This window comes from Paenibacillus macquariensis, from assembly GCF_900156375.1.
GTDB classification, from domain to species: Bacteria; Bacillota; Bacilli; order Paenibacillales; family Paenibacillaceae; genus Paenibacillus_AQ; species Paenibacillus_AQ macquariensis.
Genome location: NZ_FTNK01000001.1, coordinates 556,314 through 613,984, shown reverse-complemented (window position 1 = coordinate 613,984; position 57,671 = coordinate 556,314). Strand labels below are relative to the sequence as shown.

Annotated in this window: 44 protein-coding genes, 3 tRNA genes, 1 pseudogene and 1 other annotated feature (1 of these 49 only partly in view); of the genes and pseudogenes, 46 read left to right on the top strand and 2 right to left on the bottom strand. The window is 41.5% G+C overall.

What is annotated here, in order from left to right:
- From BW961_RS02780 to BW961_RS02660, 25 genes are all read left to right on the top strand, one after another.
- Nucleotides 1-1,562: the 3' portion of a penicillin-binding transpeptidase domain-containing protein gene (locus BW961_RS02780; protein WP_068590718.1), read on the top strand. The gene continues 691 nt to the left of window position 1, outside the view; only the last 1,562 of its 2,253 coding nucleotides appear in the window; the start codon falls outside the window, past its left edge; its stop codon occupies nucleotides 1,560-1,562.
- A gap of 88 nt (nucleotides 1,563-1,650) precedes the next feature.
- On the top strand, nucleotides 1,651-3,606 hold the full coding sequence (locus BW961_RS02775) for a stage V sporulation protein D (protein WP_068590716.1): 1,956 nt from the start codon (nucleotides 1,651-1,653) through the stop codon (nucleotides 3,604-3,606).
- 54 nt (nucleotides 3,607-3,660) lie between these two features.
- Nucleotides 3,661-5,145: a UDP-N-acetylmuramoyl-L-alanyl-D-glutamate--2,6-diaminopimelate ligase gene (locus BW961_RS02770; protein WP_068590715.1), complete on the top strand. Its 1,485-nt coding sequence runs from the start codon at nucleotides 3,661-3,663 to the stop codon at nucleotides 5,143-5,145.
- 2 nt (nucleotides 5,146-5,147) lie between these two features.
- Entirely contained in the window at nucleotides 5,148-6,539 is a 1,392-nt protein-coding gene (locus BW961_RS02765; RefSeq protein ID WP_326110753.1) for a UDP-N-acetylmuramoyl-tripeptide--D-alanyl-D-alanine ligase, read from the top strand.
- A 29-nt stretch (nucleotides 6,540-6,568) separates the two neighbouring features.
- Complete coding sequence (mraY, locus tag BW961_RS02760) at nucleotides 6,569-7,531, top strand: phospho-N-acetylmuramoyl-pentapeptide-transferase (protein WP_068590713.1); 963 nt, start codon at nucleotides 6,569-6,571, stop codon at nucleotides 7,529-7,531.
- A gap of 12 nt (nucleotides 7,532-7,543) precedes the next feature.
- Nucleotides 7,544-8,965, top strand: a complete 1,422-nt coding sequence (gene murD / locus BW961_RS02755) for a UDP-N-acetylmuramoyl-L-alanine--D-glutamate ligase (RefSeq protein WP_068590711.1) — start codon at nucleotides 7,544-7,546, stop codon at nucleotides 8,963-8,965.
- A gap of 52 nt (nucleotides 8,966-9,017) precedes the next feature.
- Nucleotides 9,018-10,115, top strand: coding sequence for a stage V sporulation protein E (spoVE, locus tag BW961_RS02750; protein WP_068590709.1), 1,098 nt, complete (start codon nucleotides 9,018-9,020; stop codon nucleotides 10,113-10,115).
- 179 nt (nucleotides 10,116-10,294) lie between these two features.
- Entirely contained in the window at nucleotides 10,295-11,200 is a 906-nt protein-coding gene (gene murB / locus BW961_RS02745; RefSeq protein ID WP_068590707.1) for a UDP-N-acetylmuramate dehydrogenase, read from the top strand.
- Nucleotides 11,201-11,216: 16 nt separating this feature from the next.
- A complete protein-coding gene (murA, locus tag BW961_RS02740; protein ID WP_068590705.1) occupies nucleotides 11,217-12,500 on the top strand; it encodes a UDP-N-acetylglucosamine 1-carboxyvinyltransferase in 1,284 nt (427 codons plus the stop codon).
- A gap of 57 nt (nucleotides 12,501-12,557) precedes the next feature.
- On the top strand, nucleotides 12,558-13,331 hold the full coding sequence (locus BW961_RS02735; protein ID WP_068590703.1) for a cell division protein FtsQ/DivIB: 774 nt from the start codon (nucleotides 12,558-12,560) through the stop codon (nucleotides 13,329-13,331).
- Nucleotides 13,332-13,524: 193 nt separating this feature from the next.
- On the top strand, nucleotides 13,525-14,793 hold the full coding sequence (gene ftsA, locus BW961_RS02730) for a cell division protein FtsA (protein ID WP_068590701.1): 1,269 nt from the start codon (nucleotides 13,525-13,527) through the stop codon (nucleotides 14,791-14,793).
- A 58-nt stretch (nucleotides 14,794-14,851) separates the two neighbouring features.
- A complete protein-coding gene (gene ftsZ / locus BW961_RS02725) occupies nucleotides 14,852-15,967 on the top strand; it encodes a cell division protein FtsZ (RefSeq protein WP_068590699.1) in 1,116 nt (371 codons plus the stop codon).
- A 280-nt stretch (nucleotides 15,968-16,247) separates the two neighbouring features.
- Nucleotides 16,248-17,228, top strand: coding sequence for a sigma-E processing peptidase SpoIIGA (gene spoIIGA, locus BW961_RS02720; protein WP_082867655.1), 981 nt, complete (start codon nucleotides 16,248-16,250; stop codon nucleotides 17,226-17,228).
- Between the two features lie 189 nt (nucleotides 17,229-17,417).
- Entirely contained in the window at nucleotides 17,418-18,140 is a 723-nt protein-coding gene (gene sigE / locus BW961_RS02715) for an RNA polymerase sporulation sigma factor SigE (RefSeq protein ID WP_068537961.1), read from the top strand.
- Between the two features lie 159 nt (nucleotides 18,141-18,299).
- The gene (gene sigG, locus BW961_RS02710) at nucleotides 18,300-19,082 is read left to right on the top strand and encodes an RNA polymerase sporulation sigma factor SigG (RefSeq protein WP_068590695.1); all 783 of its coding nucleotides are present in this window, start codon (nucleotides 18,300-18,302) and stop codon (nucleotides 19,080-19,082) included.
- 245 nt (nucleotides 19,083-19,327) lie between these two features.
- Nucleotides 19,328-19,657, top strand: a complete 330-nt coding sequence (locus BW961_RS02705; protein ID WP_068590693.1) for a YlmC/YmxH family sporulation protein — start codon at nucleotides 19,328-19,330, stop codon at nucleotides 19,655-19,657.
- A 105-nt stretch (nucleotides 19,658-19,762) separates the two neighbouring features.
- Nucleotides 19,763-20,608, top strand: coding sequence for a peptidoglycan editing factor PgeF (gene pgeF, locus BW961_RS02700; protein WP_068590691.1), 846 nt, complete (start codon nucleotides 19,763-19,765; stop codon nucleotides 20,606-20,608).
- Nucleotides 20,609-20,619: 11 nt separating this feature from the next.
- Entirely contained in the window at nucleotides 20,620-21,309 is a 690-nt protein-coding gene (locus BW961_RS02695) for a YggS family pyridoxal phosphate-dependent enzyme (protein ID WP_068590690.1), read from the top strand.
- Between the two features lie 2 nt (nucleotides 21,310-21,311).
- The gene (locus BW961_RS02690; RefSeq protein WP_068590689.1) at nucleotides 21,312-21,755 is read left to right on the top strand and encodes a cell division protein SepF; all 444 of its coding nucleotides are present in this window, start codon (nucleotides 21,312-21,314) and stop codon (nucleotides 21,753-21,755) included.
- Between the two features lie 34 nt (nucleotides 21,756-21,789).
- Nucleotides 21,790-22,032 carry a YggT family protein gene (locus BW961_RS02685; RefSeq protein WP_068590732.1) on the top strand — a complete coding sequence of 81 codons (243 nt, stop codon included), beginning with the start codon at nucleotides 21,790-21,792 and terminating at the stop codon, nucleotides 22,030-22,032.
- 5 nt (nucleotides 22,033-22,037) lie between these two features.
- Nucleotides 22,038-22,823, top strand: coding sequence for a YlmH family RNA-binding protein (locus BW961_RS02680; RefSeq protein ID WP_068590687.1), 786 nt, complete (start codon nucleotides 22,038-22,040; stop codon nucleotides 22,821-22,823).
- Nucleotides 22,824-22,923: 100 nt separating this feature from the next.
- Nucleotides 22,924-23,409, top strand: a complete 486-nt coding sequence (locus BW961_RS02675; RefSeq protein WP_068590685.1) for a DivIVA domain-containing protein — start codon at nucleotides 22,924-22,926, stop codon at nucleotides 23,407-23,409.
- 62 nt (nucleotides 23,410-23,471) lie between these two features.
- Nucleotides 23,472-23,741, top strand: a binding site (T-box leader).
- Nucleotides 23,742-24,084: 343 nt separating this feature from the next.
- Nucleotides 24,085-24,261, top strand: a complete 177-nt coding sequence (locus tag BW961_RS30265) for a hypothetical protein (protein WP_156510170.1) — start codon at nucleotides 24,085-24,087, stop codon at nucleotides 24,259-24,261.
- Nucleotides 24,262-24,469: 208 nt separating this feature from the next.
- On the top strand, nucleotides 24,470-27,559 hold the full coding sequence (gene ileS / locus BW961_RS02665; protein WP_068590680.1) for an isoleucine--tRNA ligase: 3,090 nt from the start codon (nucleotides 24,470-24,472) through the stop codon (nucleotides 27,557-27,559).
- A gap of 141 nt (nucleotides 27,560-27,700) precedes the next feature.
- Nucleotides 27,701-28,027 (top strand): DUF5665 domain-containing protein, encoded by a 327-nt coding sequence (locus tag BW961_RS02660; RefSeq protein ID WP_244555842.1) that lies wholly within the window; start codon nucleotides 27,701-27,703, stop codon nucleotides 28,025-28,027.
- Nucleotide 28,028: 1 nt separating this feature from the next.
- Here BW961_RS02660 and BW961_RS02655 read toward each other — a convergent pair whose 3' ends face one another.
- Nucleotides 28,029-28,757, bottom strand: coding sequence for a TraR/DksA C4-type zinc finger protein (locus tag BW961_RS02655; RefSeq protein WP_068590678.1), 729 nt, complete (start codon nucleotides 28,755-28,757; stop codon nucleotides 28,029-28,031).
- Between the two features lie 237 nt (nucleotides 28,758-28,994).
- On the opposite strand from BW961_RS02655, the gene lspA reads away from it, so the two are divergent.
- The 14 genes and pseudogenes from lspA to BW961_RS02590 all read left to right on the top strand — a co-directional run bounded on the left by lspA (nucleotide 28,995) and on the right by BW961_RS02590 (nucleotide 43,002).
- On the top strand, nucleotides 28,995-29,486 hold the full coding sequence (lspA, locus tag BW961_RS02650) for a signal peptidase II (protein ID WP_068590676.1): 492 nt from the start codon (nucleotides 28,995-28,997) through the stop codon (nucleotides 29,484-29,486).
- The gene (locus BW961_RS02645) at nucleotides 29,483-30,442 is read left to right on the top strand and encodes an RluA family pseudouridine synthase (protein ID WP_068590674.1); all 960 of its coding nucleotides are present in this window, start codon (nucleotides 29,483-29,485) and stop codon (nucleotides 30,440-30,442) included. Before lspA ends, BW961_RS02645 begins: the two co-directional genes overlap by 4 nt.
- A gap of 95 nt (nucleotides 30,443-30,537) precedes the next feature.
- Entirely contained in the window at nucleotides 30,538-31,791 is a 1,254-nt protein-coding gene (locus BW961_RS02640) for an LL-diaminopimelate aminotransferase (protein ID WP_068590672.1), read from the top strand.
- A 310-nt stretch (nucleotides 31,792-32,101) separates the two neighbouring features.
- Nucleotides 32,102-32,686, top strand: a complete 585-nt coding sequence (pyrR, locus tag BW961_RS02635; protein WP_068590669.1) for a bifunctional pyr operon transcriptional regulator/uracil phosphoribosyltransferase PyrR — start codon at nucleotides 32,102-32,104, stop codon at nucleotides 32,684-32,686.
- Nucleotides 32,683-33,594 carry an aspartate carbamoyltransferase catalytic subunit gene (locus BW961_RS02630; RefSeq protein WP_068590667.1) on the top strand — a complete coding sequence of 304 codons (912 nt, stop codon included), beginning with the start codon at nucleotides 32,683-32,685 and terminating at the stop codon, nucleotides 33,592-33,594. Before pyrR ends, BW961_RS02630 begins: the two co-directional genes overlap by 4 nt.
- A 111-nt stretch (nucleotides 33,595-33,705) precedes the next feature.
- Nucleotides 33,706-34,995: a dihydroorotase gene (locus BW961_RS02625; RefSeq protein WP_068590665.1), complete on the top strand. Its 1,290-nt coding sequence runs from the start codon at nucleotides 33,706-33,708 to the stop codon at nucleotides 34,993-34,995.
- A 97-nt stretch (nucleotides 34,996-35,092) separates the two neighbouring features.
- The gene (locus tag BW961_RS02620) at nucleotides 35,093-36,232 is read left to right on the top strand and encodes a carbamoyl phosphate synthase small subunit (RefSeq protein WP_068590662.1); all 1,140 of its coding nucleotides are present in this window, start codon (nucleotides 35,093-35,095) and stop codon (nucleotides 36,230-36,232) included.
- Nucleotides 36,225-39,443 (top strand): carbamoyl-phosphate synthase large subunit, encoded by a 3,219-nt coding sequence (gene carB, locus BW961_RS02615; RefSeq protein WP_068590660.1) that lies wholly within the window; start codon nucleotides 36,225-36,227, stop codon nucleotides 39,441-39,443. Before BW961_RS02620 ends, carB begins: the two co-directional genes overlap by 8 nt.
- Before the next feature lie 17 nt (nucleotides 39,444-39,460).
- Nucleotides 39,461-40,201 (top strand): orotidine-5'-phosphate decarboxylase, encoded by a 741-nt coding sequence (gene pyrF / locus BW961_RS02610; RefSeq protein WP_068590658.1) that lies wholly within the window; start codon nucleotides 39,461-39,463, stop codon nucleotides 40,199-40,201.
- Nucleotides 40,194-40,835 carry an orotate phosphoribosyltransferase gene (gene pyrE, locus BW961_RS02605; protein WP_068590657.1) on the top strand — a complete coding sequence of 214 codons (642 nt, stop codon included), beginning with the start codon at nucleotides 40,194-40,196 and terminating at the stop codon, nucleotides 40,833-40,835. The genes pyrF and pyrE overlap by 8 nt, the downstream gene beginning before the upstream one ends.
- Before the next feature lie 178 nt (nucleotides 40,836-41,013).
- Complete coding sequence (locus BW961_RS30260; RefSeq protein ID WP_169810343.1) at nucleotides 41,014-41,178, top strand: hypothetical protein; 165 nt, start codon at nucleotides 41,014-41,016, stop codon at nucleotides 41,176-41,178.
- Between the two features lie 74 nt (nucleotides 41,179-41,252).
- Nucleotides 41,253-41,329 (top strand) — tRNA-Met (locus tag BW961_RS02600).
- Between the two features lie 42 nt (nucleotides 41,330-41,371).
- Nucleotides 41,372-41,445: transfer RNA gene (locus tag BW961_RS02595), tRNA-Ile, on the top strand.
- 166 nt (nucleotides 41,446-41,611) lie between these two features.
- Nucleotides 41,612-43,002: pseudogene (locus tag BW961_RS02590) on the top strand (SulP family inorganic anion transporter).
- A gap of 79 nt (nucleotides 43,003-43,081) precedes the next feature.
- On the opposite strand, the gene BW961_RS02585 reads toward BW961_RS02590, so the two are convergent.
- Nucleotides 43,082-43,849 carry a VCBS repeat-containing protein gene (locus BW961_RS02585; protein ID WP_244555841.1) on the bottom strand — a complete coding sequence of 256 codons (768 nt, stop codon included), beginning with the start codon at nucleotides 43,847-43,849 and terminating at the stop codon, nucleotides 43,082-43,084.
- A 259-nt stretch (nucleotides 43,850-44,108) separates the two neighbouring features.
- On the opposite strand from BW961_RS02585, the gene BW961_RS02580 reads away from it, so the two are divergent.
- From BW961_RS02580 to BW961_RS02550, 7 genes are all read left to right on the top strand, one after another.
- Nucleotides 44,109-45,119: a LacI family DNA-binding transcriptional regulator gene (locus BW961_RS02580; RefSeq protein ID WP_068590655.1), complete on the top strand. Its 1,011-nt coding sequence runs from the start codon at nucleotides 44,109-44,111 to the stop codon at nucleotides 45,117-45,119.
- Between the two features lie 181 nt (nucleotides 45,120-45,300).
- Complete coding sequence (locus BW961_RS02575; protein WP_068590727.1) at nucleotides 45,301-46,224, top strand: ABC transporter permease; 924 nt, start codon at nucleotides 45,301-45,303, stop codon at nucleotides 46,222-46,224.
- Between the two features lie 15 nt (nucleotides 46,225-46,239).
- The gene (locus tag BW961_RS02570; RefSeq protein ID WP_068586682.1) at nucleotides 46,240-47,127 is read left to right on the top strand and encodes a carbohydrate ABC transporter permease; all 888 of its coding nucleotides are present in this window, start codon (nucleotides 46,240-46,242) and stop codon (nucleotides 47,125-47,127) included.
- Nucleotides 47,128-47,348: 221 nt separating this feature from the next.
- Nucleotides 47,349-48,995: a type 2 periplasmic-binding domain-containing protein gene (locus BW961_RS02565; RefSeq protein ID WP_068590653.1), complete on the top strand. Its 1,647-nt coding sequence runs from the start codon at nucleotides 47,349-47,351 to the stop codon at nucleotides 48,993-48,995.
- A gap of 104 nt (nucleotides 48,996-49,099) precedes the next feature.
- On the top strand, nucleotides 49,100-50,446 hold the full coding sequence (locus BW961_RS02560; protein WP_068590726.1) for a glycoside hydrolase family 30 protein: 1,347 nt from the start codon (nucleotides 49,100-49,102) through the stop codon (nucleotides 50,444-50,446).
- 195 nt (nucleotides 50,447-50,641) lie between these two features.
- Nucleotides 50,642-50,727: transfer RNA gene (locus BW961_RS02555), tRNA-Leu, on the top strand.
- A 420-nt stretch (nucleotides 50,728-51,147) separates the two neighbouring features.
- The coding region (locus tag BW961_RS02550) for a DUF4073 domain-containing protein (protein ID WP_076576649.1) at nucleotides 51,148-57,671 on the top strand (6,524 nt) is incomplete at its 3' end.

Sequence of the window (57,671 nt, the reverse complement as noted above, 5' to 3'; positions counted from 1 at the left end):
AGTTACCGAATGCAAATGAGGTTTATGTTCCTGCGGTCAATGGTACAAACTTCAAGCTGACCATTGACGATACGATACAGTATTATATTGAAGATGCCATGAAAGAGGCTTATGCGAAATATAATCCAATCAGTATGACGGTGATCGCAGCAGATCCTAATACGATGGAAATTCTAGGGATGGCGAATATGCCTACCTTTAATCCTAACTCCTACTGGGAAACACCAGATAGTTATAGAAACCTTGCCGTAAGTGCGTTGTATGAACCGGGATCTACATTTAAAATTGTTACGTTGGCAGGGGCTATTGAAGAGAAGTTGGTCAAGCCGACAGACCACTATTTATCTGGAGGTATTAGAATAAAGGGTACCAAGACAGTGCTTCATGATAAGAAGCATGCAGGTTGGGGTGAAATTTCATACTTAGAGGGTGTAAAACGTTCAAGTAACGTTGCATTTGTGAAGATGGGTTTCGAAATGTTAGGCAAGGAACGATTGCTTAATTACATTAATAATTTTGGTTTCGGGAAGAAAACAAAAATTGATTTGCCAGGTGAAGCTTCCTGGGCGATTAATTTGCCAGGTAATGTAGAAGTTGCAACAGCATCCTATGGGCATGGGGTCAACGTTACACCTATACAGCAAATCACGGCCATCGCTGCCATTGCCAATGGGGGGAAGTTGCTGCAGCCACATATTATTAAAGAGAGGTATAATCCGAACAATGGAGTGACAAAACCATATATGCCTGAAGAGGAGGGTCGCCAGGTAATATCTCCAGCGGCTGCTAAAGAAACAGGTAGTTATCTAGAGCAGGTTGTTGCCGACCAAGAGAAAGGAACTGGACGAAATGCTTACATTGATGGATATAGAGTAGCAGGTAAAACAGGTACTGCGGTTAAAAATATTAAAGGTAAATATGATTATGACAAGTCAGTCGTTTCTTTTATTGGTTATGCTCCTGTGAATGATCCGAAGATTGCTGTCATTGTCATTATAGATGAGCCAGCTGATGCGAATGCAGGTGGGGGATCTGCGGCTGCACCTGTATTCAAAAAAATTGTTTCTCAATCGCTACAATATATGAATGTTCCAAAAGTATTTTCAGCTAGTTCAGCAAATGATGCTCAAAATTCTAAGAAGAGTAGTAATCCGGTTACAGTTAAATCTAAAGCTCCGGAATTGGTAGGGAAGACGATTGATTCAGCAAGGAAAGAATTGTTGAATACAGGTATTGCTTACGAGACTTTAGGAACAGGTAATAAGGTGATTAGACAATTCCCAGCCAAAGGCTCTATCATGAATGATGGGCAACGGATATATCTGCTAACTGAAGAGAGTAAGACGATGAAAATACCTGATTTAAAGGGTGAATCTCTACTTGATGCATTGCAGGTATTGACGTTAATGGAATTGACAGTTAACGTAGATGGCGAAGGTTATGTCACCGAACAAAAAGTAATAGAGGATCAAGGTAAGCGTAAAGTACAATTAACTCTGAGCCCTTCTAATACAGTGGTTGATGAGATTGACAAAGAAGATGATAATAAGGAAACAGAGTAGCGTATAGAGCTTGTTCTAAGCCCTAGTTGTCCTGAATATTGATGATATAACACGTATCATGAGATCAGGATTACTAGGAGGGTTCGCGATGAAAGTTTCAAATGTGACGCTGAGACGGAGGCTACTGTGGAGCTTGCTGCTCTTTTGCGTGCTGTTTGTAGCATTAATGGTTAGATTGGCTTATGTTCAACTCGGACAAGGTAAGGAGTTGTCTGAGAAAGCAGAGGATTTATGGCGCAGACAACTTCCCTTCACTGCCAAAAGAGGAGAGATCCTTGATCGAAACGGAACAGCCTTGGCCTACAATATCAGTTCACCTACGGTGTGGGCGATACCTGTTCAGGTGAAGGAACCTGAAAAGACGGCAATGGCATTATCACCTCTGATCGGTATGAGCCAGGAGAAAATTCTTGAGAAACTCAAGAAAAAGAAGTCTATGAATGTAAAACTACAACCCGGTGGACGTAAGATCACGATGGAGCTCGCTCAGAAAATCCGTGATTTGAAGCTACCGGGTATCATTGTTGCAGAGGACAATAAAAGGTATTATCCTTATGGAGATTTGGCAGCTCATATTCTAGGATTCACCGGAATTGATAATCAGGGAATAACAGGTGTTGAAAAGAAATATGATGATAAATTAAAAGGATTCGATGGCAACATATCCTATCTATCTGATGCTGGAGGAAGGCTTATGCCTGGTTCCTCTGAGAAATACGCAGAGCCCAAAGATGGCCTGAGTCTTGAACTAACCATTGATAAGTCGATTCAGTCGATTATGGAACGTGAGTTGGATCAAGCTATGGTAAAGCTTCAAGCAAGAGGCGCTTGGTCCATTGCGATGAATCCCAAAACAGGAGAAATTCTCGGTATGGCTAGTCGACCTGGATATGAGCCGGCACAATATAAGGAATATCCCGCGGAAGTCTACAATCGAAACTTACCGATATGGATGACTTATGAGCCGGGATCTACTTTTAAAATCATTACGCTAGCTGCCGCTTTAGAGGAGAAGAAAGTGGATTTAGAGAAGGATACATTCTTTGATCCAGGATATGTTAAAGTGGGCGGAGCTAAGCTAAGATGCTGGAAAAAGGGTGGGCATGGCAGTGAGACTTTCCTAGAAGTTGTGGAGAATTCCTGTAATCCTGGCTTTGTAGAATTAGGCCAAAGACTGGGCAAAGAAACGCTTTTTAAATATATACGCAATTTCGGCTTTGGTTCTAAGACAGGCATTGATTTAGATGGAGAAGAAAATGGAATACTGTTCAAATTGGCTAATGTTGGAACCGTGGAACTTGCGACTACATCCTTTGGGCAAGGGGTCTCTGTTACTCCAATACAACAAGTAGCAGCGGTATCAGCGGCGATCAATGGTGGGAACTTATACAAACCTTATGTTTCGAAGGCTTGGATTAACTCGGACACGAATACCATTGTAGAGGAAACGGAACCAGAGCTAGTCAGACGGGTGATCTCCGAAGAAACATCTCGTAAAGTTAGAGAGGCATTAGAAAGTGTCGTAGCCAAAGGGACGGGACGTCCAGCTTTTATCGATGGTTATCGTGTAGGAGGAAAGACAGGGACAGCACAGATCGTAGTTAATGGTCGTTATTCGGCCACAGAACATATTGTGTCATTTATTGGTTTTGCACCAGCAGATGATCCTCAAATTGTCGTATATACCGCAGTAGATAATCCAAAAGGCATCCAATTTGGTGGTGTAGTTGCTGCTCCTATTGTACAAAATATACTAGAGGACTCGCTCCATTATATGAAAGTGCCACAACGTAAAGATCAGATAACGAAAGAATACAAATATGGTGAGACCAAGATCGTCACGGTACCTGATCTAGTTGGTGCATCTGTTCAAGATTTGTACGAAGATTTGAATATGAACTTCATGCTCTCTAAATCAGGAAGTGGTACGGTAGTGGTAAGTCAGGCTCCTAAACCAGGTAGTAGGGTGGACCAAGGATCAACGATTCGTATTTATATGGGTAGCGCTGAGGCCGATACAGGCGTTGGAGATAAGGCACCTTAGGGTGCCTAACATTCGTCAAATATGACGATAATTGAAATAAGTGAGGGATTATAGATGAGACTTAATGAATTGGCTTCAACATTAACAATCAAACACATCATAGGTAGTGTAGATATTAGAGTTTCTGGCATACAGACGGATTCCCGAAAGGTAACTGAAGGGGATTTATTCATTTGTTTACCAGGCCACACGGTTGACGGACACATCTATGCTCAGCAAGCTATGGAAAAAGGGGCTGCGGCACTTGTTGTTGATCATCAATTGGATATCGACCTACCACAAATTATCGTTAAGGATTGCCGCTACGCTATGGCTGTACTTGCAGATGCATTCTTCGGATCACCTAGCAAACAGATGAAAGTTATTGGAATCACAGGCACGAACGGTAAAACAACTACAGCTTATTTGATTGAGAAAATTATGAATGATCATAACGTGAAAACAGGGCTGATCGGTACGATTCAGATGCGTTATGGTGGCCGCACATTCCCCATGTCAGGTACAACACCTGAGGCGTTAGAATTACAGCGTTCGCTACATGATATGGCAGCTAGTGGTACTCGCTGCTGCGTAATGGAAGTATCCTCCCATGCCTTAGAACAAGGTCGGGTAAAGGGAACGGATTTCCGCACGGCTATTTTTACGAATCTTACACAGGATCATCTGGATTATCACAACACCATGGATGAGTATCGTGCTGCCAAAGGATTGTTCTTTTCCCGCATGGGGAACGCCTTCCAAAATATTCAGGACAAACGAAAGTATGCTGTGCTGAATGCAGATGATCCTGCATCAACGTATTTCAGAAATATAACATCGGCGGAAGTTGTAACGTATGGTTTAGAGGAAGGTGTCGATGTTCGTGCAACAGGGATTGTCATAAGCGCGCAAGGTACTGATTTTCATGTGGATTCCTTCAATGGGAGTACGGATATAAAGCTTAAGATGGTCGGTAAGTTTAATGTCTACAATGCACTAGGAGCTATAACGGCAACGCTACTAGAAGGTGTTCCGCTTCATGAAATTAAACGTAGCTTGGAATCCTTAAGCGGTGTTGATGGCCGTGTTGAATCCGTGGAGGCAGGACAGCCTTTTGCCGTTATTGTTGATTATGCACATACACCGGATGGACTTGAGAATGTATTAAAGACAGTGAATGAATTCGCTGTAGGTCGGGTATTAACTGTGTTCGGCTGTGGTGGTGACCGCGACAAGACCAAGCGTCCAATTATGGGGAAAATCGCAGCGAAGTATAGTGATGTTGTATTCGTAACTTCGGATAATCCGCGTACAGAAGATCCTGAATCCATCTTGAAGGATATCGAACAAGGGCTTATTGATGACCAAGTACCTCAAGAGAACTATCTATTGATCGAAGATCGACGGGTAGCTATTCAAAAAGCTATTGATATGGCAAGCCCTGAAGATGTAGTATTGATTGCGGGGAAAGGTCATGAGACCTACCAACTAATCGGACAGACGACTCATGATTTCGATGATCGTATCGTCGCAAAAGAAGCGATAAGGGGTATACAATAGTGATTAATAAAACGTTAGGTGAAATGGCTATCATGTGTGGTGGGACGATCAGTCATGAACAGGTTCGTCACAAGGTTATACAGGGAGTGATCACAGATTCTCGCCATATTGCGGCGGGATGTTTATTTGTGCCAATTGTAGGTGAACGTTATGACGGCCATGATTTTGCACTTGTGGGATTGGAAAGCGGGGCAGGTGCTACGTTATGGCAACGTGATCGAGGTCAATGCCCAGAAGGAAGTGTCATTGAAGTCGAAGACACGCTAGTGGCTTTACAGTTGCTTGCTAAAGCGTACTTGAAAGAAGTAGGTTGTAAAGTTGTTGGCATTACAGGAAGCAACGGGAAGACAACGACAAAAGATATAGTGTCTGCACTACTGGATACGACATACAAAGTACACAAGACCAAGGGGAACTTTAATAATCACATCGGTCTTCCACTTACAATTCTGAGCATGGATCCGGACGTAGATATCGTAGTATTAGAGATGGGCATGAGTGGACGAGAAGAGATTGAGACATTATCTTCTATAGCACAACCGGACGTTGCGCTTATTACGAATATCGGTGAATCCCACCTTTTACAATTGGGATCGCGTAAAGAAATTGCACGAGCGAAGTTAGAAATTGTTAGTGGATTGAAATCAGGTGGGTTACTTATTTATAACGGTGATGAGCCTCTCATTCCTGAGGTATTGGATGAATTGCAAGCGGTGAAACTATCAGACTTACACACCTTCACATTTGGTTTGGATTCAAAGAGCGATGATTATCCAACAGGGATGATGTTCCATAGCAAAGGCATTATATTTACATCCTATGTTCATAAGGATCTCAGCATAGATTTACCTCTATTTGGGCGCCACAATGTGGTTAACTGTTTAGCAGCACTTGCAGTTGCACGTTTTTTTAATATAAGCGATGAGTGTATCAAAGATGGGTTATCTCGGTTGCAATTGACAGGAATGCGTATTGAGCATGTTGTCTCTGCAAGAGGGTTAACTTTACTCAATGATGCCTATAATGCAAGTCCAACATCTATGAAAGCTGCTATCGATGTACTTGAAAGTATGAAAGGGTACCGTCGCAAAATTGCAGTACTCGGGGACATGCTGGAGCTTGGATCGCAAGATAAAGAATATCATGCTGAAATCGGAACTTACGTTACGCCTGACAAAATAAATGTGCTATATACATACGGGGCATTGTCTACCTATATAGCCGAAGCTGCAAGGGTGAATCTCCCTGAGGCTGATGTACATGCTTTTACAGATAAAGCTGCACTTATTAATCATCTTGTAGAACACATTCACCCTAAAGATATCGTGCTGGTAAAAGCCTCACGTGGGATGAAGCTAGAAGAAGTAGTAAATGCTCTTGTTGAGAAGTGTTAGCAAATCTGACAAACTGAAGAGGTGAAACTATGGACATTAAATTATTATTACTAACAATCGGTGTATCCTTTATTCTAGCGGTGATTGCTGCACCTATACTCATTCCTTTGTTGCGCCGTATGAAGTTTGGACAGCAGATAAGGCAGGATGGTCCTGAGAGTCATTTAGCCAAAGCAGGAACACCCACAATGGGTGGAATTGTTATCTTATTAGCATTTACTTTATCTTTTTTGAAATTTTCTATTGTGAATACTGATTTCTATGTATTACTTGTTGCAACACTTGGATTTGGGTTGATTGGTTTTCTTGATGATTATATTAAAATTGTATTCAAACGATCGCTCGGATTGACATCTCGACAGAAGTTAGTTGGGCAATTACTCTTCTCGGGTATTGTATGTTATCTACTTTTTCAAAATGGGCACGACACATCGATTAGCATACCAGGTACCTCATGGGGGTTTGACTGGGGTGGTTGGTTTTATTACCCATTCATCATCTTTATGCTTCTTGCGATTAGTAATGCTGTGAACTTTACGGATGGGCTAGATGGATTGTTATCTGGCGTGAGTGCCATTGCTTTCGGTGCATTTGCTTTAGTGGCTATGCAAGCGACTTCTCTTCCAGCAGCCTTCTGTGCGGCAGCAATGATCGGTGCTGTATTAGGTTTCTTAGTCTTCAATGCACATCCTGCAAAAGTGTTTATGGGAGATACAGGATCATTAGGTATTGGGGGAGCCATCGGTGCGATTGCGATTGTGACCAAAAGTGAATTGTTATTCCTCATTATTGGAGGGATATTCGTTATAGAGATGCTTTCTGTGGTTCTACAAATTGGATCATTTAAGCTACGAGGTAAACGAATTTTCAAAATGAGCCCTATTCACCATCACTTTGAGCTTTCAGGTTGGTCGGAATGGCGAGTTGTTATCACATTTTGGGCTGTGGGCCTCGTATTAGCAGGTCTCGGAATTTATATTAACAAGGGGTAAGGGGTTGTAATTATGAATCATCCAGACACATACAGAGATAAGCAAGTCGTTGTACTCGGACTTGCGAAGAGTGGTGTGGAAGTCGCTAAAGTTCTCCATAAAATGGGGGCTTTGGTCACCGTTAATGATAAAAAAGAGATAGATCAGTGTCCCGAAGCTTCTGAACTAGAGGTTTTGGGAATTTCTGTTATTTGCGGATCTCATCCGAGTGAACTCATCCATCATGGTATTGATTTGGTTGTAAAGAATCCGGGTATTCCGTATTCTGTTCCTCCTTTAGTTAAGGCTATAGAACTTGGAATTGAAATCGTTACGGAAGTGGAAGTGGCCTATTATTTATCTGAGGCACCGATGATTGGAATAACAGGTTCTAATGGTAAGACGACCACCACCACATGGGTTGGTAACATCCTCCGTTCAGCGGGAATGTCTCCAATCGTAGCAGGCAACATTGGCACGCCTCTTTGTGCTGCTGTAGAAGGCGCCACTGAGGATGATTGGATGGTCGTTGAGCTAAGTAGCTTTCAACTGAAAGGGACACAACAGTTCCGACCACGTATTGGCTGTCTGCTCAATGTTGCTGAGACACACTTGGATTATCATGGAGGCATGGAGGATTATATTTCTTCCAAGGCTAATATGTTCGCGAACCAAAACAAAGATGATCTTGCGATCCTCAATTGGGACGATTCATACTGTCGCAGTCTAATTCCTCATATGAAAGCTAGAATTTTACCTTTTTCTGTGAGAGAAGAGTTAGTAGAGGGGGTATATGTCAGCCCACCTTATATTGCTAACACCGAGGATTCAGTGATGCGTACCGTATTATATCGTGATAAAGAAGGAAGAACGCATGAGATCATCCCTGTAGAAGATATCGGTCTCCCAGGGCGTTTTAACGTTGAGAATGCTCTTGCTGCATGTGCTATAGCTATAGCAGCAGGGGTTTCAATAGATCAACTATCATCGCCACTATCTTCCTTTCGAGGTGTAGAGCATCGTCTTGAATATGTCAAAGAGACAAAGGGTGTCTCTTATTACAACAATTCTAAAGCAACGAATTCCAAAGCGACTACGATGGCTCTTACATCCTTTAAGAACCCAATCGTATTAATTGCGGGTGGACTAGATCGTGGTTCAGATTATATGGAATTGCTAACTGTATTTGGTGAGAGAGTCAAAGCGGTTGTATTACTGGGAGAAACGAAACATAAAATTGCAAAAGTAGCCGAACTCGCTGGATTAAAGGTCATTTCCATCGTCGATACTGTAGAGGACTCCGCCACGACATTGATCACGGCCGTGAATGAAGCAGCAACACTCGCAGAACCTGGAGATATTGTTCTATTATCTCCAGCATGTGCAAGCTGGGATATGTTTACTTCATATGAGGAACGTGGACGCATTTTTAAAGAGGCGGTGCATAATCTTTAAGTAGGGGGGATGTGGATAAGCCCCTACTTTCTCTAACACGAGGTGGCTTTTCATGAATAAAACTCGCCAAAGCCTAGATCTATGGCTCCTGCTATGTATTCTTGGTCTACTCACAATTGGAATTATTATGGTGCAGAGCGCAGGTTCTGTCCTTGGTTTCCATAATTATGGAGATTCTTATTATTTTGTTAAGCGCCAGGCTTTATTCGCGGGCTTAGGTCTTGTGGCAATGTTTGTTACAGCGAACCTTGATTATCGATTCTGGCTGAAATATGCCAAAGTGGGCCTAATAATCTGTTTCATTCTTCTCATTATGGTGCTTATTCCTGGGATTGGTAATGTAAGAGGGGGAGCGCGTAGTTGGCTTGGTATTAGTTCGTTTGGCATTCAACCATCAGAGTTTATGAAGCTTGGAATGATATTATTTCTTGCGAAATGGTTAAGTCAGGAAAATTACAATATCTCTTCATTCACCAAAGGACTCCTTCCTCCACTTGGGTTAATCGGGACTGCATTTGGACTGGTTATGATGCAACCGGATTTAGGAACGGGTAGTGTTATGTTTGGGGCATCTCTTATGATCGTATTTACGGCGGGTGCTCGAATGAAACATCTTGGCATGCTTGGACTTGTGGGTATCGCAGGATTTGCTGGACTTATTTTGGCAGCACCGTATCGGCTGAAACGGATCACAGCATTCCTCGATCCATGGTCAGATCCATTAGGGGCTGGGTATCAAATTATACAATCGCTGTATGCGATAGGCCCTGGTGGGCTCGGTGGCTTAGGACTCGGCATGAGTCGTCAAAAGTACAGTTATGTGCCGGAGCCACAAACAGATTTTATTTTTTCTATATTGGCCGAAGAGCTTGGGTTTATTGGTGGCATGATTGTATTACTACTATTTCTGATTCTCGTATGGCGTGGCATGCGTGTTGCTATGACGATCTCAGATAGCTTTGGAAGTTTACTTGCTGTTGGCATTGTTGGAATGGTTGCGATACAAGTGATCGTTAATATTGGTGTCGTGATCGGAATGATGCCCGTGACAGGGATTACGCTCCCCTTAATCAGTTATGGGGGATCATCGTTGACACTGATGCTCACAGCACTAGGTATACTGCTAAATATATCTCGTTATGCAAGGTGAACATGATTGGACTTGTTAAAAGCGAGTTGCGATTGTCACACACCTATGTAGGATGACATAAGATACCTTATAATCGTGATAATCGCCCAGGACACGGCAGCATCGCACTAGATACCAAATGGCCTCCTGAATTCATTGAGAAATGTAAAATTTCGGTTGGATGATAAGGAGGGATTTCGTTGCAGCAATGGACATCGCTATTGTTGGAGACAAACATCGGGGAAGTACACCTGAATGAACCCATGACAAAACACACGACATGGAGAATCGGGGGTCCTGTCGATGCCTTCATTGTTCCTGAAACGAGAGAACAACTGCAAGAACTTATTACTTTACTCCATCATCATGGAATTCCATGGATTCAGATTGGTCGCGGATCTAATATGCTTGTTTCCGATAAGGGGATTCGTGGAGTCGTTATCAAACTGGGTTCAGGATTGGAATATGCTAAATTCCAGGAGGAAACCGTAACTGCAGGTGGTGGTTGCTCATTTGTGAAATTGAGCTTCCTGAGCGGCAGACATGGATTAACGGGTTTAGAGTTTGCAGGTGGGATTCCCGGTTCTGTTGGTGGAGCCGTATATATGAACGCTGGAGCCCATGGGTCTGATGTATCACGCATATTCAAGTCCGCTGAGATTGTACTGGAAACAGGAGAATTGGTGTCTTATGCTGCTGAGGAAATGGACTTTGCTTATCGTCACTCTGTTCTGCACGAGCGCAAGGGAATTGTAGTTGAAGCTACAATCGGGCTTAAGTTTGGAGAACGTAGAGAAATAGCAGCCGCTTTAGCATCGTACAAGGATCGCCGTAGGCGTACACAACCACTGCAGATGCCCTGTGCGGGCAGTGTGTTTCGTAATCCAACGGGAGATTACGCTGCAAGGCTTATAGAGGCTGTGGGGCTTAAGGGCTACCGAGTCGGTGGTGCAGAGATTTCATTGCAGCATGCCAATTTTATTGTAAATACCGGGCAAGCGACAGCAGAGGACGTGCTCACCATTATGCACGAAATTCAGAAACGGATTGATTCTGAGAATGGTATCTCGTTGGTACCAGAAGTGTTTATAGTGGGTGAGCGGTAAACTCGGAGGTGATACATTGGACAAATTGGTGATTGAGGGAGGCAAAACCCTATCAGGAACCGTGCGTATCCATGGGTCCAAAAATGCCGCACTGCCAATTCTAGCTGCATGTATGCTGGCTGATGGTATAGTTCATTTGCATAATGTCCCTCGGTTATTGGATATTGAAGTTATGATGAACATCCTGAATCGGCTGGGGTGCCAAACACAACATGAGCAAGAAATGGTCATTGTGGATACGTCGACCGCCAATTCGTTTCATGTACCGGATGACTTAATGAAACAAATGCGATCATCTATTTTTTTAATGGGCCCTTTACTTGCTAGGTTTGGAGAAGTGACGATTTACCAGCCTGGAGGATGTGCGATCGGAGAGCGAAAGATTGATCTTCATCTAAAAGGGTTAAGAGCATTAGGTGCAGTCATTGAAGAACAAGATCAGCAGATTCTTTGTAAAGCTCGCAAGCTAGTAGGAGCAGATATTCATTTGGATTTCCCTAGTGTTGGTGCTACGGAGAACATTATGATGGCAGCAGCAATGGCTGAAGGGACTACAGTCATTACAAATGCGGCTAGAGAACCTGAAATTCAGGACCTTCAGAACTTCCTGAACCAGATGGGAGCAAGTATAATTGGAGCTGGAACAGATACCATCACGATTCAAGGCGTAAAGAAGCTGCGTCCGTGCACGTATGAAATCATTCCAGATCGTATTGTAGCGGGAACGGTCATGATTGCTGCTGCCGCAACTCGTGGTAATGTGACGTTAACGCATTGCAATTCATCACATCTCACCTCATTGATTCATGTCCTGAAGCGCGCTGGTGTTCAAATAGGTGTGTGCAATGATATAATGACCGTAAGCTGTATGGGGCGTCCCAAAGCAGTGGAACGGATTATTACTTCACCATACCCATCATTTCCAACAGATCTGCAATCCCAAGTCATGGTACTATTAACTTTATCAGATGGTTTTAGTGTGATGAAGGAGACCGTATTTGAAGGAAGATTCAAACATGTCGACGAGTTGACTGTCATGGGTGCTGATATTTCTATAGATCTCAATTACGCGTTTATACGTGGGGTTCAAAGATTATATGGAGCGACGGTTGAGGCTACAGATTTGAGAGCAGGAGCTGCATTAGTTATTGCTGGATTGGCGGCACAAGGCAAGACCATTGTAGAGCAGGTGCACCATATTGACCGGGGATATGATCATATTGAACAATTATTCCAGAAGCTTGGAGCTGATATTCACAGACAGACTCCGGTGTCCGATCGTTTAGATTTGGCCAACTAAGGTCCTGCTTATCCCCTCCGTGAAGAGGGGATAAGAGGCATTTTATGGAGAGTTGATATGTCAAAGACATCTATACCAGTTCTTAAACCTAATAAATTCAGAAAAATGAAAACCAGTCGTAAAATTATGTTTATTCTCTTGTTATTCTGTTTAGTTCTTCTTGCCGTACTTTTTTTTAGATCTCCGATTAGCAAAATCTCCGAAATTCAATTTCAGGGAAATGTATTCGCTACGAAAGAGCAGTTATTACAAGCGGGAGAGTTCAATGTAGGTGATCAATTCTTTGGGGTTTCGGCAGCTACTTTGGAGGCTAGATTATTGGACGTGAAATCGGTTCAGAACGTAACGGTGGACAAGCAGTTCCCCGGCGTTATACAGATACAGGTTCAAGAGCATACAACGGTTGCCTATGAGTTAGGACAAGAGGGATCACTCATGGCTATTTTATCGAATGGGGTTATGGTGCCTGTAAAAACGAGTGGTATTGCTATAGAGAAGCCAATATTAACGCAATGGAATCCAACAGATCCTTATAAATTGGAACTGAGTCAAGTTCTCGGTGCGATTCCTAATCAATTGACTTCGGATATATCAGAGATTATGCCATCTCCTACAGTTTCTTTTCCAGATCGTATCAAACTGTATACGCGTTCCAAATTTGAAGTGATTACTGCTGTATCTCTACTTAAGGATAAAGTAGAATATCTCAATCAAGTGATAGAGACAGAAGAACCTGGGCTTATTACAATGCTTGAGGCTGATTCATACGTTCCTTTCTTGAGCGGAGACAGCGTACCTGAGAATGGGGATGGGACTACTAATAACGAATAAAAAATGCTACAATTAGTTTTGTGGACAAGTCTATTTGTTTGCTTTTCTTATAATATTAATAATTTGATAGCTGACAATATGTGATATGTAAAAAAAATGTAGAAAAAAGAGGGAAAAAGAAAGTCGTGTTGAATAATTATTAAGAACGTCTTTCCAATTCGCTTTTCATTTCAAAAAATAGGAGGTGCCACGGTTGAGCAACAATGACATCATTGTTAGTTTGGACATCGGTACATCCAAAGTTCGTGCTATTATTGGGGAAGTAACTAATGGAACCTTTAATATTATTGGAGTTGGATCTGCCGACTCAGAAGGAATTCGCAAAGGTGCAATTGTAGATATTGACCAGACCGTACAATCGATCCGCAGTGCAGTAGATCATGCGGAACGTATGGTTGGTATTCAAATATCTGAAGTATATGTCGGCATTTCCGGGAATCATATTGGACTTCAAACAAGCCACGGTGTTGTGGCTGTATCGAACGAGGATCGGGAAATTGGAGAAGAGGACATTGAACGCGTTCTCAAAGCTGCAGAAGTTGTTGCTTTACCTCCTGACCGGGAAATTATTGATGTTGTCGCTAAGCAATACGTTGTGGATGGTCTTGAAGGAATTCAGGATCCACGAGGTATGATTGGCGTTCGTTTAGAAGTGGAAGCAATTATTATTACGGGGGCAAAACCGGCCATACATAATCTTTTACGGTGTGTAGAGAAATCGGGCTTGAAGATCAAAGATCTAGTTCTAATGTCTTTGGGAGCAGGTCAAATGTCTTTATCAAAAGACGAGAAAACCATGGGTTCTGTACTTGTTGATATCGGTGCTGGAAATACAAGCATTGCTGTTTTTGAAGCTGGAACTATGGTCGCGACTTCAACATTACCTATTGGCGGGGAGTACGTAACCAATGATATTGCCTATGGATTACGGACGTTAACGGATCAAGCTGAGAAGGTTAAGTTAAAATACGGGTGTGCTTTAGTAGACGATGCTGCTCCAGATGTTATTTTCAAAGTAACTCGAATTGGGAGTAACGTTGAAAAAGAATTCAGTCAACAAGATTTGGCTGCTATTGTTGAGCCTCGGATTCAAGAAATTTTCCATCTCCTTCATCAAGAAGTGAAACGTCTAGGTTACAGTGAACTTCCTGGAGGTTATATACTCACAGGAGGCACAGTTTCGATGCCTGGTGTATTGCAGGTTGCACAGGCTGAGCTTGCTGCTTCTGTACGGATTGCAGTACCGGATTATATAGGGGTCAGAGATCCAGGGTTTACGAGTGGTGTTGGTATCCTTCACAATGTTATACGTAATATTCGTGGACGTAACAATGCAATTACCAATGCTAAAAAACAACCAATCCGGAATAACAACAAGGTGAATCCTACATCTAACCAAGGAAAGACACAAAAAACGGGGTTGGTAGAGCGCTTAAAAAACATGTTCAGTGAATTTATATAAGGTGTTCATATAACTGTGAACGTGCCATCCATGTACAACGAGGGGGAGATGGAATAATATGTTGGAATTTGACTTTGAAATGGAAAGCTTAGCTCAGATTAAAGTAATTGGTGTTGGTGGTGGGGGTAGTAACGCTGTCAACCGAATGATTGAGAATGGTGTGCAAGGTGTTGAGTTTATCACGGTTAATACGGATGCTCAAGCACTGCATATGGCTAAATCAGAACACAAGCTACAGATCGGTGATAAGCTAACAAGGGGTCTTGGCGCGGGTGCTAATCCTGAGGTCGGCAAGAAGGCTGCTGAAGAATCTAGAGATTTGATCTCGAACACGCTAAAAGGCGCGGATATGGTGTTTGTCACAGCAGGAATGGGTGGCGGAACGGGTACGGGTGCGGCTCCTGTAATCGCTGAGATTGCAAGAGAGTGTGGAGCGCTGACAGTAGGCGTTGTTACGCGTCCTTTTACATTTGAAGGTCGTAAACGTTTCTCCCAAGCTGAGCTAGGGATTGAAGCTCTGAAAGAAAAAGTAGATACATTGATTGTTATTCCTAATGATCGTCTATTGGAAATCGTAGATAAAAAGACACCGATGTTAGAAGCATTCAGAGAAGCTGATAATGTTCTTCGCCAAGCGGTACAGGGGATATCAGACCTTATTGCTGTTCCTGGTCTAATCAACCTTGACTTTGCAGACGTGAAGACGATTATGACAGAGCGTGGGTCTGCACTAATGGGTATTGGTGTAGCATCAGGTGAGAACCGTGCCGCTGAGGCAGCTCGTAAGGCTATTATGAGTCCATTACTAGAAACTTCTATCGAGGGAGCTCGTGGTGTCATCATGAATATTACGGGTGGTTCAAATCTGTCTCTGTATGAAGTGAACGAAGCAGCAGAGATCGTTACATCAGCATCGGATCCAGATGTGAATATGATATTTGGTGCCATTATTGATGAAGATTTGAAAGACGATATTAAAGTCACAGTTATTGCTACAGGATTTGAGCATAAACAAGCAGCACCACACGCTCAAATTCGCAAACCTGGAACACCAGACAATGAGCCTGTTGAGAATCGCAATAATAATTTGCGTCCATTTGGTAATCAGCCAAGTAATGATCAACTGGATATTCCTACATTTCTGCGGAATCGTTCACGCAATAACAACGAATAATTTGCACATTATCTATCATGATATATGAAAAGTCCGTTTTCTTTTTAAAGAAATCGGGCTTTTTTGTTTTCTTCCTATTCTTCCACGCTCCATTTTAGAATCCTTCTTCCATGAACTAACCTCTATCGACAAAAAAAAATCGCGATTGCTTCCAGGTTTAGACAGACTTTGGAAGTTAGTTTTTCTATACTAAACACATCTCCTAAAGACCAAAAGGAATAGAGTTTAAAAACACTGGCTTTTCTACCTCTATGATTCAAAGCTCAGGCAGGTGAGGGCAATGGTTGTCTATATCGATCTTATTTTTATTACTAATCTACTTATTGATGGAACTCTATTGTGGTTGACTGGTTGGATGCGCAAAATAAAAACGCCTTGGTGGCGAATTTCTTTATCAGCCTTGTTAGGTGCCCTTTATGTCATCATGATGTTCGTTCCCGGGCTTACGTTCATGTATACCTTTCTCATAAAGTTCGGGCTTTCATTGATAATGTTGTGGATTGCCTTCGGTTTTGGGAGTCTTCAACACTATATGAGGAACATGGGGGCATTTTATATTATTAATTTTGCCGCGGCTGGTGGGATTATTGGCATTCATTATCTGTTGCAAAATTCAAGTGATCTCTGGAGCGGAATTTGGTATACAACATCGGGGGGGCTGTCATTCGAACTGAAGATTGGATTTTGGTTTATGCTTATCGTTTTTATTATCGTTGTTTTTTGGTTTAAAATTGTGCAATCTTCCAAACGTAAATTGGATAATAGGCATGTGTATTTTGCGGAAGTGAAAGTGAATATAGGTAGCGAACAGGTGAAATGTACGGGACTATTAGATACAGGTAATCAGTTGTGTGATCCTTTAACACGAATACCGGTTATGGTGATGGAGGCTTCTTTATGGGGAGATCATTTACCTGCCTCATGGAGGGATAAACTAGCTGAAGGAGATGCGGACAAACTGGTCATGGAGCTTGGAGACGAATCATCTTTTGCTTGGCAGGACCGTTTGAGGTTAGTACCTTATCGGGGAGTGAATCGAGGGTCAGCGTTTATGTTAGCTTTAAAACCAGATTCTGTTGAAATCTGTATGGACGGTAAAACAACCACAAGCACTAGAGTGTTAGTTGGACTTGATGGAGGCACGCTTTCTTCCGAAAAGGCATATAGGGCGATTATTCACCCTGACTTGATACATGACGGAAACCCAGCTACAGATGCCGTTACGACTCTGGCAACAACTTCTATCCCACCTATTAGCTAATATAGTAGGAAAGCTCGAGATTATGATTGTAAAAGATAGTTTCTTATGAAACTTAAAATTATGCTTACGATGTTAGTTTCCTAAGGAAACTTTTGATGATGCCTACGATGTTAGTTTTCTTACAGAAAACTCAAAGACGATGCTTACGAAGATAAGTTTCCTGAGGAAACTCATAGGAGGAAAGAAATCATGTTGGTAAAATGGAAATTAGTGGTACAAATTCAATATTATCGTGCGCTCTTCTTATTTGGACTTAAAAGTGAAGAAATATACTACATAGGAGGGAGTGAGGCTCTTCCTCCGCCTCTAACACGTGAGGAAGAAGAGTACTTACTACAAAGGCTTTCCACAGGCGACTCAGCAATCCGTGCAATGTTGATTGAACGTAATTTGAGATTGGTCGTATATATCGCTCGTAAATTTGAGAATACAGGTATCAATATTGAAGATTTGGTATCCATTGGAGCTATCGGTCTGATTAAGGCTGTTAATACGTTTGATCCTGAGAAGAAAATAAAATTAGCTACGTATGCTTCACGTTGTATTGAGAATGAAATACTAATGTATTTGCGTCGTAATAATAAAATTCGTAGTGAAGTGTCATTTGATGAACCTTTAAATATTGATTGGGATGGGAATGAACTATTACTTTCCGATGTATTAGGTACTGAGAATGATACAATTTATCGTAATATTGAGGAGCAAGTAGACCGTAAATTATTGCATAAAGCACTTGATAAGCTGACAGAACGAGAGCGTACAATCATGGAACTTCGATTCGGACTACAGGATGGTGAGGAGAAGACTCAAAAGGATGTAGCAGATATGTTAGGGATTTCTCAGTCCTATATTTCTCGATTGGAGAAGAGAATTATTAAACGTCTACGTAAGGAATTTAATAAGATGGTGTAACAGATAGATTGAATTAAAGTCTGTGCTCACACGTTCCTTCATTTCTAAAGAGAATCATGAATATGGTAGTTCAATCTATATAGATTCATCGAGTAGGAATAAATTGAGCCTCTGGGGAGATAATGTACATTAATGTTTCTTCTTGGGAGGTAAATCATCATGACCCGAAACAAAGTTGAAATCTGTGGGGTAGATACTGCCAAACTTCCCGTACTAACGAATGTGGAAATGCGGGAATTGTTCCATGCCCTTCAGCAAAATAATGAACGTTCAGCTAGGGAAAAATTAGTAAATGGTAACTTAAGGTTGGTACTGAGTGTTATTCAACGGTTTAATAATCGGGGGGAATTTGTCGACGATTTATTTCAGGTAGGTTGTATTGGACTAATGAAGGCTATTGATAATTTTGATTTAGGACAAAATGTTAAATTCTCAACGTATGCGGTACCCATGATTATTGGGGAAATTCGACGGTATTTACGGGATAACAATCCTATAAGAGTATCACGCTCTTTACGTGACATAGCATATAAAGCACTTCAAGTCCGTGACTCCTTAACGAATCAAAATTGCAGAGAACCTACTATCTTTGAAATTTCTGCCGCACTTAATGTTCCTAAGGAAGATGTGGTGTTCGCTTTGGATGCCATTCAGGATCCAGTATCGTTATTCGAACCCATTTACCATGATGGTGGTGATCCCATTTATGTGATGGATCAGATTAGTGACGATAAGAACAAAGATGTTTCGTGGATTGAAGAAATTGCATTAAGAGAAGCTATGCATAGATTAGGACAACGAGAAAAGATGATCCTCTCCATGCGATTTTTTGAAGGTAAAACTCAGATGGAGGTTGCAGATGAAATTGGCATCTCGCAAGCTCAAGTATCTAGGTTAGAGAAGTCAGCCATTCAGCAAATGCAGAAACATGTCAAATCTTAACATAAAAGTCTGTGATATAAGCAGTAACGGCTATAACGGCCCTTCTCAAAGAGGGGACCTGTTTCAAAGGAAATATAAGGAATGGAGTGTCAAGTGAAACATATACTTTCCTATATTTAAAAGTATCTCTAAAAAGCGATCCTAATGGGATTGCTTTTTTTTTGACTTTCTCACAATAAAAAAGACATTTCGCCCAGACCCCACATATATTAAATATATAACTATATTTATGAAGGTGTGAAGCTATGATTCCAGAAAAGAAAATGGTGGGGATGATGATGAAAATCTCCGATTTTCAAACCAAGGATGTTATTAATATTGTAGACGGCAAACGATTAGGCCAAATCAGCGATTTAGAGCTTGACCTTCGGCAGGGTAGAATTGAGGCGATCGTCGTGCCTAGCTATAGTAGATTCATGGGTTTATTTGGTGGTCGTAGTGATCTTATTATTCCTTGGAATAATATTGTGAAGATAGGGTCAGATGTCGTTTTGGTGAAAATGGAGGAAGTGAAGGCTCTGGAACAAGATAAGGATATGGATCGATTGGATCGAATTGATCGTCGATCGTATTAACCGTTAATACCTGAAATTCTCGGCAGTAACCTGTCTTTCTTAAACAGCTCTTTAGTTTCCGTAGGTAAACTAGAAATATGGTACACTGGAATAGAGGTGAAATGAATGGAACCATTTGTTGTGAATAATCGTAAAGATGAGGACCCAGCTTTGTTTATGCTGGAACCATGGACCTCTTTCGATAAAATAACCGTAGGATTTACAGGACGACATGGAGGAACTGGTAAATCTCCATATGAGAGTTTGAATTGCGCTTTTCATGTTGGTGATGATTCTCAAGATGTTATAAATAATCGCCGTACAGTAGTTGAGACATTAGGTTTTCCTTTTGATGCATGGACATGTGGTGAACAGGTCCATAGTAATCATGTGGAGATCGTTCACCTTGAAGATAAAGGGCGCGGTAACATCGATCGATCATCTGCATTTCAGAATACGGATGGGTTGCTCACGAATGTCCCTGGTATACTCTTAACTTCCTTTTATGCGGATTGTGTGCCTTTATATTTCTATGATCCCATGAAACAAGTGATTGGCCTTGCCCATGCAGGTTGGAAAGGGACGGTATCAAGAATAGCTTCAACCATGGTAGATAAGATGGTGCAAGAGTATGGTAGCCAAATTCATGATATCCGTGCTGCTATCGGTCCTTCTATTGGGTCATGCTGTTATGAGGTAGATGATAAGGTGATGTTATCGGTATACGATTTAGAGAAAGATGTCTTGGGTAATAGTACTTATTCCGCATCATGGTATCTTAAAAAGAATAACGGGAAAAGTATGCTAAACTTGAAAGAAATGAATCGACAGATTATGATGAAAGCAGGAATAATGCCGAGTCATATCGAATGTACAACATATTGTACAAGCTGCCGCAATGATTTGTTCTTCTCTTATCGTAAAGATGGAGGAACTACTGGACGTATGGCAAGTTGGTTAGGCTTAAAGTGAGGTGGGTTTTTTTGACTTTTAAAGATCGTATTAACGACGTAGAGACTCGCATAAATGATGCTTGCATAAGAAGTGGTAGATCTAGAGAAGATGTACATGTAGTTGCTGTTACCAAGTATGTTTCTTTGGAGATGACAGCTGAAGTTCTGAATCAAGGGCTCATTCATGTGGGTGAGAATCGATGGCAGAATGCTGAAGAGAAGTGGAATGCATTAGGTAACCAAGGAGTTTGGCATTTCATCGGGCATCTTCAGACGAACAAGGTGAAGGATATCATCGATAAGTTCCATTATATCCACTCACTGGATCGTCTTTCTCTAGCCCAGACACTAGAGAGTAAGGCGAAATCCTTGGGATTAGTCGTGCAGGTGTTTGTTCAAGTTAATATTTCAGGCGAAGATTCTAAATATGGTCTATCACCTGAGAAAGTGGCATCTTTTCTCGAAGAGATTAAGGGATTCACTCATATTAAAGTCATTGGATTGATGACTATGGCTCCATTTGAGGGGCATCCTGAAGATACACGTCCGATATTCCGAGCCTTAAGGGAATTGAGAGATGAGCTTAACCGGCAGTCCCTTACAAGCGAACCTATCACAGAATTATCAATGGGGATGTCGAACGATTTCGAAGTCGCGATTGAAGAAGGATCTACTTGGGTACGTTTAGGATCTATTCTAGTGGGGAAAGAGGAGGGCTAAAGATGGGTGTCATGAATCGTTTTATGAACTTCATGGGTTTACAGGAGGAAGAAGAGGTAACTGAGCGTGAGCCTCTTGCGGTAGATGAAGAGGAATACGCACCAACAAGTCCTGAACCGCGTAAGAATCAAAGAAGTAATGTCGTTAGCATTCACTCACAGAAAAATGTTAAAGTAGTATTAGTTGAGCCGCGTTCATATGATGAAGCACAGGAAATTGCTGATCATTTGCGTTCCCATCGTACAGTTGTTATGAATTTGCAACGTGTCCGTAATGATCAAGCCTTTCGTATTATCGATTTTGTCAGTGGAACGGTGTATGCTTTAAGTGGAAGTATTTCGAAAATTGGTGGTAACATATTTCTATGCACCCCAGATACAGTGGAGATCCAAGGTAATATCTCGGAGATTTTAGCTGAAGAACTAGAATATAACAGAATGAGGTGAGCCCACTTTGTACCAGATTGATCGTATTATCGATATGCTTTTCAATATTTACTTTTATATGATTGTTATTTATGTGTTAATGTCTTGGCTTCCAAACTTACGTGAGAATTTCATAGGTGAGCTCTTGACTAAGTTGGTTGAACCGTATTTATCTGTGTTCCGCCGATTTATTCCACCGATTATGGGAATGCTTGATATTTCTCCAATTATTGCATTGTTCGTATTACAATTTGTCCAATCTGGATTGAAATTTGTCATCCACTCGATATTTTTCTAGGGTTGATGATGCGACTGGATATACTTGATCATTTTCACCCAGATGAACGCGAGTTTGTGGACAGAGCTTGGGAATGGGTCGTTAATGCTGGCGAATATCATGAAGTGAAACTGACAGATTTTCTGGATCCTAGGCAATCTTTTATACTGCAAACATTAGTTAATCGACACCCTGATGTACATATTCGATTATACGGTGGGTATGCTGAAGCAGAAAGGTGTCGTGCTATCATCGCCCCCGATTATCGTGATCTAGACAACGAATATATGGGGATGGCTGTACTAAGTATCTACTCAGGTGATCAGAAATTTCTTCAACTCGATCATGGTGACTATATGGGATCCATCCTTAATCTGGGTATTAAACGGAGTAAGATAGGCGATATCCATGTTCTGGAAGATGGTTGTCATACGGTCGTTGGGGAAGATATTGCATCATACCTTCATATGCAACTTAATCAAGTGCACCGTGTTCATGTACAGAGTGAGGTTTTACCGCTAGAATCATTGCGGACAAGTAAAGTCTCTCTTGAAACCATGGACCTTACGGTCGCTTCGTTACGTCTTGATGGAATTTGTGCAGATGTGTACCGACTTAGTCGTAGCAAAATTCTAGTGCCGATTAAAGCTGGACGATGTCGGGTCAATTGGAAAGTGGAAGAGAATCCCTCCTCAGCTTTAAAAGAAGGAGATATCATTTCGCTTCAAACCTTCGGTCGTTTCAAGGTTATAGAGGCTGGAGAAATGACGAAAAAAGGACGGTACCGTGTTAAAATCGGAAAATTTATGTGAATACATTGCAGGAAGTGAGTACTTCTTGTCGAATTGAGTTATCCAAGGTCAATTAATGGATTCAGTTTTTTGAACCGAAATTTTCAGGAGGTGCGCATCCATGCCATTAACACCATTGGACATACATAACAAAGAATTTGCCCGCAGAATTCGCGGTTATGATGAAGATGAAGTGAATGAATTCTTGGATCAAGTGATAAAGGATTATGAGGGTGTCATTCGGGAGAACAAAGAATTACAGAACCAAATGTTTACTCTTCAAGAAAGATTAGATCATTTCATTAATATTGAGGATTCTCTTTCCAAGACAATTATTGTAGCCCAAGAAGCTGCAGATGATGTGAAAAGTAATGCTAAGAAAGAATCTCAATTAATCATTAAAGAATCCGAGAAGAACGCGGATCGGATTATCAATGAAGCGTTATCTAAATCACGGAAAATTTCGATGGAAATCGAAGAATTGAAGAAGCAGGCATCTATTTATCGGACCCGTTTCCGTAGTCTCGTTGAAGCTCAATTAGAGTTACTTAGCATGGATGGATGGGAAACATTGGAGAGCCGTGAAGAAGCGAAGGAAGTCTACTAGGCCTTAGCCGGGTTGACTTTTTCTGCGAAAGAAGCTATAACTATAGTCACAATCTGATTTTATTGAATTTGATGATGGGATAAGTACCATAAGGAACTGTTCTTCAGAGAGTTGGCATTATGCTGAAAGCCAATGTACAGACCTTTAGCGGAAGATCCTCCCGGAGAAGTGAAGCTGAAACGTCCTTGACGCGTGTAAGCTAAGCCGGTCTGCCGAACGTTATATCGGCTCCATGCTATTAATATCAGCATGGACTTGAGATGTCGCCTATGAAGTATTTAATTTATGAGCGAAATTAGGGTGGTAACGCGAGCTAAAGTCTCGTCCCTTTGGGGATGGGGCTTTTTTTGCGTGCCGATCCCCCTAAATCCCCCTTAAGAAGGGGGGCCCCAGAGGGCCTGCCCTCTGGACTCCTGAAAGTTCGGTGGAGGGAGTTAGTGTGCGGAGAGCAGTTACGCTATAGGTGGGAGCGGTTCTTCCTCGCCTCCCTTCGGGATATCTCGGTCACCTTCCATGCGAAGGGTGCCTAGCCGGCTTCACTCCTCGTTATGCACTGTTGAATGAGGGACTGCGACTGCGACGGTGTTTGAGTTACTTGAGGGTGGTGGAAGTCCCAGCCTCGACTCCCCTATGGGGACGTCCTCGGGGTCTTCCACCACGGCGGGGTAGCTGGGATTGGCGCAGGTCAACAGACGAGTGAGTGACTGCGACGCTCCTGAGTTACTTTGGGGTGGTTGGAAGTCCCAGCCTCGACTCCCCTGCGGGGACGACTTCGGGGTCTTCCACCACGGTGGGGTAGTTGGACTTGGTGCAGGTCCACAGACGAAAGAGGGCATGCTACGAACGAAGTAGCTCTAGAAGAAAGAAAGCGTGCCTTATACTTTGCGAAGGCAAAGTATAAGGAGAAAAGCGGGGATACGCTCCCAAATGAACTAGATACAGCCTATGTAGTTATTACGACGAAATTTTGGGTGTCCAGAGGGCTAGCCCTCGGAATCCCCCTTACAAAGGGGGACTTAGGGGGATGGACTCCCTGATATATTGAAAGGAATGATCATTGATGAATAGAGTAGATGTCAAAGAAAAAGCTCGCGCTAGAGACCAACGTATTCTGAAGAAATGGAAAGATGAGAATACATTCAGTAAGTCCATGGTGAATCGTGAAGATAAACCGAATTTTGTATTTTATGAGGGCCCTCCGACTGCGAATGGTAAGCCACATATCGGTCACGTTCTTGGACGTGTAATTAAGGATTTCATCGGTCGTTATCAGACGATGAAAGGATATCATGTCGTACGTAAAGCGGGTTGGGATACACATGGTCTTCCTGTAGAGCTAGGCGTACAGAAGCAGCTAGGAATCACGCATAAGCAAGAGATCGAAGAGTATGGCGTGGAAGCTTTTATCAAGAAGTGTAAAGAAAGTGTCTTTGTCTATGAACAGCAGTGGCGTGACCTTACTGAAGCGATTGGTTATTGGACAGATCTTGATAATCCATATATCACATTAGATAATAAATACATTGAGAGTGTATGGAACATTCTAGCAACTGTACATGATAAGGACCTTCTTTATCGTGGACACCGTGTAAGTCCATATTGTCCAGATTGCCAAACAACACTTAGTTCTCATGAAGTAGCACAAGGTTATAAGGACGTTAAAGATTTGAGTGCTACAGCTAAGTTTAAGTTGCATGACAGTGGTGAATATGTTTTAGCTTGGACAACAACACCTTGGACGTTACCTGCACACGTAGCGCTAGCTGTGAATCCAGAAATCGAATATGCACGAGTGAAGCAAGAAGATGGCGTTTATATCGTTGCTAAGAAATTAGTGGAAGATGTAATCCATGGTGAGCATGAGGTTATTGGTACGCTGAAAGGTTCGGACTTGGTTGGTAAGACTTATGATCCTCCGTTTAATTATGTTCAAGTAGAGAAATCTAATGTAGTCGTTGGTGCGAAATATGTAACGGACTCTAGTGGTACGGGTATTGTTCATATGGCTGCAGCTCATGGTGAAGATGACTATAGAGTATGTAAAGAGAATGACATCACTTTTGTGAATGTCGTTAATTTAGAAGGTTGTTACGTCGATGAGGTCACTGATTTAGCAGGACGTTTTGTTAAAGACTGTGATGTGGATATTATCAAAATGCTCTCAGAGAGCGGTATGTTATACAGCAAACTGAAATATGAACATAGTTATCCATTCTGCTGGCGTTGTGATACCCCGTTACTTTATTATGCAATGGATAGTTGGTTTATTAAGACAACAGCTATCAAGGATCAATTGATTGCTAACAATAATGAAGTTGAGTGGTTCCCTGGTCATGTACGTGAAGGTCGTTTCGGTAAGTTCCTAGAGGAATTAGTGGATTGGAACATTAGCCGTGATCGCTATTGGGGTACGCCATTGAATATCTGGGTATGTGAAGAAACGGGAGAACAGTTCGCACCTCACAGTATTGCGGAGCTTAGAGCTCGTGCTATTGGGGATGTACCTGAGAACTTGGAACTGCATAAACCATATGTAGATGACGTTAAAGTTCAGAGTTCATGCGGTAAATATATCATGACTCGTACACCTGAAGTGATTGATGTATGGTTTGATAGTGGTTCCATGCCGTTTGCACAACAACATTATCCTTTCGAGAATCAGGAAACATTCGAAGCCCAGTATCCTGCTGATATGATCTGTGAAGGGATTGATCAGACGCGTGGATGGTTCTACAGTCTATTGGCTGTCTCCACTATGCTGACTGGGAAAGCTCCGTATAAAGCGGTTATGGCGACAGGACACGTTCTTGACGAACAAGGACAGAAGATGTCTAAGTCCAAGGGGAATGTAATTGACCCATGGGATATCATTGAAGAGTATGGTACGGATGCTTTCCGTTGGGCGCTATTGTCTGATAGTGCACCTTGGAATAGTAAACGTTTCTCCAAAGGGATTGTAGGAGAAGCGAAGTCTAAGATGGTTGATACGTTAGTGAACACACATGCATTCTTAACTCTTTATGCTAGTATTGATGGGTATAATCCGGCGGAACATCCGTTCCAACCATCGAATCACAAGCTTGATCGTTGGATTGTATCTCGTTTGAATAGCGTAATCAAGACGGTCGATAAAGCATTAGCTGTTAATGATTTCTTGAATGCTGCTAAGGCGATTGAAGATTACATCGATGAACTTAGTAACTGGTATATCCGTCGTTCACGTGATCGCTTCTGGGGAAGTGGCCTTACGGAAGATAAGCTTGATGCATACCGTACATTGACGGAAGTCTTAATCACAACGGCTAAGCTTATTGCACCATTTACACCGATGTTGGCAGAAGACATCTATCTAAACCTAAGTGGTGGAGAAAGTGTTCATCTAGATGATTATCCACAAGCAAATGAATCACTTATTGATGAGGCGCTTGAACAAGATATGGAGACTGCGCGTCGTGTTGTAGAACTCGCACGTAATGTTCGTAATGAGAAGGGTATTAAGACACGTCAGCCGTTGTCTGAATTGATTGTATCGATTGATCGTAATTTCGATCTACCTGGGTACGAGGATATTATCAAAGAAGAAATCAACGTCAAGAATATCCATACACAGAACGATGATAGTGGATTGGTTAACTTCACATTGAAACTTAATTTGAAGGTTGGCGGAAAGAAATACGGTAAGAATGTAGGTTTCTTGCAGAACTTCTTTAAGGAAATGACTTCCGAAGAAACACGTAAAGCTGTGGAAAGTGGCATTCTTAATGTCGTGTCACCTGAGGGAGAAGAGTTGCAGATTACACCAGATGAACTGTTGATCGATAAACACGCGAAATCTGGGTTCGCTTCTGCTTCAGGTTATGCAATCACAGTGGCACTTAATACCGAAATCACACCTGAGTTGGAACAGGAAGGCTGGGTTCGTGAAGTTATCCGTGCAGTTCAAGATTATCGTAAAAAGCTTGATCTTCCGATTGAGAAACGTGTTATCTTAACACTGGATGTTTCGGATGAGTTGAAAGCTGCGATTACAACATTTGATCATGTACTACGTGAAAATGTGTTAGTAAATGAAGTGTTGTATGGAACGAAAGGAACGATGGAGCAAATAGAGATCGCGGGGAATCCAGTAGGAATCCATATCGCAGATTAATACCATGCTTTTTGGAACATAATAGAAATAATTAAAAAAGAAACGAGCCTTAAGCCGAAGATCGGGATGAATTAATCCCGGAACAGGCTAGGGCTCGTTTCTTCTTATCATGAAGTGAGTTCGGAGAAGGAGCGGAAAGATATGGTGCAAGGGAATATCAAGGATTCTACAATACAGAAAGACGTCTCAGAAGATAATCATACGCTGTTGGTCAAGATAGCACAGCAACTAGAGGAATCACGAATTCAAGAATACACACAATTGTTACATCGACCTTGGCGTTTAATCTGGCTTAATATACTATCGGGTACTGCGCGTGGCGTAGGAATTGCCATAGGTTTTACTTTTTTTGCAGCTACCATTATTTATTTTTTACAAGTACTTGGGGCGTTGAACTTACCTATCATTGGAGATTATATTGCAGATATTGTACGTATTGTGCAACGTCAATTGGAGTTGAATTATTAAATTACATGCTTGGGTCATCTTCAAGTGAATTAATGCCTTCTCCTTTTTCCATGTATGTCTGGTAGTGGCGATTTCGTATAATCCCTGTGGGATTCCCTTCAATATCTGAGGCTAGAAAGCTTTCTATGGGTTCAACACAGCCTTCGATCTCTTCATCTGCCTCAATGGCCATTTCATTATAACTTTCAATATTATTTCCTTCAGCCATTGCAGGGGAATTAGATGTACCCCATCGCTCTAGTGTTTGCCAGGTGTCTTCTCCATCGAATCCATTCTGATCGTCACGTTCATCCAAGCTAGTTCGACCAAATGGAGGCATGAGGAGCTCTTCTTCTACAGGGCGATCATTGGAGACGACCTGTCTTGGCGAGTGATCCTTACAGAAACCTGTTGCAGGAATGGCTTCTAGACGTTCATAGGAAATATTTTGATCACAAATGCTACAGCGACCATAAGTACCGTTTTCTATCCGAGCAAGTGACGTTTCAATTCTTTCCAATTGCAAGGCATCATGCTCCAGAAGAGAGATATCCATCTCACGGTAATACAGTTCGGTTGCAACATCAGCCGGATGGTTGTCTATATTGGAAAGTTCACCTGTTGAATCGCGCATGGACTCTTCAAGACCGTGATGATCGTTCTCTTTGGTACGGTGTGTAATGTCTTCACGTTCAAGCTCCAACTGACGACGTAGATGATCGATTTGGGATGGTGATAGTGATTGTGTCATTTTGAGGCTCCTTTCTGTTACCTAGGGAGAATCACATTTACTCTCTTGCTATAGAGTGTGCGTATTATCATGGTTTTACATAAGGGAAATGTTCTCGGCTTTGGCCCTTTATGGACGATTTTGGACAGCCTGTGCTACAATGAACGAGTCTATAATACGAAGTTATGACCTTTCACTTTCCCTCGCTAATGATAAAGTGAGACGGTGGAAATCATAAGATTGGAGTGACATGTTGCTGTGATATACTACATAATTGCGTTCGTTGCTTTTTTGGTGGATCAAGGAACTAAATATTTGATTGCTAGCCGGATGGAATTGACTGAACAAATACCGGTGATTGGCAATTTTTTTCTGATAACATCACATCGAAATCGCGGTGCAGCCTTCGGGATCCTTGAGAACCAAAGATGGTTCTTTATTGTGATTACGATTATTGTGGTTGTCGGGATCATTTGGTACTTACAGAAAGTGATGAGAACGAATAATAAGTTATTACCTCTTGCACTTAGCTTAGTACTTGGTGGAGCAGTCGGGAATTTTATTGATCGTGTCTTGACCGGTGAAGTGGTGGATTTCTTGCAATTTAATTTCGGGAGTTATGAATTCCCCATTTTTAATGTGGCGGATTCCTGTATTGTAATTGGTGTAGGACTTATTATTTTGGATTCATTGCTTGATATGAAAAGAAACCCAGTTAATTCGAAAACGGAAGGAAATGAAGAAACGTGAAAGACATCGAGACGCACGAAGATGAACTATTGAATACAGATTTGGAAATACGCGAGTGGATCGTTGATGAGAACTTTGCTAAAGAGCGAATTGATAAATATATAACTGAGGTATGGGAAGAAGATGTTTCTCGTTCTCAGGTGCAACTGTGGATTACCGGTGAACACGTAAAGGTGAATGGTAACACGGTGAAAGCTAATTACAAATTAGTCTTAGGAGATCGCGTTGAGGTTGTTGTTCCTGAAGTAGTATCGGTTGAGATTGTGGCTGATAACATTCCACTTGAGGTTGTTTATGAAGATCACGATCTTATCGTAATAAATAAACCAAGAGGGATGGTGGTGCATCCGGCACCAGGTCACTCATCAGGTACGCTTGTGAATGCATTGATGTACCATTGTAAAGATCTATCAGGTATTAACGGTGAATTACGTCCTGGTATTGTCCATCGTATCGATAAAGACACCTCTGGATTGATTATGGCTGCGAAGAACGATAAGGCACATGCTTCTCTTGCGGCACAGCTGAAAGAGCATTCCGTGACTCGACGTTATATTGCATTGGTTCATGGTAGTGTGAGTCACGATCAAGGTACCGTAGATGCACCTATTGGACGAGATACGGTTGATCGTAAAATGTACACGGTTAAGGAGAAGAATAGTAAGCATGCCGTAACCCATTTTACAGTGAAAGAACGTCTTGGGGATTACACGCTTCTAGAACTACAACTTGAGACAGGGCGAACACATCAGATCCGTGTGCATATGAAGTTTATAGGTCATCCATTGGTTGGTGATCCGATCTACGGTCGTAATAAAGGACTTAAATTAAAAGGACAGGCGCTTCATGCTACTGTATTAGGCTTCATACATCCTTCGAGTGGTGAGTATATGGAGTTCAGTGCTGGCATTCCAGAAGAATTGGAAGAATTGCTTACAGGTCTACGTAGTCGCTAAAAGTACAAATGATAAGTTCATTAGTCCATGGCATATAGCCATGGATTTCTTCATATTTAGGAGAGAGATTACCTAATATAGGAGATGAACTAAATATGAGTATAAAACAATATCAAGAGACGTATATTCAATCCAATTTTGCAGAGCGCATCGGTGGCGCAAACTACGGTAAAGATACAGCTATATATAAATTTGAGAAGATCAAGCGGGCTAAGGCAGCTGCGCAGAAGGATTTCCCAGAGATCGAATTAATTGATATGGGTGTGGGAGAACCGGACGAAATGGCTGATGCTGGAATTGTGGCCAAGCTAGCTGAAGAAGCTGCTAAGTCTGAGAATAGAGGATATGCGGATAATGGAATTCCATTATTCAAAGAAGCTGCAGCGAAATATTTGAAAGAAGTATTCCGTGTAGATGGCATCGATCCAGACAATGAAGTTGTCCATTCCATCGGTTCCAAGCCTGCACTTGCCATGTTACCGTCTTGCTTCATCAATCCAGGGGATATCACGATAATGACGGTTCCTGGCTATCCTGTGCTAGGTACACATACCAAGTATTTAGGTGGAGAAGTATACACGGTTGAATTGAGACAAGAGAACAAATTCCTACCGAATCTAAATGAAATTCCTGAAGATATTGCGCGACGTGCGAAGTTACTGTATCTGAATTATCCGAATAACCCAACAGGTGCGACCGCAACTGTAGAGTTCTTTACTGAAGTAGTAGCGTGGGCTAAGAAATTTGATGTCGTTGTTGTCCATGATGCACCTTACGCTGCTTTAACTTATGATGGATTAAAGCCACTTAGTTTCTTGTCTATCCCAGGTGCTAAGGATGTAGGTATAGAGTTACATTCGCTGTCTAAATCTTATAATATGACAGGATGGCGTATTGGATTTGTGGCTGGTAACCCATTGATTGTCAAAGCATTCAGTGATGTGAAGGACAACAATGATTCGGGTCAATTCATTGCGATCCAAAAAGCCGCAGTATACGCGTTGTCTCATCCGGCAATTACAGAAGAAATTGCTCTTAAGTATTCCCGTCGTCATAACTTATTGGTAGATGCACTGAATGAACTTGGTTTCACAGCAGAGAAGCCAAAAGGATCTTTCTTCCTTTACGTTGAGGCTCCTAAAGGAGTTAAAGGTGGTCAACGATTTGCATCGGGTGAAGACTTCTCTCAATTCCTCATTCGTGAGAAGTTGATTTCAACGGTACCATGGGATGATGCAGGTCATTTCGTTCGTTTCTCTGTAACGTTCATTGCGCAGGGTGAAGAACAAGAGAAACTTGTTATTAGTGAAATTAAACGCCGCTTGAGTGATGTGAAATTTGAATTTTAATTAGAAGGTATCTGCCTATGGCAGGTACCTTTTTCCATCTTGTGCAGAGTTGACATCATGAATCGCTTTATGTCATAATTCTTGTAGAAGAATAGCACCTTTAATTCAGTCCCGTGAGACTGGCAAGGTTACGTGAACCGAGGTTCACTGCATGACACTCGTCTGTTTTTGTACGAGTTGTGACGTGGTACCTCTCATTCAATCGAATTGTCGAATGAATGACTAGTAAACTCCTTGCCTATGGGCAAGGAGTTTTTTTGTTAAGTCGCGGGAGATTATGAAATAATTCCTACAAGAGGAGCAATGAATAATGATTAAAGAAGTGCACGTTATTATGGATGAGACAGCTATACGTCGGGCTTTGAGTAGAATCGCACATGAGATTCTAGAGAAGAATAAAGGGATTGAAGACTGTATCCTAATAGGAATTCGCAGGCGAGGTGTTTACCTGGCTCAGCGAATAGCGGAAAGAATTCAGGAAATTGAAGGCACGCCTATCGCATGTGGTGAGCTGGATGTGACTGCCTATCGTGATGATCGATTGGAAGAACGAACCCTTATTTTTGAAGACGGAGATCTTGCTGTGAATCAATTGAAAAACAGCTTGGGAAATGTAAGTATACATGATAAAAAAATTATATTGTTCGACGATGTTCTTTTTACGGGTCGTACGATTCGTGCAGCAATGGACGCTTTAATGGATTGCGGACGACCTCGAATGATTCAGCTGGCGGTGCTAGCAGATCGAGGGCATCGAGAGTTGCCTATACGACCGGACTATATTGGGAAGAACGTACCTACTTCAAATCACGAAAAGATTGATGTAGCACTGATGGAGTTAGATGGTAAAGATGAAGTCACCATCTTGCAATACAGAGAGGAGAGAAATTCATGACGACAGCAATCAACTTGAAAGATCGTAGCCTGCTTGGCTTAAAAGACATAAGTCGAAATGAAATTGAATCGATTCTAGATAGAGCAGCATACTGGGAATCGCAGACAGAGAAAGTTGTTCCAATTCTGAGTTCGCAATTTGTCGCTAATATGTTTTTTGAGAATAGTACAAGAACAAGATTTTCCTTTGAAATGGCAGAGAAACGACTTGGTGCAGAGGTACTGAATTTCTCATCAGCGGCTTCTAGTGTGGAGAAGGGCGAGTCCATCTACGATACGGTGAGAACTCTTGAATCCATGGGCATTGATGCAGGCGTTATTCGAATGAAGCCAGATGGAATACTACAGAATTTAGCAGAGACCATCAAGGTTCCATTGATTAATGCAGGGGATGGTAATAATGAGCATCCTACACAAGCACTACTTGATTTGTATACGATGCGGAAGAATTTTGGAGAACTAAAAGGTTTGAAGGTATCCATTATCGGAGATATACGCCATAGTCGTGTTGCACGTTCGAACTTGTGGGCATTGCAGAAATTTGGAGCTCAGGTCAGCTTCTGTGCACCTGAAAGTATGGCAGCTCCAGAACTTGAACAATATGCTCCTTATGTATCCATGGATGAGGCACTACAGTCTGATGTCGTAATGATGTTACGTGTTCAGTTGGAACGTCATGCAACGGGGATACTGAAATCAGGAAATGAGTACAGAGAACAGTATGGTTTGACAGAGGCAAGGGCGTCCAATTTATCCAAAAATACAATGATTATGCATCCGGCGCCGGTTAATCGGAATGTAGAGATTGATGATGCTGTTGTAGAAAGTGCTCAATCATTTATCTTCCCACAAATGAGTAATGGTGTGCCTATTAGAATGGCAGTCATGGAACGTGCATTAAGAAAGTAAGGAATAATATAAATAGACATAAGCATATTTATTAATAAATATACACAAAAATGAATTAATATTATACAATAGATTGAAGCCAATGTGCTCAATCAACGAGCGGAGGTTATCATGTTAACGATTATTGCAAATGCGAGTGTACTTGATAAGCAGGGGAACTTAGAGAAGAAGCATATTCTACTTGAGAACGGTACTATCAAATCACTAGTAGATGGTCATGTGGATATTGCAGATATTCAACAAGAGGCCGCAGAAATTGTCGATGCTGCTGGTAAGTTAGTTACGCCGGGTTTTATAGATATGCATGTACATTTACGTGAACCTGGTTATGAGCACAAAGAGACGATCGAAAGTGGAAGTCGTTCAGCTGCAAAGGGTGGATTCACAACGATCGCTTGCATGCCTAATACGAGACCTATAACCGATAATCCTGACGTAATTAAGCTAATTCTTGAGAAGGCAAAAGAGGCAGGGATCGTTAAGGTTCTACCTTATGCTGCGATTACGAAGAATGAGCTTGGACGTGAACTAACAGATTTCGCAGCATTGAAAGAAGCGGGAGCTATTGGTTTCACGGATGATGGCGTGGGTGTGCAGAACGCACAAATGATGAAGGATGCTATGAAGATCGCAGCTGAACTTCAGATGCCAGTTATTGCGCACTGTGAAGATAACTCACTGGTGGTTGGAGCATGTGTTGCAGAAGGTGAATTCGCAACTAAACATGGCTTGAAAGGTATTCCTAATGAATCAGAAGCGATTCACGTCGGCCGTGACATCCTGCTAGCTGAAGCAACAGGTGTTCATTATCATGTATGCCATGTGAGTACAGAACAATCCGTTCGGCTAATTCGTCAAGCGAAGGAGATCGGTATTCGTGTGACTGCAGAAGTATGTCCACATCACCTAGTGCTCTCAGAACAAGATATTCCTGGTCTTGATGCCAATTGGAAAATGAATCCGCCACTTCGTTCGAAACGTGATGTGGAAGCTTGTATCGAAGGTTTATTGGATGGGACGCTTGATATGATCGTTACTGATCATGCTCCACATAGCGTTGAAGAGAAATCCAAAGGAATGGAGCTTGCTCCGTTTGGGATTGTTGGATTCGAGACAGCATTTCCACTACTCTATACTAAATTCGTAGAGACAGGCTTGTGGGACTTATCTATGCTCGTACAGCGTATGACTGCTGATCCAGCTAAAGTATTCGGTCTAAATACAGGGAACCTTGAAGTGGGAAGTCCGGCTGATATTACAATGATAGATTTGGACACTGAGAAAGCAGTCAATCCAGAAGAGTTCCTAACAAAAGGACGTAATACTCCTTTTACAGGATGGAAGCTAAAAGGATGGCCGGTTAAGACTTGGGTGGACGGAAACGTTGTTTGGTCAGAGTAAGAGTGAGCAGGTACGCTATACCGAGTAATAATTGATTACTTCATTACAGATAAAACAAATATAGATCAAGAGTACATGACAGAGGGAGTGGAAGAGAATGCAGGCAAGATTGTTATTGGAGAACGGTACCCTGTTTACAGGGTTGGCATTTGGTGCAGATGGGGAATCAACAGGTGAGGTAGTATTTAATACAGGGATTACAGGATATCAAGAGGTATTGTCTGATCCATCCTACTGCGGACAAATTGTAACGATGACTCAACCATTGATCGGTAACTACGGAATTACACGTGATGATTTCGAATCTGTTGCACCATTTATACATGGGTTTGTTGTTCGTCGTCATGAACCAACTCCAAGTAACTGGCGTGCCGAGTACAGTCTTGATCAGTTGTTGAAAGAACATGGTATCGTTGGAATTAGTGAGATCGACACACGTATGTTAACTCGCATTATTCGCCACCATGGAACGATGAAGGGAATTCTAACGACTTCAGCGGCTTCTGTAGAAGAATTACAAGAAAGATTAATGGGTAGCGAAATTCTGAGAGATCAGGTTGCTCGTACTTCTACGAAATACACGTATAATAGTCCTGGTTCGAAGGAACGTATCGTACTTGTAGATTTCGGCGCGAAGAGTGGCATTCTGCGTGAACTTTCTAATCGTGGATGTGATGTTGTTGTTGTGCCACAAGATACAACGGCTGAACAAATCCGTCACTTACGTCCAGATGGCATTCTGTTGTCTAACGGCCCTGGGGACCCGAAAGATGTTCCTCACGCAGTAACTATGATCTCAGAATTGCTTGGGGAGTATCCAATGTTCGGTATTTGCCTTGGACATCAACTGTTCGCTTTAGCATGTGGTGCGGATTCAGAGAGACTGAAATTCGGACACCGTGGTGGTAACCATCCGGTGAAAGAATTAGCAACCAATCGTTGCTATATTACATCTCAGAACCATGGCTACACAGTGAATGAGGATTCTATCCGAAACACAGAGTTAGAAATAACGCATATCAACAACAATGATAAAACCGTTGAAGGTTTGAAACATAAGAACTACCCAGCATTCTCAGTACAGTACCATCCAGAAGCAGCACCTGGACCTCAGGATAGCAGCTACTTATTCGATCAATTTCTACAAATGATTGCGGATCACAAAATCAAACACCCTGCTAAACCGCGTCAAGCCGAATTAGCCGCAGCTGTGAAAGGAGCACTACAAAATGCCTAAAAATACTGAATTAAAGAAAATACTAGTTATCGGATCCGGTCCGATTGTTATCGGTCAAGCAGCTGAATTTGACTATGCAGGTACACAAGCATGTCAGGCTTTGAAAGAGGAAGGCATTGAGGTCATCCTTATTAACAGTAACCCTGCAACGATTATGACAGATACGAATATCGCAGATAAAGTATATATTGAACCGATCACTTTGGAATTCGTTACACAAATAATTCGTCAGGAACGTCCAGATGGACTACTTCCTACGCTCGGTGGACAGACAGGTCTGAACATGGCTGTAGAACTTGCGCGTGCAGGAATTCTTGAACAGGAGAATGTGAAGTTGCTTGGAACGCAACTTGATTCCATCGAGAAGGCAGAAGACCGTGATCTATTCAGAGAATTAATGCGTGAACTTGAACAACCGGTGCCAGATAGCGATATTGTAACTTCATTAGAAGGCGCACTCGCGTTTGCTAGTGAAGTTGGTTATCCACTGATTGTACGTCCTGCTTATACACTTGGAGGTACGGGTGGAGGAATCTGTGCAACGGAAGAGGAACTTCGTGAGACTGTTGTATCTGGAATTCGTTATAGTCCGATTGGTCAATGTCTTATTGAGAAGAGTATTGCTGGACTTAAAGAAGTTGAGTACGAAGTAATGCGTGACGCGAACGATAACTGTATCGTTGTGTGTAACATGGAGAACTTTGATCCTGTAGGCGTACATACAGGCGACAGTATCGTCGTTGCACCTAGCCAGACGTTGTCAGATCGTGAATATCAAATGCTTAGATCTGCTTCTCTTAAAATAATCCGTGCATTGAATATTGAAGGTGGATGTAACGTGCAATATGCACTTGACCCACAAAGTTATCAATATTATGTCATTGAAGTAAATCCTCGTGTAAGTCGTTCATCTGCACTTGCTTCCAAAGCGACTGGTTATCCTATTGCTAAAATGGCAGCGAAGATCGCTATGGGTTACACGCTAGATGAAATTACGAATCCTGTAACAGGACAAACGTATGCTTGTTTCGAACCAGCATTGGATTATATCGTAAGTAAAATTCCACGCTGGCCTTTTGATAAATTCATTCATGCGAACCGTAAGTTAGGAACGCAAATGAAAGCAACTGGAGAAGTTATGGCTATCGGCCGTACTTTTGAAGAATCCATGCATAAAGCGATCCGTTCACTAGAAATCGGTGTTCACCGTTTCGAACTTAAAGGGGCAGAACTATTAACGGAAGAGGTTCTTAATGAGCGTCTTGTGAAACCGGATGATGAGCGTATCTTCTTGATTGCTGAGGCTTTCCGTCGCGGGTATACACTACAACAAATTCAAGATCTAACTCAAGTCGATTGGTGGTTCCTTGATAAACTTGAAGGTATCATTAAGTTCGAGACGCGTATTCAAGAAGAAGAAACACTTTCTTATGAGATGTTGTATCAAGCGAAGAGACTAGGATTTACGGATAGATCCATTGCGGAAATTCGTGGTCAGAACGTTCTAACAAACACCCATACATCTGAAGCAGAAGTGCGTGAATTCAGATTAAATCATAATCTTCGTCCAGTATATAAGATGGTTGATACTTGTGCAGCAGAATTTGAAGCTGTGACACCTTACTATTACTCGACTTATGAAACAGAGAATGAAGTTATTCAGACTACGAAGGAAAAGATTCTTGTCTTAGGATCAGGTCCAATACGAATTGGACAGGGTATTGAGTTCGATTATTCGACTGTCCATGCGGTATGGGCTATACAGAAGGCTGGCTATGAGGCTGTTATCATTAATAACAACCCAGAAACAGTATCTACTGACTTTAGTATTTCAGATCGTTTGTACTTCGAACCTCTATTCTTCGAAGATGTTATGAACGTTATTGAACAGGAGAAGCCAATTGGTGTTATCGTACAATTCGGTGGCCAGACGGCTATTAACCTAGCAGGTCCTCTAAGTGCACAAGGTGTTAATATCTTGGGTACGAGTCTAGCAAGTATTGATGAAGCGGAAGATCGTAAGAAGTTCGAAGCGCTACTATCCCGTCTGAACATTCCACAACCAAACGGTAAAACAGTTACTTCGGTTGATGATGCGGTTGAGACGGCTCAAAAAATCGGTTATCCAGTATTGGTACGTCCTTCTTATGTCCTTGGTGGACGTGCAATGGAAATTGTATATTCAGATGAAGAGCTACTTAACTATATGAAATATGCTGTGGAGATCAATCCGGAACATCCAGTATTGATTGATAGCTATATGCTAGGTAAAGAAGTAGAAGTGGATGCTATCTGTGATGGGGAAACAGTCATCATCCCGGGTATCATGGAACATATTGAACGTGCTGGTGTTCACTCAGGGGATTCGATTGCAGTGTATCCACCACAACATTTAGCAGATCATCTTAAAGAGAAAATTGTTAACATCACCATTAAGGTAGCTAAAGAACTTAAGACAATTGGTCTTGTGAATATTCAGTTCGTTATCTACAAAGACGAAGTTTATGTCATTGAAGTTAACCCACGTTCATCACGCACAGTTCCTTTCTTGAGTAAAGTAACGACGATCCCAATGGCAAACCTAGCGATGCAAGCGATTCTAGGTAAGAAGTTGAAAGATCTTGGTTATCAAGAGGGTCTATGGCCTGAAAGTAAATATGTATCCGTTAAAGTACCGGTGTTCTCCTTTGCTAAACTACGTAGTGTAGATACAACGCTTGGGCCTGAGATGAAATCAACTGGTGAAGTTATGGGCCGTGATCTTCAATATGCTAAGGCACTATTCAAAGGATTGATTGGAGCGGGTATGAAAATACCTTCAACGGGGGCGATTATTGCAACGGTTGCTGATAAAGACAAAGCCGAAGCAGTAGAGCTTCTAACTGGATTTAAGAGATTAGGTTATAAAATATATGCAACGGGTGGAACAGCTGAAGCTCTAAATGAAGCGGGTCTTGATGTAACAACCGTTCAGAAGCTAAGTGAAGGAACACCGAACATCCTTGATTTGATCCGTAACGGAGAAGCACAGTTTGTATTTAACACGCTTACCAAGGGTAAAATGCCACAACGTGATGGATTCAGAATTCGCCGTGAAGCTGTAGAGAACGGTATCGTATGTATGACATCACTCGACACTGTAAGAGCGTTACTCATCATGTTAGACACTATTAACTTCTCATCCCAAGCTATGCCGGCTTTTATTGAGTAAGTAGGAGGCTAGGGAATATGAATACAGAATATAAGAACATGGCAGGTCGTCTGATCGTAGCACTGGATTATCCAGATGCTACTCAGGCATCCGCCTTAGTGGAACAATTACAAGGGATACCTTGTTATATGAAGGTCGGGATGCAGCTCTTTTATGCTGCAGGCCCGGACTTTGTGCGGGATTTAAAGGCTAAGGGTTACTCGGTATTCCTAGATTTGAAAATGCATGATATCCCGAACACCGTTAAGGGTGGCGCAGAGAGTATCACTCGTCTGGGTGTGGATATGTTTAATGTTCATGCTGCAGGTGGAACACAAATGATGCAGGCCGCCTATGAAGGTATGAATAATGCATTAGCTAGCGACACTTCATTAACGAAACCTATTATCATTGCTGTTACACAGTTAACTAGTACAAGTCAGGCTGTGTTGAATGAGCAGATTGGTGTGCAAGGTAGCATTGAAGACGCGGTAGTCAGATATGCGAAGCTAACCGCTTCAGCTGGTCTTGATGGTGTTGTGGCCTCTGCACAAGAGGTACCATCCATAGGTAAGGCATGTGGCAAAGACTTTATAACAGTTACGCCTGGTATTCGTCCGGCTGGCAGTCATATCGGAGATCAATCTAGAGTGTTGACCCCAGGAGAAGCAATTCAACAGGGGAGTCATTACATTGTCGTAGGACGTCCGATTACAGCGGCTAGTAATCCTCGTGAAGCGGCAGAACAAATTATCAAGGAGATGATGAACGTTGAGTAAATTGACAGAGATTCCAGGAGCAATTGCAAGTTATTTGCTTCAAATTGAAGCGGTAGCTTTAAGTCCGAAACAACCTTTTACATGGACATCGGGTATAAAGTCACCTATTTACTGTGACAATCGCTTAACGATGTCGTATCCTGAGGTACGTGAATATATCGCTGAGTCGTTCGCAGCTGTTATTCGTGAGTCTTATCCAGATGCTGAGGTCATTGCTGGTACTGCAACAGCTGGTATTCCACATGCTGCTTGGGTAGCGCAGAAGCTAAATCTACCTATGGCATACATTCGTGACAAAGCTAAGGGTCATGGTAAGCAGAATCAGATCGAAGGTCTGATTAAGCCTGGTCAGAAAGTTGTTGTCATTGAGGATTTGATCTCTACTGGGGGAAGTTCACTGAAGGCTGCATTAGCTGTTAAGGAAGCAGGAGGACAACCTTTAGCTGTTCTTGCAATATTTAGTTATCAGTTGGACAAGGCAGTTAATGCATTTGCAGAGGCTGGTATTCCGCTTCAGAGCTTGTCCAATTATGGCGCATTAATGGAAGTGGCTCTTGAACAAGGTAAGATTGAATCAAGCGACATGGCGTCTTTGAAGGCATGGAGAGAAGATCCTTCAGCTTTCGGAGTATAAATATCATTATTCATTACAATCATGACAGTAGAACTTGCACTCCTCATATGAGGAGTGCAAGTTCTTTTTGTTCGTAGGGTCCATTTACAGCTAGAAGGTGTATGCTTCCAGATGAAGTAGGTAATAATACCATCGTCATCATTTATAGCTATAGATTCCTGGAAGAGAGGGAAGTGCAATGAAGTGGGTGTACTTTGGCAAACTTTATAGAAGTGAATTTCAAGCGGGTTGTCTTGCCAAAAGACTGGAGCAAGATGGTTGGATTTATGGATATCATGACCCACATTCAGTAGAAATTTTCCGTTCTCGTAAAGGTCGTTATGGCGTCCGATTTATTCCTTGAATAAAAAAGCTTGACGCAAGGGCGGTAAGTGTTGTATATTATATCTTGTCGCTGTTAAAAAAATATTTTACTGACGCGGGGTGGAGCAGCCCGGTAGCTCGTCGGGCTCATAACCCGAAGGCCGCAGGTTCAAATCCTGCCCCCGCAACCAATTAAACTGCCATTATTCAAATGTGGTTTACATAATTATTTAGGGCCCTTAGCTCAGTTGGTTAGAGCGGTCGGCTCATAACCGATTGGTCGGGGGTTCGAGTCCCTCAGGGCCCACTTCTTAAAAACCCTTGTGCATCAAGGGTTTTTTTATTTGTCTAAATATGAACAAAAGTTAAATACTATACCTTTACCATATATCTGGGAGGACACGAATTTGGAAAGTTTACAATTAAATAGATCTACATGGTTTGGCAATACGCGACGCGATATATTGTCAGGTATGACGGTTGCTTTGGCGCTGATTCCGGAATCAATTGCGTTCTCAATTATTGCGGGTGTAAGTCCGATGGTAGGTCTGTATGCTTCGTTCTGTATGGCTCTTATTATTTCGATTGTGGGTGGAAGACCTGCTATGATCTCGGCAGCCACAGGCGCTATGGCTTTACTTATGGTGACTTTGGTCAAAGACTATGGTATTGAGTATCTATTTGCTGCAACGATACTTACGGGCATCATACAATATGTCATGGGGATCTTAAAAATAGGACAATTAATTAGCTTCATACCCCATTCTGTAATGAATGGATTCGTGAATGCGTTAGCGATTCTTGTGTTTATAGCTCAATGGACACAATTCAAAGTCAATCCTGGGTGATGTATGCAATGGTAGCTCTGACGCTTGCTATTATTTATATCCTCCCACTATTCACCAATGCTATTCCTTCAGCATTGGTTGCTATTATTGTAGTTTCTATCATTTCGATTACTATGGGGCTGAATATTAATACAGTAGGAGATATGGGGGCTATTACGAGTACATTGCCGTTTCTGCACATTCCACAAGTACTATTCTCAATCGATTCTTTACTTATCATCTTGCCTTACTCATTCTCATTAGCCATTGTTGGTATTCTTGAATCGCTATTAACCGCAACGGTTTTAGATGAGATGACCAATACGGGTAGCGATAAGAATAAAGAAGTCAGAGGGCAGGGTATTGCTAATGTCGTAAATGGATTCTTCGGAGGAATGGCGGGGTGTGCCATGATTGGACAATCTGTCATAAACGTTAGATCAGGTGGAAGAAAACGCCTATCTACGTTAGTATCGGGTGTATTTCTATTATTCCTTATCATTGTTCTGGGACCAATTGTTACAAAGATTCCAATGGCCGCGCTTGTTGGGGTGATGTTCATGGTTTGTATAGGTACGTTTAATTGGGATTCAATAAGAGAATTAAATCGGATTCCTCGTACAGACGCCTTGGTCATGATCGTAACGGTAATCATTGTGGTGTGGACACATAATCTTTCTTGCGGTGTTATTGCAGGTGTGTTGTTGAGTGCAGTATTCTTCGCCTGGAATATGGGGAAGATCAGGTCGGAAGAATGGATCGGACAAGACGGACATAAAGAGTATAAGGTTAAAGGTCAGATGTTCTTCGGAACGACGACGCACTTTATCGGTTTATTTAACTATGTTAGTGATCCTAACGACATTAAGATTGATTTCAGTCATTCGCAGATATGGGATCAATCAGCTGTAGCAGCGATATTGAAAGTAATTGCAAAGTATGAGCAGTTAGGTAAGAACGTCGAAATCGTGGGTCTGAATAAGGAAAGTCAGATTATTATAGATAAAATGGGCTTGCCCGTAAAATTAGACTACTAAAAGAAAGTAAAAATGAGGGACCTTGGGAATGCGGGTTCCTCATTTTTAAATGATGGGTGAATTTATGATGGATGATTTCTTATGATGTATGAATAGGAGCGCCATAGATGGCAAACCACTGATTCAGTAGCGACCACCCGTTATTCTGCCATTTCAGAACATTTTGTACATATCCGAATCTGTCCGCATGATACAGTCCGCTTACGCCTTGGAACGCCATTAACTCATAAACGCCATCGCCTTCGAAATCAACCGGATATAGGCCGCTGAGTGGGTCTACCCATCCCTCAATAGGGGACTTCAACGTTCCATCAGGATTATAGATTCCGTCCAAATAGTCTTTGCCACGTGAAGTGATGTCCAGTGTATATACTTGTTCGGTATTGCTGTTGGTTAATTGTAATCGATAGCCATCTAAATAGGATACGTTATACTTCCAATAGTCGTTGTATACGTCTGAGCTGAACAGTAGTTGTGGTTTTCCTTGAACAAAGCTATACAAATAATCAAACGTAGTGGCTCCAGATCCGCCACTGTCGATCGTTACTAATATATCTGCAGTTCCATCCCCCGTAAAGTCTCCTAGAAACAGACGAGGGTTATATCCGGAGTTCTCGTTAGGCGTAATTCGAAAAAAGTTGGAGGTGGCACCATCTTTGATTGCGATGGATATGCCAGTAATATACGGACTGTTATTATCTTGTTTATACCCCGTTAGCCATACTTGATCCGGAATACGATCCCCTGTGACATCTACACTTGCATGATCGATAATCAGTTCTTTGTTGACGGTGTGCTCTGATCGACTTACATAATTTGGGAGAGTGACATACGTGTGCTGGTTCATGAAATCTTCTCCTTCGGATAGGTATTTACCCACACTTTATGATTAGCTAAGTCATTACGTGATGTAATAAACAATTAAATTGATGAGAACAGTGCTTTCCAAAACATACTGAGCAGCACCCTATGAAGGGTTCATGATAAAGGTCGATGTATCAATAAAAAAGTATATGTAAAAAAATGATGGAAAAAGTATTGTATTAAAAACGTTTTTATGTTATTTTTAACTCATGAAAACGCATTCATAGCAAAGGACTACTAATATGGCGAAAATAACGATCAAAGATGTAGCAAGAGAGGCGGGAGTCTCTATTTCTACGGTCTCCAACGCATTAAATGATGTAGATGTATTGAACCCAGTGACAAAGTCACATGTACTTAAGGTTGCGAAACAATTAAATTATGTCCCTAATTTGAACGGTAAGCAGTTAAGGTCCGGGAAAACTAAAATGTTAGGTTTTTTTACTACCAGTGTATCGGGTCCATATTTTTATAAACTGGTTGAATCCATGTCTCGTGAGTGTGATCGCTTAGGCTATGGATTAAATGTTTTTATTACAAAAGATAAACAAGTCATTATGAGTAATATTTTAGGCCGACGTGTTGATGGCGCAATTATTTACGAAGAACTGAGAATAGATGAAGAAGACATTAGTGCCATGGAGGAAGAAAAGATCAAGGCTGTTTTTTTAGATAGGGTCCTTCACAATGAAACCATGGGGAGTGTGATATTTGATTCCTTTGTGGCTGGCTACGAGGCAACTAAATATTTAATCAGTTTGGGACACAAAAAAATTGCTTATATATCCGGTGTGGATACGATGTTTGATAGTGTGGAGCGCAAAGAGGGATACCTAGCTGCACTGCGTCAGTATCAGATTCCAGTAATTGAAGATTATATTATGCAAGGTTATTTTGAGGAAGAGAGCACCTATAATGCCGTGAAATCCTTTCTACACTTACATCCTGATAAAGTACCTGATGCTTTTTTAGCGGGAAATGATTTGAGCGCAATTGGATGTATTCAAGCTTTGAAAACACTTGGCTATGGAGTTCCACTCGACATTAGCGTTATGGGGTTTGACGATATAGATATCGCCCAGTATTATACACCGCCATTAACTACTGTGAGAAACCAAATTGCTAAACAGGGTATTCTAGCGATTAATCAGCTGGTTCGTTTGATTCAAAAGAAAGAACAAGGTGTTGTTCAAAAATTAGCGTGTGAACTTGTTGTACGAGGTTCGAGTCATGTGAAGATCAATTCAGATTGATGAGATATAAATGAAGATGATCCTATGTTTTTTTTAATACTATGAATACAGTAGCCAATTTTTTATTAAAAATAAAAACGTTTTTAATTTATGAGCAAGAGGGGAGAAAAAGATCGTGGATAATAAATTAGCAGCAGTGGTACCCGAGGCCCCGGTAGTAAAATTCAATGAAAAAAAACCGATGAGGCAAAGGATCAAAGAGTTCATAGTTGATTATAAGAGACAATGGGAGATTCAGTCCATGGTCATTCCGGGAATTATTTTTATGATTATCTTTTGTTTTATTCCCATTTATGGATTGTCGATTGCCTTTAAAAATTATACTGTAATTGATACGCTAGACTCCGCTCCATGGGTTGGATTGGATAATTTCAAGATTATTTTATCTGACAAATATTTTTGGGATGCGGTAGTGAATACGCTGGGGATTAGCTTTCTGAAATTAGGAATTGGATTTATTATTCCAATTATTTTAGCGATTATGATCTATGAATTAAACGGAGGACGCTTCAAGAAATTTGTTCAAACCGTCTCTTATCTGCCTCACTTCTTGTCGTGGATCGTTCTAGGAGGCATGTTGATTACTTGGTTCTCGACTACAGGATTGTTTAATGAGCTTCTGCTCAATATAGGATTGATCTCGAAACCACAAAATATTTTGTTAGATGCAGGAAAGTATTGGTGGATCGCAACGTTATCTGATATTTGGAAAGAAGTCGGCTGGGGAACTATTTTATATCTAGCCATTATGTCGAAGATTGATCCTACCTATTATGAAGCAGCTAAAATTGATGGCGCAAGTCGGATTAGACAAATTTGGAATATTACAATTCCCAACATGAAGTCGATAATCAGTCTAAATTTAATTCTTACTGTAAGCGGTTTATTGGGCTCGAATTTGGATCAAACCTTGGTCTTAATGAATTCTCAAAACCGTGTCAAAGCAGAGGTTATAAATTCATATGTCTATCGTATGGGGATGACGCAAGGTGACTTCTCTTATGCTACCGCAGTTGGTTTAGGTGTTTCCATTGTTTCTGTCATTCTGCTGGTTACTGCTAATAAAGTGTCCAGTAAATTAAATGATAATCAATCAGTACTATAGAAGGGGGCATTTGCCGTGAATCGGAAGGTGGCTAAAGAAGATATCGATAGTCGAGTCTTTGATATCTTGAATATTATTATGCTGTTTATCTTTATGGTAATTATTATTGTCCCTGTTTGGAATGTAATCATTTCTTCTTTAAGCTCAGGTAAGGCACTAGCGGAAGGCGGATTTATATTTTGGCCTAAGGAGTTTTCACTTGAAAACTATCGAGCGGTGTTTCGGGATGAAACCATTTGGCAGTCATTCTTTATCTCGATTTCCAAAACCCTCATCGGAGTGATTACCCATGTATTTTTCTGCGCAATGGTTGGTTACGGTTTGAGCAAGAAATACATACGTGGTCGTAAGCTATATATCTCAATGGGAGTTATCACCATGTTTTTCTCCGGTGGAATGATTCCGACCTATTTATTAATCAAATCAATGGGTCTATTAGATAGCTTTTGGGTTTATATTATTCCGGCACTATACAGCTTTTATGATGTTGTTATTCTAATGAATTTCTTCAGGAATGTACCAGATTCACTTGAAGAGTCAGCTAAAATAGATGGCGCAGGTGATTGGCGTGTGTTCCTAAAGATATTCATTCCTCTTTCCATGCCGGCTATGGCGACAATCGCGTTATTTAACGGGGTGGGGCAATGGAATGATTTCATGACAACTAAATTATATATCACAGACCAAGCCCTCTACCCTCTACAGATGAAATTGTATGAAATTATCGTACAGTCGCAAACGCAATCCATGCAAAATATTGGGGGATCAGCAATTATAGAAACAACGACTAAAGGGGTTCAATTAGCAACGATTGTCATTACGACTTTGCCGATTGTTGTGATTTATCCAATACTTCAGAGGTACTTCATCTCGGGCATGATGCTGGGGGCGGTGAAAGAGTAGGGATGAAGTGAAATTAAAGGAAGAAGATAACTAGGGGGTTTCACTTGTGAAAGCGGTTTAATTAGGGTGACAAAACTTAAGTGTCCGCTTTCGAAGTTAGTTTTGTACGAAGAAATATCAAGATGTATAGCCAACAAAACTTAAGTATCTGCTTCCGAAGTTAGTTTTGTACGAAGAAATATCAAGTTGTATAGCCAACAAAACTTTTAGGGGGAAAAGAAATGTATAAATGGAATAAATCATTTGGGAATAAAGGTCTAAAACTTTGTACTGCGTTAATGGCTGTCGTGTTGATTGTTACGGGTTGTGGCTCAAGCGGCGATACAAATAAATCGAGTAAGGAATTAAGTTCTGTGGATGGTCGCTATACTATTGATCCAGCAACGCCGTCTTGGAAGCTAGATAAAAAGGCAGAGACTACAGATCTCACATGGTATGTAAATGCGGATTGGTGGAACAAGGATTTTGGTAAGGATGTCGTTACAAAAAAAATTAAAGAGGATTTAAACATCAATATTAAATTCGTTACAGGGGATGACACGAAATTAAATACGATATTTGCTGGTGGAGATATGCCGGATTTATTAACTATACTTGATTCCAACTCTCCTGTGGTGCAAAAAGCCGCTACTTGGTCGCTACCGTTAAATGATCTAGCAGATAAATATGATCCTTATTTCAACGAAGTTGCAGCTAAAGACACTTTGAATTGGTTCCAGTTAGCAGATGGAAAGACGTATGGCTATCCTAATTATTCTAATACTCAAAATGATTTTGATAGCGGTAACATTCCAGCCAAAACAGCATTTGTCATCCGTAAGGATGTATATGAGGCTTTAGGCAAACCAAGCGTTGGAACACCGGAAGAATTCAAGAGCGTTATGCAACAAATCAAGAAGCAGTTCCCAGAAATGATTCCGTTTGGTTTCAACTCTATTGGCACAGGTACAGGTTCACTAGGCGATGTTCTACAAGATTTTATCGGCGTACCGATGGAAACAAAAGATGGTGGTTTCTATAACCGTAATTTGGATGAGGATTATCTAACTTGGTTGAAAACGTTAAACGAAGTCTACAGAAATGGAGATATTATTGATGACAGCTTTGCCGATAATGGAACAGCATTTGAAGAAAAAGTGAAATCAGGTAAATATGCCACCATGCTGCTCGACGGAACGCCTCAACAAAGTGGTAATCTACAAATCTTCCTGACTGAAAATCCAGGTAAAGAGTACGTTGCTATTGATGGACCTCAAAGTACCGTCGGAAATCAACCGACATTGAATCAGTCAGGTATTACAGGCTGGATGATCAGCTTCATTACTAAAAAGGCTAAGGACCCTGCGAAAGCCATTCAATTATTCACTTATTTATTAAGTGATGAAGGACAAAAATTAATGAATTATGGTATTGAAGGAGAAACCTATAAAGTAAACGAAAGCGGTAAAATTGAATTCTTGCCTGCTATCAAAGACCTTCAACTAACAAATGCAGATAAATTTAAGAAGGATTACCGTATGGGCGAATTTATGTTCTTTGGACATGATCGTGATAAAGCTTTGAGTAATGACGCATTCGCGGAATCTATTAAACAAATGCAAGAGTGGGGAAAAGGAAAGATGAAACCACACTTCATTCTTGAGAACATTAATCCTGCTCAAGGCACTCCTGAAGCACGGGGTTTAACTGCAATCGATTCGACTTGGAATACTACGCTTGTAAGTATGATACGCGCTAAGGATGTTGCAACATTTGATAGTAACTTAGCCGCTTATAAAGCATTTTTGAATGATAACAGTTGGGATAAAATCGTAGAAATTCGCACTGAAAAAATGAAGAAGAATAAAGAAAAATTAGGTATTAAATAAGCAGAACTATGAAAGGAGGCCCTTTTGTTAGGGGCCTCCTAATATAAATGTTCAAGATGCCGAAAGATAGATTGTTTAATTATAGAAGTATGGAGGGAGACAACATGTTAGAGCTACAATTTTTCCAGTCCACAGGGGAGAATGAATTGTTCGTAGAGCAATCTCTGCAACAATTAACTCCGATTGCTTCAGATGTGGCAATAACTACGGTAACTCTTGATGAGAATCAAACATTTCAGATAATGGATGGTTTTGGGGCTTCATTTACAGATTCATCTGCTTATTTGATTAACCAAGTACTCGATAATGAACAGAGAACGGAAGTAATGATCAAGCTATTTGACCCGCAAGATGGAATAGGCCTATCTGTATTAAGAAATCCAATGGGAGCATCTGATTATGCGAGAGATATTTATAGCTATGACGATATGCCTGAACAGGAAATCGATACGAAATTAACCCACTTTACGATCTCGCATGATGAGGTGGATATTATACCTTTATTACAAAAAGCTCTGGAAATAAATCCTGAGATCAAGCTGATGGCTTCGCCTTGGAGCGCTCCAGGTTGGATGAAGACCAGCGGATCGATGATTGCCGGAGAACTAAAAAGAGAATATTATCAGGTTTATGCCGATTATTTTGTTCGATACATACAAGCTTTTGAAAGTCATGGGCTACTTACGTATGCTGTGACTCCGCAAAATGAGCCTCTGTATGAACCAAAGCACTACCCAAGTATGTTGATGCTGCCAGAGTCTCAGATGGTATTTATAAAAGATTATCTAAAACCTAGTTTTGTTAAGCATAATATGGATACAAAAATTCTTTGCTACGATCACAACTGGGATCGTCCAGATTACCCACTAACGGTGCTAGAGCACGCGAAAGATGAAGTAGATGGTGTGGCATGGCATTGGTATGGGGGGGATGCTTCAGCACAATCGGAGGTACTGGAGGCTTTTGCCGGTAAAGAAGTGCATTTTACTGAGGGCTCCGGTGGAGAATGGATTCCTCCTTTTGAACAAGCCTTCTCGAATGTAATGAGAACAGGGATTGATATTCTCAGAAATCATAGTAAATCTCTTGTGTTATGGAATATGGCGTTAGATGAAAAGAATGGTCCAACGGTACCGGGATTTGGCAATAGCACTTGTCGGGGAATTGTGACCGTCAACCAGGAGACACAGGAACTTGATTATACACTGGACTACTATGCATTGGCGCATTTCAGCAAGTTTATACGTCCCAAAGCCTTACGTATTGACTCTTCATCAAGCAATGAGATCATTCGTTCAGTTGCCTTTAGGAATACAGATCATTCATACGCAGTAGTCTTGTTTAACGATGGTGAAGAAGCTGAGAATGTTGCTGTGAAATTGCAAGGAGAAGAACTGTTAACTTTCCGATTAGCGTCTAAAAGTGCCTTATCTATTAAGATAAGTAATTAGATTTAGGATGAAACAGCAAGTCAACCTTCTACAATCGGTTATTGGTAGGATGTGATTCTGCGTACGTGTTGGCGTCACTATTTCACTACGTAGGATTCCTCACCATTATGCATTCACGAAAAAAATCTTGACTCTGATCCGATACCTGCGTATAATCAATCAGGCAGGACTTTAAAAGGCGCTGCAAGATATTATGCCGGGGTGGCGGAACAGGCAGACGCACAGGACTTAAAATCCTGCGGTAGGTGACTACCGTACGGGTTCGACCCCCGTCCTCGGCATACTTGATTTTACCACTTATATAGGTGGTTCTAATCTAACAAATTAAAGAGTCTCGATGTGGTAGCCTACCACATCGAGACTCTTTTTCTTCGTTAAGCCTCCAACCTTGGCCTTATATAAGTGAAATAATACACACCTACTATTCCAACGTGCAAAACGCACAATATAAATTCCGAGGCTATTCAGTAGCAAAAACTTCGTAATATAGGGTTTCTAGTTAACGTCTTGAGTATCATCCCTCTGTGTCACAATTGTTAAAATATCAATCTCCTAATATCCCATCATTCCATAACATTTTACAAACTTCTGCATTTTAGTTAATGATGTTAATTTATAATTTTCAAGTGGACAATCTATTTATCATTTGTATGGATTGAGCAAAAATATTTAATTATTTATTACGGGAGGTAAGAGATTGAATGTACAGTCATCCAGTTAAGCAAAAGAAATGGTATAGCCTTGCGCTAACCATTATTTTATTTGTTACCACACTTCTACCTACAGGCTTAATGGCCAATGTGCCGACGGTATCAGCAGCATCAACAGTTGGATTGAAGGGATTTAAAGCTGGTGATGTTGTATTTAGTCAAATGTACATTAACGGCGGGAACAAAGGTGCGTTCTATAACACGAAATTTTTTGAATTATACAATAATACGGATCGGGATATCGATCTTAGTGGATGGTCTATTGCTTATTCGGCAGCAGGGACCATGTCCTTTGCAGCAGGTAAGGCATTAAAAGGGACCCTCAAAGCCCATAGTTATTTTCTAATTACAGGGGCAACAGGTACAACAGGAGGAGTGGATCTCCCTGTCAAAACCGATTTTGAATCGGGATTGAGCCCTAGTGGTTCAGCGGGTGGTGCAGTTGTTCTTGCGCAAACAACAGCCGCTGTAGGAAGTAATGCTGATAATGCTGATATTGTTGATTTGTTCGCATATAGCAATGCTACTACAACGGTCTTTAAGAACCCGATGTACTGGGGAAAACCGTTTATCGCAGATAACGTTGGTAGTGGGACAATCTTACGTAAAACGAATGTTGGTTCAGATCCTCGTGCTAACGTAGGTCTCGGTAATGGCTGGTTTACAAAAGATACTTCGGTGGATTTTGTCATGAATGCACCTGCCAATACAAGTAAGCCTGATGAGGTATCGGTAAAGAATTCTTCCTATATGACTTCACCCGATGCTACTAAAATTACTTTTAATAAAGGTGCGGGAAGCGTAACAGGTGCACCAAGTGCAGTCCCTGCTTCTTCAAGCGTGGCTGTGTATGCAGAGAACAATGGTGTCGTTTCGAAGTTAGGGATGGTTACTGCGGCGGCGGATGGTTCGTTTTCCGTGAATGGACTGAACACTGGAAGTAACTCTAGTGTATTTGTTACTCATACAGATACTGCTCAGACTTCTCCTAAAGAGAGTACATATACTCGCATTAATGATATTGGATATGCAAAAGGAGTAGAGAAGATCAGTGACCTTCGTACAAACGATGGAAGTGGTCTACCCCTTAATATTGGGTATGACACAACGATCGAGGGTGTCGTTACAGCAGATAACAAATCTCTTGGTCTGGAAAAGACGAACATCATGTTGCAAGATGCAACTGGCGGTATTCAAGTGATCGGAAATCAGGATCTTGCGGAGCAAATCCAGAGTAGTAACAAGATCAGAGTTGACGGCCGTGTTGTCTTTACAGCAGGTACGACTCAGTTCTTGCCCACTTCGGTATCTGACTTAGGACAAGGAAACGAGATCACAGCTGACAAAATCAATTTCAGCACCCTAGCTAGTTATGGTAGTGCGGAGCCACTTGAAGGGAAACTAGTCACTTTTAAAGGTAAAGTAACTAATATTCCTGCAACAGGTCCCGATTATAATGTGACGGTTGCTGATGACGCAGGTAATGCCATCATTGTAAGAATTTTGGCGACATCAGGAATTGATGTAAGTAAAGAGGATGTGACGTTAAATGATTCATATACCTTTACAGGAATTGTGGGACAATCGAAGCTAACATCACCTTTTACAAGTGGGTATTATGTGCTTCCTAGAAAGCTAGCTGATGTTAAAGGGGATTTGCAACTTCAGCATACGCCTCTAGAGAAAGCTTATAAAGGAATCGATGTTTCTTTTACAGCGATGGCCAAAAATGCTGATTCGGTTACATTGTATTATAACGGTGCTGATAACTCTCCATATCAATCATTACTTATGGAAACAGCAGATCACCAAAATTATAATGTGAAAATTCCACAACAGCAGGTTAAGGACAAGCTGTCCTATTACATAGAGGCTGTTGGAGGCGGAGATACAGTATCGCAAGGTAAAGCTGATGCGCCTATTACGATCAATGTCGTGGAAGATCAAGATGGTCCTCAGTACTTTGATGCCACACCTGCAGATGGCGACAGCATTGAGTCGAAGCATCCTGTCATTTCAGTATCGTTGAAGGATCCTAGTGGTGTTGATACCTCGTCGATCCAACTGAGTTTGGATGATGTTGATGTGACTAGTAAAGCCACGGTAACTGAGACGGAAGTTAGTCTAGCTTTAACATCAGCGGATGATCTTAGTGAAGGAATTCATCATGTTGTTGTGAAGTCCAAAGATAAGCTTGGCAATCCATCTACAGGTTCATGGAGTTTCGAAGTTGTTAAACTTTTTATAGGGGGTAACCATTACCGCGGAACCACACATAATCATACAAACATTTCCCATGATGGGGCAGGCTCACCGGCAGAAGCGTTAAAGGCGGCATTGGCGCATAATTATGACTTTTTCGCATTTTCTGATCACTCACATGATATTGATTCTAAGTTAGTAGGAACGGATTCTGTTGAGAGAAAAGGAATGAAGGAGCGTGCAGGTGGTGCCGATTGGCAACTGACCAAGGATTTGGCAAAACAATATACGAAAGATGATCAATTTGTTGTATTTCCTGCATTTGAGATGACTTCTACGACTTGGGGACATTCGAATGTATTTGGTACCGACAATTTTATCGATCGTGTTGAAGAAGGCGGAACCTATCAGAAGCTACAAAATTATTACGCTTGGGTTATGACCTATGACAATGTCGTTGCTCAGTTCAATCATCCAGAGATGTCGAAGAATGCCTTTGATAACTTTATTCCGTATGATAAAAATGTTGATAAGCTATTTACGATGCTTGAAGTAGGAAATGGCTCTGGGAAATATTCTTATGTCAATGTAGAAAACATGTTTTTTAAAGCACTTGATTTAGGTTGGCATGTTGCTCCAACGTATGGCGAAGATAATCATGATGCAACTTGGGGACAGACCAAAAAACGCACTGTGATTGTGTCCGAGGATCTTAGTCAAGAGTCCTTACTGGAATCAATGCGTAAAATGCGCGTGTACTTCAGTGAAGATCCAAATGCCACACTAGACTTTTCGGCTAATGGATACTATATGGGATCTACTACGGATACGAAATCTCTTGAATTTGATATTTCTGGTAGCGATGCTGTTTCAGAAAGTTCTTCTGATCCCGAATACAGTTTCATTAAGACTCCATCCAACGATAACGTGGAGAAAGTAGAACTGATTACAAATGGTGGAAAAGTTCTTGAGACCTTTGTAACCAAGGCAGATTCAACTTCCTTCCATTGGCAGCCGAAATATACGGTTACTGGCGGTCAGCAATGGTTTGTAGTTCGAGTAACTCAAAAAGATGGGGATCGTACGTATTCTTCTCCAATTTGGTCACCCGTTGAACCTTTATCTGTGAGCGTAAGTAATGTGGATGCGGTTGATGGCGCGATTGTTGGCGGTGTTCCTGCTAACCTGAAGGCTACAATCAGCAACTTAGGGACATTAGGTGTAAATAAACTGACCGCTCATTTCTATTATGATAGTCAGGATGAACAGCATTTTATTGCAGATGCAACGATTGATTCACTGAATTCCAATCAATCTGCAGCTGCTAATGTTATCTGGAATAATCCGGTAGTTGGAGATCACAAGATTATTGTCGTGCTTGAAGCGGGAGATGGACATGATCTAGGAAGTAATAAATATGAGCAAGTCTTCTCGATTAAAGCGCCTCTAGGCAAAACGATCATGATCGATGCTACGCATAGTAATGAGAATACAACAACTGATAACGGAACATACAAGGACAATCTTAAGACGTTTACGATCATGATGAAGCAGCAGGGATATACCGTTGTTGAAAACAAAACAGGAATTACTAGTCAGTCATTAGCGAGTGCTACTGTACTCATGATTACTCATCCTGCTACTTCCTATAATTCAGGTGAGATCGATGTTATTAAGCAGTTCGTGCAAGGTGGCGGCTCCTTATTAACAACAGAAAAGAGTAACTTTGGTGGTTCTAATCAAAACTTGAACGATATTTTATCAAATGTAGGCTCAAGTATCATGGTAAATAATGATGGGGTTTTTGATGAAACAGCATATGGGAACTTCTGGGCAACACCGATATCATCTAACTTCTCGGTAAGATTGCATCCAAAGCCAGTCCAAAATCAATTAACCGATTTCGTACCTACGATCGAATATTATAGTGGATCAAGTCTAGCGAAAACGGATGGTTCTGGTAAAAAGGTTCCTTTGGTCGATAGTGGTAGAACCACAATTCTGGTACAGGGTAACGAATCAACTTTTCAGGATACTTCAACCATTAAAGCGGATTCGGTATCCTATAATGTGCAAACATCCAACGGGAAAACAGGTCCAGCCCTAGAGAATATTACTGGTGGATCAGCTATTCCATTAATAGCTTCTGAAGAGGTGGGCAAGGGACGCGTGGTCGTCTCGGGTATGAACATTTTTAATGACAAGCAAATGGATCAGTCTTTTAATGCAAAAGGAAATGATCCGTTCGCGCTGAACGTAATCAACTGGCTGTCACATCGTGAGCCTAAGGTTGTTTCGCTTGAAGAGGCACGTAAACTTCCAGAGGAAACAGAAGTAGTGGTACAAGGCCAAGTAACCACGGCAGCTGGAGTCTTCTATGATGCATTCTATATGCAAGATGAGACAGGCGGAATTATGGGCTTTAGTGAGGTTCCAGAAGGTAGCTTGAAAGTGGGAGATACTGTTCGTGCCTATGGACGCATTAAGGTTTTTGAGAATAATACGGAACTTGAGTTTGATAAATTTGATAATAGTATTGTGAAGATTACCTCGGGTCTACCAGTCCTGCCTAAAGCAGTGAAGACACAGGAAGCAAACGCTGAGCAAAATCAAGGTTTACTCGTCAAAGTAGTAGGAACAGTGGAAGAAGTTCCAGACGATAATTCTTATGTGATTAACGATGGTAGCGGTAAGATATTAGTTTATACGGATGGTTACATCATTAACCAAAGCGGAGTTCCAATTCCAAAATTGAAGGTTGGAGATAAGCTTTCGGCTATAGGTCTAGCAAGTAAATTTGCTGAAGGAAATCGAATTAGGGTGAGAGATTCCAGAGAATTGTTCAATGCGGACACACTGGTTCCAGTGACAGCTATCACGCTTGATAATTCTAGCCTAATTCTAAATGTTGGTAGTTCGGACGAATTGAATGCAACGATCAGTCCTAGCAATGCTACGAATAAGGCTGTTATATGGAGTTCAAGCGACGAGTCGGTTGCAAGTGTTGCCGATGGGATCGTAGTTGGGGTTAAACCGGGAAAAGCGAAGGTTACTGCAACTGCAATGGATGGCAATTATAAGGCAGAGGCATATGTCCAAGTTATGGCGGCAGTTCCAGCAGCTCCAAACGTCACAGCGGACAACGTCAACCGTAAGATCATCGGTATCAACGAGACCATGGAATATAACATGGATAATAAGACTTGGATTGCATACGTTGCCGCTAATCCTCCGGTTATTGATGGTGATCATACCATTCAGGTTCGTGTGAAAGCAGGTGATAATGCACCAGCAGGAGAGATCACAACCATTCATTTTGGTACGTTGGTGCCTGTATTAACTGGTTTTACATGGGCTAAAGGCTCGAAGGTGGGAACTCAAGCAGTTACTGTACCAGAGGGTGCGCTTAAATATGTAATAGGTGCAGCTGGTTTCCAAAGTGCTCCAATTGTGGGTAGTTTGGCTACAGTGTATACGCATCAATTACGAATGAATGAAGATATTGCTGTAGCATCTGGTCAACATATATATATCGTCTCTGTAAATCAGGCAGATCAAATTACAGGATGGGCAGATGTTACATTAAGTGCTGATCAAATGGTTCCTCCAACTATATTAGCAGGATGGAATTTTGATGCAGATTCCAATATTGCTACAAGCGGAATCAATGAAAATTTAGATAAAAAAGTAACATTAGTAGGTGCAGCTTCAACGTCATATGCAGCTGGTTCAGGTCCATCAGGTAAAGCGGGTAAAGCTATTGCATCATCTGATTGGACTATGGATCCAGCATATTGGGAAGCTTCTGTTGAGACAACTGGCTTTACTAATATTCAGGTGTCTTCATTTCAGTATGGCTCAGGCACGGGGCCAAAAGATTTTAAAGTAGAGTATAGTTTAGATGAGAAACTTTGGTCACCAGTACCGAACTCAAATATTGTAGTCGCAAGCAATTGGACTTCTAGTAAATTAGTTAATTTAAGTTTACCAGCGAAGGCAGATAATCAATCTGTTGTGTACATTCGCTGGATAAAGGCATCGTTAATGTCTGTAAATAACGCAGCGATTGCCTCTGGTGGTACAGATAGAATTGACGAAATTTCCATCACAGGTATACCTTCAGATGTTCAGCAGCCTCCAGTGCAAGTTACAGGAATCACACTGGATCAAACGAAAGTGGATCTGAAAATCGGTGAAACAGCGCAATTGACGGCTAGCATTGCTCCAGTTGATGCAGCGAATAAAGATGTTACTTGGGCTACTAATGATGAAACTGTCGCACAAGTAAGCGATACAGGAATGATTACGGCAAT

What these genes read in the sequence shown, in the direction of transcription:
- BW961_RS02775 (WP_068590716.1), top strand. Translation starts at nt 1,651, where the DNA reads ATGAAAGTTTCAAATGTGACGCTGAGACGGAGGCTACTGTGGAGCTTG.
- BW961_RS02770 (WP_068590715.1), top strand. Translation starts at nt 3,661, where the DNA reads ATGAGACTTAATGAATTGGCTTCAACATTAACAATCAAACACATCATA.
- mraY (WP_068590713.1), top strand. Translation starts at nt 6,569, where the DNA reads ATGGACATTAAATTATTATTACTAACAATCGGTGTATCCTTTATTCTA.
- murD (WP_068590711.1), top strand. Translation starts at nt 7,544, where the DNA reads ATGAATCATCCAGACACATACAGAGATAAGCAAGTCGTTGTACTCGGA.
- spoVE (WP_068590709.1), top strand. Translation starts at nt 9,018, where the DNA reads ATGAATAAAACTCGCCAAAGCCTAGATCTATGGCTCCTGCTATGTATT.
- BW961_RS02735 (WP_068590703.1), top strand. Translation starts at nt 12,558, where the DNA reads ATGTCAAAGACATCTATACCAGTTCTTAAACCTAATAAATTCAGAAAA.
- ftsZ (WP_068590699.1), top strand. Translation starts at nt 14,852, where the DNA reads ATGTTGGAATTTGACTTTGAAATGGAAAGCTTAGCTCAGATTAAAGTA.
- spoIIGA (WP_082867655.1), top strand. Translation starts at nt 16,248, where the DNA reads ATGGTTGTCTATATCGATCTTATTTTTATTACTAATCTACTTATTGAT.
- sigE (WP_068537961.1), top strand. Translation starts at nt 17,418, where the DNA reads ATGTTGGTAAAATGGAAATTAGTGGTACAAATTCAATATTATCGTGCG.
- sigG (WP_068590695.1), top strand. Translation starts at nt 18,300, where the DNA reads ATGACCCGAAACAAAGTTGAAATCTGTGGGGTAGATACTGCCAAACTT.
- BW961_RS02705 (WP_068590693.1), top strand. Translation starts at nt 19,328, where the DNA reads ATGATTCCAGAAAAGAAAATGGTGGGGATGATGATGAAAATCTCCGAT.
- pgeF (WP_068590691.1), top strand. Translation starts at nt 19,763, where the DNA reads ATGGAACCATTTGTTGTGAATAATCGTAAAGATGAGGACCCAGCTTTG.
- BW961_RS02690 (WP_068590689.1), top strand. Translation starts at nt 21,312, where the DNA reads ATGGGTGTCATGAATCGTTTTATGAACTTCATGGGTTTACAGGAGGAA.
- BW961_RS02685 (WP_068590732.1), top strand. Translation starts at nt 21,790, where the DNA reads ATGCTTTTCAATATTTACTTTTATATGATTGTTATTTATGTGTTAATG.
- BW961_RS02680 (WP_068590687.1), top strand. Translation starts at nt 22,038, where the DNA reads ATGATGCGACTGGATATACTTGATCATTTTCACCCAGATGAACGCGAG.
- BW961_RS02675 (WP_068590685.1), top strand. Translation starts at nt 22,924, where the DNA reads ATGCCATTAACACCATTGGACATACATAACAAAGAATTTGCCCGCAGA.
- ileS (WP_068590680.1), top strand. Translation starts at nt 24,470, where the DNA reads ATGAATAGAGTAGATGTCAAAGAAAAAGCTCGCGCTAGAGACCAACGT.
- BW961_RS02660 (WP_244555842.1), top strand. Translation starts at nt 27,701, where the DNA reads ATGGTGCAAGGGAATATCAAGGATTCTACAATACAGAAAGACGTCTCA.
- BW961_RS02655 (WP_068590678.1), bottom strand. Translation starts at nt 28,757, where the DNA reads ATGACACAATCACTATCACCATCCCAAATCGATCATCTACGTCGTCAG.
- BW961_RS02640 (WP_068590672.1), top strand. Translation starts at nt 30,538, where the DNA reads ATGAGTATAAAACAATATCAAGAGACGTATATTCAATCCAATTTTGCA.
- pyrR (WP_068590669.1), top strand. Translation starts at nt 32,102, where the DNA reads ATGATTAAAGAAGTGCACGTTATTATGGATGAGACAGCTATACGTCGG.
- BW961_RS02630 (WP_068590667.1), top strand. Translation starts at nt 32,683, where the DNA reads ATGACGACAGCAATCAACTTGAAAGATCGTAGCCTGCTTGGCTTAAAA.
- BW961_RS02625 (WP_068590665.1), top strand. Translation starts at nt 33,706, where the DNA reads ATGTTAACGATTATTGCAAATGCGAGTGTACTTGATAAGCAGGGGAAC.
- BW961_RS02620 (WP_068590662.1), top strand. Translation starts at nt 35,093, where the DNA reads ATGCAGGCAAGATTGTTATTGGAGAACGGTACCCTGTTTACAGGGTTG.
- carB (WP_068590660.1), top strand. Translation starts at nt 36,225, where the DNA reads ATGCCTAAAAATACTGAATTAAAGAAAATACTAGTTATCGGATCCGGT.
- pyrF (WP_068590658.1), top strand. Translation starts at nt 39,461, where the DNA reads ATGAATACAGAATATAAGAACATGGCAGGTCGTCTGATCGTAGCACTG.
- BW961_RS30260 (WP_169810343.1), top strand. Translation starts at nt 41,014, where the DNA reads ATGAAGTGGGTGTACTTTGGCAAACTTTATAGAAGTGAATTTCAAGCG.
- BW961_RS02585 (WP_244555841.1), bottom strand. Translation starts at nt 43,849, where the DNA reads ATGAACCAGCACACGTATGTCACTCTCCCAAATTATGTAAGTCGATCA.
- BW961_RS02580 (WP_068590655.1), top strand. Translation starts at nt 44,109, where the DNA reads ATGGCGAAAATAACGATCAAAGATGTAGCAAGAGAGGCGGGAGTCTCT.
- BW961_RS02575 (WP_068590727.1), top strand. Translation starts at nt 45,301, where the DNA reads ATGAGGCAAAGGATCAAAGAGTTCATAGTTGATTATAAGAGACAATGG.
- BW961_RS02565 (WP_068590653.1), top strand. Translation starts at nt 47,349, where the DNA reads ATGTATAAATGGAATAAATCATTTGGGAATAAAGGTCTAAAACTTTGT.
- BW961_RS02560 (WP_068590726.1), top strand. Translation starts at nt 49,100, where the DNA reads ATGTTAGAGCTACAATTTTTCCAGTCCACAGGGGAGAATGAATTGTTC.